Source organism: Burkholderia pyrrocinia (genome assembly GCF_001028665.1).
GTDB lineage: Bacteria > Pseudomonadota > Gammaproteobacteria > Burkholderiales > Burkholderiaceae > Burkholderia > Burkholderia pyrrocinia.
In genome coordinates this window covers 2,378,086-2,432,580 of the sequence record NZ_CP011503.1, presented here as the reverse complement: position 1 = coordinate 2,432,580, position 54,495 = coordinate 2,378,086, and the positions used below count along the sequence as shown (strand labels likewise).

At 67.4% G+C, this 54,495-nt stretch carries 59 protein-coding genes and 2 tRNA genes (2 of these 61 cut by a window edge); 28 read left to right on the top strand and 33 right to left on the bottom strand.

What is annotated here, in order from left to right; translation table 11 throughout:
- The 12 genes from ABD05_RS11245 to ABD05_RS11190 form a co-directional block, all read right to left on the bottom strand.
- Window positions 1–306 carry the 5' end (the start) of a MucB/RseB C-terminal domain-containing protein gene (locus tag ABD05_RS11245; protein ID WP_047900181.1) on the bottom strand. Its footprint begins 747 nt before the window's first position, so only the first 306 of its 1,053 coding nucleotides appear in the window; the start codon lies at window positions 304–306; the stop codon falls past the left edge of the window.
- A gap of 5 nt (window positions 307–311) precedes the next feature.
- Window positions 312–929, bottom strand: a complete 618-nt coding sequence (locus ABD05_RS11240) for a sigma-E factor negative regulatory protein (protein WP_047900180.1) — start codon at window positions 927–929, stop codon at window positions 312–314.
- An 86-nt stretch (window positions 930–1,015) separates the two neighbouring features.
- Window positions 1,016–1,615 carry an RNA polymerase sigma factor RpoE gene (gene rpoE, locus ABD05_RS11235; RefSeq protein WP_034183098.1) on the bottom strand — a complete coding sequence of 200 codons (600 nt, stop codon included), beginning with the start codon at window positions 1,613–1,615 and terminating at the stop codon, window positions 1,016–1,018.
- Between the two features lie 91 nt (window positions 1,616–1,706).
- Window positions 1,707–2,171, bottom strand: coding sequence for a hypothetical protein (locus ABD05_RS11230; protein WP_047900179.1), 465 nt, complete (start codon window positions 2,169–2,171; stop codon window positions 1,707–1,709).
- A gap of 11 nt (window positions 2,172–2,182) precedes the next feature.
- Window positions 2,183–3,415 carry a beta-ketoacyl-ACP synthase II gene (gene fabF / locus ABD05_RS11225; RefSeq protein WP_047900178.1) on the bottom strand — a complete coding sequence of 411 codons (1,233 nt, stop codon included), beginning with the start codon at window positions 3,413–3,415 and terminating at the stop codon, window positions 2,183–2,185.
- Between the two features lie 164 nt (window positions 3,416–3,579).
- Complete coding sequence (gene acpP, locus ABD05_RS11220) at window positions 3,580–3,819, bottom strand: acyl carrier protein (protein ID WP_004197638.1); 240 nt, start codon at window positions 3,817–3,819, stop codon at window positions 3,580–3,582.
- A 144-nt stretch (window positions 3,820–3,963) separates the two neighbouring features.
- On the bottom strand, window positions 3,964–4,713 hold the full coding sequence (gene fabG / locus ABD05_RS11215; protein ID WP_034183095.1) for a 3-oxoacyl-ACP reductase FabG: 750 nt from the start codon (window positions 4,711–4,713) through the stop codon (window positions 3,964–3,966).
- Window positions 4,714–4,749: 36 nt separating this feature from the next.
- Entirely contained in the window at window positions 4,750–5,682 is a 933-nt protein-coding gene (gene fabD, locus ABD05_RS11210) for an ACP S-malonyltransferase (RefSeq protein WP_047900177.1), read from the bottom strand.
- 83 nt (window positions 5,683–5,765) lie between these two features.
- Window positions 5,766–6,755, bottom strand: a complete 990-nt coding sequence (locus ABD05_RS11205; protein ID WP_047900176.1) for a beta-ketoacyl-ACP synthase III — start codon at window positions 6,753–6,755, stop codon at window positions 5,766–5,768.
- Window positions 6,756–7,862 carry a phosphate acyltransferase PlsX gene (plsX, locus tag ABD05_RS11200; protein ID WP_047900175.1) on the bottom strand — a complete coding sequence of 369 codons (1,107 nt, stop codon included), beginning with the start codon at window positions 7,860–7,862 and terminating at the stop codon, window positions 6,756–6,758. It abuts the gene before it with no gap.
- A gap of 129 nt (window positions 7,863–7,991) precedes the next feature.
- A complete protein-coding gene (gene rpmF, locus ABD05_RS11195) occupies window positions 7,992–8,171 on the bottom strand; it encodes a 50S ribosomal protein L32 (protein ID WP_047900174.1) in 180 nt (59 codons plus the stop codon).
- A 98-nt stretch (window positions 8,172–8,269) separates the two neighbouring features.
- Window positions 8,270–8,905 carry a DUF177 domain-containing protein gene (locus ABD05_RS11190; RefSeq protein WP_047900173.1) on the bottom strand — a complete coding sequence of 212 codons (636 nt, stop codon included), beginning with the start codon at window positions 8,903–8,905 and terminating at the stop codon, window positions 8,270–8,272.
- Window positions 8,906–9,135: 230 nt separating this feature from the next.
- Here ABD05_RS11190 and ABD05_RS11185 point away from each other — a divergent pair, with 230 nt between their 5' ends.
- Window positions 9,136–9,768, top strand: a complete 633-nt coding sequence (locus ABD05_RS11185) for a Maf-like protein (RefSeq protein WP_047900172.1) — start codon at window positions 9,136–9,138, stop codon at window positions 9,766–9,768.
- The gene (locus ABD05_RS11180) at window positions 9,765–10,487 is read left to right on the top strand and encodes an SAM-dependent methyltransferase (RefSeq protein WP_047900171.1); all 723 of its coding nucleotides are present in this window, start codon (window positions 9,765–9,767) and stop codon (window positions 10,485–10,487) included. The genes ABD05_RS11185 and ABD05_RS11180 overlap by 4 nt, the downstream gene beginning before the upstream one ends.
- 51 nt (window positions 10,488–10,538) lie before the next feature.
- Here ABD05_RS11180 and ABD05_RS11175 read toward each other — a convergent pair whose 3' ends face one another.
- Genes ABD05_RS11175 through ABD05_RS11160 form a run of 4 tightly spaced genes read right to left on the bottom strand, consistent with a single transcriptional unit; the run spans window position 10,539 to window position 13,611 of the window.
- Window positions 10,539–11,531 carry a S49 family peptidase gene (locus ABD05_RS11175; protein ID WP_047900170.1) on the bottom strand — a complete coding sequence of 331 codons (993 nt, stop codon included), beginning with the start codon at window positions 11,529–11,531 and terminating at the stop codon, window positions 10,539–10,541.
- Window positions 11,532–11,543: 12 nt separating this feature from the next.
- A complete protein-coding gene (locus tag ABD05_RS11170; RefSeq protein WP_047900169.1) occupies window positions 11,544–11,945 on the bottom strand; it encodes a Rieske (2Fe-2S) protein in 402 nt (133 codons plus the stop codon).
- Complete coding sequence (locus tag ABD05_RS11165) at window positions 11,942–12,601, bottom strand: HAD-IA family hydrolase (RefSeq protein WP_047900168.1); 660 nt, start codon at window positions 12,599–12,601, stop codon at window positions 11,942–11,944. The genes ABD05_RS11170 and ABD05_RS11165 overlap by 4 nt, the downstream gene beginning before the upstream one ends.
- A gap of 5 nt (window positions 12,602–12,606) precedes the next feature.
- Window positions 12,607–13,611, bottom strand: a complete 1,005-nt coding sequence (locus ABD05_RS11160) for an RluA family pseudouridine synthase (RefSeq protein ID WP_047900167.1) — start codon at window positions 13,609–13,611, stop codon at window positions 12,607–12,609.
- 724 nt (window positions 13,612–14,335) lie between these two features.
- Between ABD05_RS11160 and ABD05_RS11155 the strand changes: the two genes are divergently transcribed.
- From ABD05_RS11155 to ABD05_RS11130, 6 genes are all read left to right on the top strand, one after another.
- Window positions 14,336–17,527, top strand: a complete 3,192-nt coding sequence (locus tag ABD05_RS11155) for an Rne/Rng family ribonuclease (RefSeq protein WP_047900166.1) — start codon at window positions 14,336–14,338, stop codon at window positions 17,525–17,527.
- A 134-nt stretch (window positions 17,528–17,661) separates the two neighbouring features.
- Entirely contained in the window at window positions 17,662–18,774 is a 1,113-nt protein-coding gene (gene moaA, locus ABD05_RS11150) for a GTP 3',8-cyclase MoaA (RefSeq protein WP_047900165.1), read from the top strand.
- A 28-nt stretch (window positions 18,775–18,802) separates the two neighbouring features.
- Window positions 18,803–19,420: a molybdenum cofactor guanylyltransferase MobA gene (mobA, locus tag ABD05_RS11145; RefSeq protein ID WP_047900164.1), complete on the top strand. Its 618-nt coding sequence runs from the start codon at window positions 18,803–18,805 to the stop codon at window positions 19,418–19,420.
- Window positions 19,421–19,532: 112 nt separating this feature from the next.
- Window positions 19,533–20,831 carry a molybdopterin molybdotransferase MoeA gene (gene moeA, locus ABD05_RS11140; protein WP_047900163.1) on the top strand — a complete coding sequence of 433 codons (1,299 nt, stop codon included), beginning with the start codon at window positions 19,533–19,535 and terminating at the stop codon, window positions 20,829–20,831.
- A 39-nt stretch (window positions 20,832–20,870) separates the two neighbouring features.
- Entirely contained in the window at window positions 20,871–21,146 is a 276-nt protein-coding gene (locus tag ABD05_RS11135) for a hypothetical protein (RefSeq protein WP_006476519.1), read from the top strand.
- Window positions 21,143–21,628, top strand: a complete 486-nt coding sequence (locus ABD05_RS11130; protein ID WP_047900162.1) for a GNAT family N-acetyltransferase — start codon at window positions 21,143–21,145, stop codon at window positions 21,626–21,628. Before ABD05_RS11135 ends, ABD05_RS11130 begins: the two co-directional genes overlap by 4 nt.
- A 78-nt stretch (window positions 21,629–21,706) precedes the next feature.
- Here the strand turns inward: ABD05_RS11130 and ABD05_RS11125 are convergent, their stop codons facing one another.
- From ABD05_RS11125 to pncB, 5 genes are all read right to left on the bottom strand, one after another.
- Window positions 21,707–23,185, bottom strand: coding sequence for a DNA recombination protein RmuC (locus tag ABD05_RS11125; protein WP_047900161.1), 1,479 nt, complete (start codon window positions 23,183–23,185; stop codon window positions 21,707–21,709).
- Entirely contained in the window at window positions 23,182–24,171 is a 990-nt protein-coding gene (locus tag ABD05_RS11120; protein ID WP_047901163.1) for a 2-hydroxyacid dehydrogenase, read from the bottom strand. Before ABD05_RS11120 ends, ABD05_RS11125 begins: the two co-directional genes overlap by 4 nt.
- A gap of 81 nt (window positions 24,172–24,252) precedes the next feature.
- The gene (locus ABD05_RS11115) at window positions 24,253–25,683 is read right to left on the bottom strand and encodes a sodium:proton antiporter (protein ID WP_047900160.1); all 1,431 of its coding nucleotides are present in this window, start codon (window positions 25,681–25,683) and stop codon (window positions 24,253–24,255) included.
- A 43-nt stretch (window positions 25,684–25,726) separates the two neighbouring features.
- Window positions 25,727–26,389: a LutC/YkgG family protein gene (locus ABD05_RS11110; protein ID WP_047900159.1), complete on the bottom strand. Its 663-nt coding sequence runs from the start codon at window positions 26,387–26,389 to the stop codon at window positions 25,727–25,729.
- 88 nt (window positions 26,390–26,477) lie between these two features.
- The gene (gene pncB / locus ABD05_RS11105; RefSeq protein ID WP_047900158.1) at window positions 26,478–27,677 is read right to left on the bottom strand and encodes a nicotinate phosphoribosyltransferase; all 1,200 of its coding nucleotides are present in this window, start codon (window positions 27,675–27,677) and stop codon (window positions 26,478–26,480) included.
- A 313-nt stretch (window positions 27,678–27,990) separates the two neighbouring features.
- Between pncB and fdxA the strand changes: the two genes are divergently transcribed.
- The 8 genes from fdxA (at window position 27,991) to ABD05_RS11065 (ending at window position 32,375) form a co-directional block, all read left to right on the top strand.
- Entirely contained in the window at window positions 27,991–28,314 is a 324-nt protein-coding gene (gene fdxA, locus ABD05_RS11100; RefSeq protein WP_034183076.1) for a ferredoxin FdxA, read from the top strand.
- A gap of 97 nt (window positions 28,315–28,411) precedes the next feature.
- A tRNA-Asn gene (locus ABD05_RS11095) sits at window positions 28,412–28,487 on the top strand.
- Between the two features lie 71 nt (window positions 28,488–28,558).
- Window positions 28,559–28,634 (top strand) — tRNA-Asn (locus tag ABD05_RS11090).
- Window positions 28,635–28,754: 120 nt separating this feature from the next.
- Window positions 28,755–29,240: a CreA family protein gene (locus tag ABD05_RS11085; RefSeq protein WP_047900157.1), complete on the top strand. Its 486-nt coding sequence runs from the start codon at window positions 28,755–28,757 to the stop codon at window positions 29,238–29,240.
- 62 nt (window positions 29,241–29,302) lie between these two features.
- The gene (locus ABD05_RS11080; RefSeq protein ID WP_047900156.1) at window positions 29,303–30,202 is read left to right on the top strand and encodes an AraC family transcriptional regulator; all 900 of its coding nucleotides are present in this window, start codon (window positions 29,303–29,305) and stop codon (window positions 30,200–30,202) included.
- 132 nt (window positions 30,203–30,334) lie between these two features.
- Window positions 30,335–31,102, top strand: a complete 768-nt coding sequence (locus ABD05_RS11075) for an AzlC family ABC transporter permease (protein ID WP_047900155.1) — start codon at window positions 30,335–30,337, stop codon at window positions 31,100–31,102.
- Window positions 31,099–31,437, top strand: coding sequence for an AzlD domain-containing protein (locus tag ABD05_RS11070; protein ID WP_034183072.1), 339 nt, complete (start codon window positions 31,099–31,101; stop codon window positions 31,435–31,437). Before ABD05_RS11075 ends, ABD05_RS11070 begins: the two co-directional genes overlap by 4 nt.
- Window positions 31,438–31,598: 161 nt before the next feature.
- Window positions 31,599–32,375 (top strand): DUF4088 family protein, encoded by a 777-nt coding sequence (locus ABD05_RS11065; protein WP_047900154.1) that lies wholly within the window; start codon window positions 31,599–31,601, stop codon window positions 32,373–32,375.
- Window positions 32,376–32,509: 134 nt separating this feature from the next.
- On the opposite strand, the gene ABD05_RS11060 is transcribed toward ABD05_RS11065, so the two are convergent.
- Complete coding sequence (locus tag ABD05_RS11060) at window positions 32,510–32,911, bottom strand: hypothetical protein (protein WP_047900153.1); 402 nt, start codon at window positions 32,909–32,911, stop codon at window positions 32,510–32,512.
- Between the two features lie 270 nt (window positions 32,912–33,181).
- Between ABD05_RS11060 and ABD05_RS11055 the strand changes: the two genes are divergently transcribed.
- The 3 genes from ABD05_RS11055 to fumC all read left to right on the top strand — a co-directional run bounded on the left by ABD05_RS11055 (window position 33,182) and on the right by fumC (window position 36,462).
- Window positions 33,182–33,400 (top strand): RNA-binding S4 domain-containing protein, encoded by a 219-nt coding sequence (locus ABD05_RS11055; RefSeq protein ID WP_006486208.1) that lies wholly within the window; start codon window positions 33,182–33,184, stop codon window positions 33,398–33,400.
- Window positions 33,401–33,528: 128 nt separating this feature from the next.
- On the top strand, window positions 33,529–34,917 hold the full coding sequence (norM, locus tag ABD05_RS11050; RefSeq protein WP_047900152.1) for a multidrug efflux MATE transporter NorM: 1,389 nt from the start codon (window positions 33,529–33,531) through the stop codon (window positions 34,915–34,917).
- A 150-nt stretch (window positions 34,918–35,067) separates the two neighbouring features.
- Window positions 35,068–36,462, top strand: a complete 1,395-nt coding sequence (gene fumC / locus ABD05_RS11045; protein ID WP_047900151.1) for a class II fumarate hydratase — start codon at window positions 35,068–35,070, stop codon at window positions 36,460–36,462.
- Between the two features lie 54 nt (window positions 36,463–36,516).
- On the opposite strand, the gene ABD05_RS11040 is transcribed toward fumC, so the two are convergent.
- Together ABD05_RS11040 and ABD05_RS38290 are read right to left on the bottom strand one after the other, a co-directional pair.
- Complete coding sequence (locus tag ABD05_RS11040; RefSeq protein WP_012328135.1) at window positions 36,517–37,029, bottom strand: acyl-CoA thioesterase; 513 nt, start codon at window positions 37,027–37,029, stop codon at window positions 36,517–36,519.
- Window positions 37,030–37,159: 130 nt separating this feature from the next.
- Window positions 37,160–37,303 carry a hypothetical protein gene (locus tag ABD05_RS38290; protein ID WP_158361578.1) on the bottom strand — a complete coding sequence of 48 codons (144 nt, stop codon included), beginning with the start codon at window positions 37,301–37,303 and terminating at the stop codon, window positions 37,160–37,162.
- Window positions 37,304–37,501: 198 nt separating this feature from the next.
- Here ABD05_RS38290 and ABD05_RS11035 point away from each other — a divergent pair, with 198 nt between their 5' ends.
- The gene (locus ABD05_RS11035) at window positions 37,502–38,209 is read left to right on the top strand and encodes an ArsR/SmtB family transcription factor (protein WP_047900150.1); all 708 of its coding nucleotides are present in this window, start codon (window positions 37,502–37,504) and stop codon (window positions 38,207–38,209) included.
- 162 nt (window positions 38,210–38,371) lie between these two features.
- Window positions 38,372–40,948 (top strand): DUF6600 domain-containing protein, encoded by a 2,577-nt coding sequence (locus ABD05_RS11030; protein WP_047901162.1) that lies wholly within the window; start codon window positions 38,372–38,374, stop codon window positions 40,946–40,948.
- Between the two features lie 104 nt (window positions 40,949–41,052).
- On the opposite strand, the gene ABD05_RS11025 is transcribed toward ABD05_RS11030, so the two are convergent.
- A complete protein-coding gene (locus ABD05_RS11025) occupies window positions 41,053–42,024 on the bottom strand; it encodes a thymidylate synthase (protein ID WP_047901161.1) in 972 nt (323 codons plus the stop codon).
- Between the two features lie 41 nt (window positions 42,025–42,065).
- Window positions 42,066–43,463 (bottom strand): sigma-54 dependent transcriptional regulator, encoded by a 1,398-nt coding sequence (locus ABD05_RS11020; protein ID WP_047900149.1) that lies wholly within the window; start codon window positions 43,461–43,463, stop codon window positions 42,066–42,068.
- A gap of 501 nt (window positions 43,464–43,964) precedes the next feature.
- Here ABD05_RS11020 and ABD05_RS11015 point away from each other — a divergent pair.
- On the top strand, window positions 43,965–44,300 hold the full coding sequence (locus ABD05_RS11015; protein WP_047900148.1) for a hypothetical protein: 336 nt from the start codon (window positions 43,965–43,967) through the stop codon (window positions 44,298–44,300).
- A gap of 249 nt (window positions 44,301–44,549) precedes the next feature.
- Window positions 44,550–45,050 carry a dihydrofolate reductase gene (locus ABD05_RS11010; protein ID WP_047900147.1) on the top strand — a complete coding sequence of 167 codons (501 nt, stop codon included), beginning with the start codon at window positions 44,550–44,552 and terminating at the stop codon, window positions 45,048–45,050.
- Window positions 45,051–45,133: 83 nt separating this feature from the next.
- Here ABD05_RS11010 and pmbA read toward each other — a convergent pair whose 3' ends face one another.
- Window positions 45,134–46,504 carry a metalloprotease PmbA gene (gene pmbA / locus ABD05_RS11005; protein WP_047900146.1) on the bottom strand — a complete coding sequence of 457 codons (1,371 nt, stop codon included), beginning with the start codon at window positions 46,502–46,504 and terminating at the stop codon, window positions 45,134–45,136.
- Between the two features lie 127 nt (window positions 46,505–46,631).
- Here pmbA and yjgA point away from each other — a divergent pair, with 127 nt between their 5' ends.
- Together yjgA and mog are read left to right on the top strand one after the other, a co-directional pair.
- Entirely contained in the window at window positions 46,632–47,237 is a 606-nt protein-coding gene (yjgA, locus tag ABD05_RS11000) for a ribosome biogenesis factor YjgA (RefSeq protein ID WP_274521908.1), read from the top strand.
- On the top strand, window positions 47,218–47,838 hold the full coding sequence (mog, locus tag ABD05_RS10995) for a molybdopterin adenylyltransferase (protein WP_047901160.1): 621 nt from the start codon (window positions 47,218–47,220) through the stop codon (window positions 47,836–47,838). Before yjgA ends, mog begins: the two co-directional genes overlap by 20 nt.
- 16 nt (window positions 47,839–47,854) lie before the next feature.
- On the opposite strand, the gene orn is transcribed toward mog, so the two are convergent.
- Window positions 47,855–48,481, bottom strand: a complete 627-nt coding sequence (orn, locus tag ABD05_RS10990) for an oligoribonuclease (protein WP_047900144.1) — start codon at window positions 48,479–48,481, stop codon at window positions 47,855–47,857.
- Window positions 48,482–48,598: 117 nt separating this feature from the next.
- Between orn and ABD05_RS10985 the strand changes: the two genes are divergently transcribed.
- From ABD05_RS10985 to ABD05_RS10975, 3 genes are all read left to right on the top strand, one after another.
- On the top strand, window positions 48,599–49,858 hold the full coding sequence (locus tag ABD05_RS10985; RefSeq protein ID WP_047900143.1) for a M48 family metallopeptidase: 1,260 nt from the start codon (window positions 48,599–48,601) through the stop codon (window positions 49,856–49,858).
- A complete protein-coding gene (gene rsgA, locus ABD05_RS10980; protein ID WP_047900142.1) occupies window positions 49,855–50,796 on the top strand; it encodes a ribosome small subunit-dependent GTPase A in 942 nt (313 codons plus the stop codon). The genes ABD05_RS10985 and rsgA overlap by 4 nt, the downstream gene beginning before the upstream one ends.
- 62 nt (window positions 50,797–50,858) lie before the next feature.
- Complete coding sequence (locus ABD05_RS10975; protein WP_047900141.1) at window positions 50,859–51,176, top strand: putative signal transducing protein; 318 nt, start codon at window positions 50,859–50,861, stop codon at window positions 51,174–51,176.
- Window positions 51,177–51,239: 63 nt separating this feature from the next.
- Here ABD05_RS10975 and ABD05_RS10970 read toward each other — a convergent pair whose 3' ends face one another.
- The 5 genes from ABD05_RS10970 to rimM all read right to left on the bottom strand — a co-directional run.
- Window positions 51,240–52,178, bottom strand: coding sequence for a CobD/CbiB family protein (locus tag ABD05_RS10970; RefSeq protein WP_047900140.1), 939 nt, complete (start codon window positions 52,176–52,178; stop codon window positions 51,240–51,242).
- Window positions 52,179–52,298: 120 nt separating this feature from the next.
- Window positions 52,299–52,985, bottom strand: a complete 687-nt coding sequence (locus ABD05_RS10965; protein ID WP_047900139.1) for a CoA pyrophosphatase — start codon at window positions 52,983–52,985, stop codon at window positions 52,299–52,301.
- Between the two features lie 87 nt (window positions 52,986–53,072).
- A complete protein-coding gene (gene rplS, locus ABD05_RS10960) occupies window positions 53,073–53,465 on the bottom strand; it encodes a 50S ribosomal protein L19 (RefSeq protein WP_011883860.1) in 393 nt (130 codons plus the stop codon).
- A gap of 132 nt (window positions 53,466–53,597) precedes the next feature.
- A complete protein-coding gene (trmD, locus tag ABD05_RS10955; RefSeq protein ID WP_047900138.1) occupies window positions 53,598–54,392 on the bottom strand; it encodes a tRNA (guanosine(37)-N1)-methyltransferase TrmD in 795 nt (264 codons plus the stop codon).
- 1 nt (window position 54,393) lies between these two features.
- A protein-coding gene (gene rimM, locus ABD05_RS10950; protein ID WP_047900137.1) for a ribosome maturation factor RimM crosses the window boundary here: on the bottom strand, window positions 54,394–54,495 show its final stretch. Its footprint extends 576 nt past the window's final position; 102 of the gene's 678 nt are visible here — the last part of the coding sequence; the start codon falls outside the window, past its right edge; the stop codon is at window positions 54,394–54,396.

Below are 54,495 nucleotides of genomic sequence, written 5' to 3'. Positions count from 1 at the left end.
CGGCTTGCCGTCGAGTGTCTCGATCCGCTCGAACTCGCCGTCGCGGGACGCGACGTGCGCGATGCGCGACGACTGGACATACCCGCCGCGCTGGTAGACGAACGTGCCCTCGTAGCTCTGCTGCTGGGCCGCCTGCTGGACGCGGTCGAGCCAGTCCGCGGCGCCCTTGCGGGTCGCGACGGGATCGTCCGGTTGCTGGGCGCTGGCAGGAAGGGATTGAACGGACAACAGGGCGGCTGCGCAAAGCAGGAGGGCCGGCAGCCGCTTCCATCCGGAGATGGCGTGATTCAACTGCAATGTCCGCATCGGGTTTATTGGCCTGGCGTGGTGGTCACGGCAGCGCGGATCAGCGGCATCGAACCCGTGACGACGGGCTGCTGCGCGAATTGCTGGTGCGCTTCGAGGTATTGGTCGAGGCTGGCGTCGCGAATGATGTTGACGTCCTGCAGCCCCGGCTGGGCCGACGCCTGCGCGACCGTCACGCGCTGCAGGTTGCCGCCTTGCGGCGCACCGACCGACGCGACCTGGACGGCGCCCGGCGTGCCGGCCGTCTGCAGTTGCGGAACGACGATCCACGTCAGCGTGGCCGCCGCGGCCGCCACCGCGAACGCGGGCACGACGCGCCGGCGCAGCGACAGCAGCCTGCGCGCGACCGGCGCGGCCGCCGGCGCGAGCAGGTGCGGCTCGCTTTCGAGCGCGGCCGACATGCGCGCGGTGAACGCGACGCTCAGCGCAGGCGACAACGCGAGCTCGTCCGAGCGCAGCGCATCGCCGATCAGGTGGTAATGGGCCCACGCAGCGCAATCCGCGCGGTTGAGCTCAGCCAGAAACTGCCCGTGATCCGGGCCATCGAACATTTCGCCGTCGACCAGCGCGGAAAGGCGCTCGCCGCGCGAGCACGCCTGCGACTGCGTATTGACCGACCCCATGATGCTCCCCATCTTGCACACCCCGTCGTGACTTCACGACTCTATCCGTAACTAGACCCCGACCCGCGTCGTTCCGCCTGTCGCGCTTACCAGCGCTTGCCTTCGGGCGTATCGAGCAGCGGACGCAATTTGGCAGCGATTGCCTCGCGAGCGCGGAAGATCCGCGACCGGACCGTCCCGATCGGACAGCCCATCATTTCCGCGATCTCTTCGTAGCTCAGGCCCTCGATCTCGCGCAGCGTAATCGCCTGGCGCAGTTCTTCGGGCAAGGCGGCCATTGCAGCGTTGACCGTCTCGGCAATCTGCTTGCTCATCAACATCGACTCAGGCGTGTTGATATCCCTTAGTTGGTCTGCGTCGGAGAAAGTTTCAGCTTCCTCGGCATCGGCCTCGGTCGAGGTCGGTGCGCGGCGACCCTGCGTCGCAAGGTAGTTCTTCGCCGTATTGACGGCAATCCGGTACAACCACGTGTAGAACGCAGACTCGCCGCGAAATTGCGGCAGCGCACGATACGCCTTGATGAACGCGTCCTGGGCCACATCCTCGACCTCGGCGGGATCCCGCACGAGGCGCGAGATCAGCCGAATGATCTTGCGGTGGTATTTGGAGACCAGGAGTTCGAACGCTGCCTTGTCGCCCTTCTGTACGCGCTCGACCAGAACCTGATCAATTTCTTTTTCACTCACCTGACGAATCCATTAACTAGGGATGCAACGCGGAGCGCTATTGTAGCGTTCCCGCGTCGGCCGCTGGTTACGGTCGGTAACCGCGCCGCCGTCATGCCCGCCCCGCCGCGCCCGCGGTTCTCGCGAGCACGGACAACGCGCTGAACGACGCGGCGTCGAGCGCATCGGCCGGAATCAGCAGCGGCCGGGCCCGCCGGGCGCCCTGCCCGACCGACAGCACGAGCAGCAGGCTGCTCCAGTGCGCATGGCCGGTCACGCGGCCGCGTGCCAGCAGCCGCCCGGTGCGACCAAATGCCGCAACCTCCCCGAATGCGTCGATCTGCAACTCGGCCGGCAGCCGGCGGGCGCAGGCCCGCGCGGCGCACACGGCCAGCAGCGCGGCCGTCGCGGCCGACACGCATGCGCCGGCGGCAGCGCCCGCGCGCGGCGCCCAGAACAGGAACGCCGACGCGGCAGCCGACGCGACGAACGCGGCCAGCACGACATACGACACGGCCGAGGCCCGCAACGCAAAGCGCTGCGGACGCCCGGCCGGAGCATCGAATGGACTCGTCAAGCGATTCGGCGTCAGACGCGCTTGAACACCAGCGTGCCGTTGGTACCGCCGAAGCCGAAGTTGTTCTTCACGGCCACGTCGATCTTCATGTCACGTGCGGTGTTCGCGCAGTAATCGAGATCGCACTCGGGGTCCTGGTTGAAGATGTTGATGGTCGGCGGCGACACGTTGTTGTGCAGCGCCAGCACCGTGAACACCGACTCGAGGCCGCCCGCGCCGCCCAGCAGGTGGCCCGTCATCGACTTCGTCGAGTTCACGACGAGCTTGTACGCGTGCTCGCCGAAGGCCGCCTTCACCGCGTCGGACTCGTTCTTGTCGCCCAGCGGCGTCGACGTGCCGTGCGCGTTCAGGTACTGGACCTCGTCCGCGTTCACGCCGGCGTCGCGCAGTGCCGCAACCATGCAGCGGCGAGGGCCGTCCATGTTCGGCGCGGTCATGTGGTACGCGTCGCCGGTCATGCCGAAGCCCGAGACTTCCGCGTAGATCTTCGCACCGCGTGCCTTCGCCGCCTCGTACTCCTCGAGCACCATCACGCCGGCACCTTCGCCCAGCACGAAGCCGTCGCGGTCCTTGTCCCACGGACGGGACGCAGTTGCCGGATCGTCGTTGCGGGTCGACAGCGCGCGCGCTGCCGCGAAACCGCCGATACCGAGCGGCGACACCGTCGATTCGGCGCCGCCCGCGACCATCACGTCCGCGTCGCCCGCCTGGATCAGGCGCGCCGCGAGGCCGATGCTGTGCAGGCCGGTCGTGCAGGCCGTCACGGCCGCGAGGTTCGGGCCCTTCAGGCCGAACATGATGCTCAGGTGACCCGAGATCATGTTGATGATCGAACCCGGCACGAAGAACGGCGAAATCCGGCGCGCACCGCGATCGACGTAGGTCTGGTGCGTATCTTCGATCATCGGCAGGCCGCCGATGCCGGAACCGACCAGCACGCCGATGCGTTCCGCATTGGCTTCGTTCACCTCCAGCCCGCTGTCCTTAAAGGCCTGGACGCCGGCGGCGATGCCGTAATGGATGAACGTATCCATGCTGCGGGCTTCCTTCGCCGGGATGTACTCCTCGGCGCTGAAACCCTTCACCTCGCCCGCGAAATGCACGGCGAGATTCGACGGATCGAACTTCGTGACGGTGGCGATACCGGACTTGCCGGCGACGAGATTGGCCCAGCCGTCGGCAACATTATTGCCAACAGGCGAAATAAGCCCCAGGCCTGTAACGACAACACGACGGCGGCTCACGGTAACCTCTTTTCCATTATTGGATGACAAAAACAAAAGCCACAGTGGCCACAGGAACCAGCCCTGCGAGCCCTGTGGCTGTTAGTCCGTCCGGCGCGAAGCCGGCTGGATGGCGCGTCAATCGCGAAGATCGCGGCGACGTGGCGGACAAGCGCGAAAGGCGCTTACGCCTTGACGTTTGCGCGAGCGTAGTCGATCGCTTGCTGAACGGTCGTGATCTTCTCTGCTTCTTCGTCCGGGATTTCCATGCCGAACTCGTCTTCCAGAGCCATCACCAGTTCGACCGTGTCGAGCGAGTCGGCGCCCAGGTCGTTCACGAACGAAGCTTCGTTCTTGATCTCGGCTTCCGCAACGCCCAGTTGTTCAGCGACGATCTTCTTGACACGTTGTTCGATGTTGTCCATTACCCCTCCGAGGGAAAGTTCAGATTTACAAGTGCGCGCATTTTATCAGGTTTGCTGACGCCAAAACGCGCGTTGGCTTGATGGTCGATCAAGCACCGATCCGCCTGAAAAACGGGATACGGCGCGGATGGTAAACGAAAATCGTTACGACATGTACATGCCGCCGTTCACGTGCAGCGTCGTGCCGGTAATGTAACCGGCCTGCGGCGAAGCGAGGAACGCGACGGCATGGGCGATGTCTTCCGGGCTGCCGAGGCGGCCGAGCGGAATCTGGGTCTTGAGCGCGGCCTGCTGTTCTTCCGGCAGCGTCTTCGTCATGTCGGTGTCGATGAAGCCCGGCGCGACGCAGTTCACGGTGATGCCGCGGCTGCCGATCTCGCGCGCGAGCGCACGCGTCATGCCCGCAACGCCGGCCTTCGCGGCCGCGTAGTTGACCTGCCCCGGGTTGCCGGCCGAACCGACCACCGACGTGATGTTGATGATACGGCCGCCGCGCGCCTTCATCATCGGGCGCAGCACCGCGCGCGACAGGCGGAACACCGACTTCAGGTTGGTGTCGATCACCGCGTCCCAGTCCTCGTCCTTCATCCGCATCGCGAGCTGGTCCTGCGTGATGCCCGCGTTGTTGACGAGTACGTTCAGCGCGCCGAATTCCTTCACGGTCGCGTCGATCAGCGCCTCTGCGGCCGCCGCGTCGTTGACGTTCAGCACCGCGCCGCGGCCCGTGACGCCCGCTTCCGCGAACGCCGCGGTGATCGCGGCAGCGCCCGATTCGCTCGTCGCGGTGCCGATCACCGTCGCGCCCAGGCGCGCGAGTTCGAGCGCGATCGACCGGCCGATGCCGCGCGACGCGCCGGTCACGATCGCAACCTGTTTATCGAGAGTCTTTTCCATGAATCGAGTATCCGTCTCTTGAGAAAAGGCGCCGCGTCAGGCGGTCGCCAGCTTGAGCGCTTCGTCGAGCGACGCCGGATCGAACACCGACGCACCCGTCAGGTTGCCGTCGATGCGCTTCGTCAGGCCGGCGAGCACCTTGCCCGGACCGCATTCGATCACGTGCGTGACGCCCGCGCCGGCGATGTGCTGCACGCACTCGACCCAGCGCACCGGGCCTGCGGCCTGGCGCACCAGCGCATCCTTGATCGCGGCCGGATCGCTGACCACGGCGACGTCGATGTTGTTGACGACCGGAATCTGCGGCGCCTGCACGTCGACGTTCGCGAGAAAGTCGCGCAACTGGTCCGATGCCGGCTTGAGCAGCGACGAATGGAACGGTGCCGACACGGGCAGCGGCAGCGCGCGCTTCGCGCCCTTCGCCTTCGCGATCTCGCACGCCTTTTCGACGGCGGCCTTGTTACCTGCGATCACGACCTGCGCAGGCGCATTGAAGTTCACCGCTTCGACGACGCCCGCTTCCGCGGCTTCGGCGCACACCGCGCGCACCGTGTCGTCGTCGAGGCCCAGGATCGCGGCCATGCCGCCCTGGCCGACCGGCACGGCCGTTTGCATCGCCTGCGCGCGGAAGCGCACGAGCGGCACCGCGTCCTTGAACGCGAGCGCGCCCGCCGCGACGAGCGCCGTGTATTCACCGAGACTGTGGCCGGCGACGATCGACGGCGCCGGGCCGCCTGCCTGCTGCCACGCGCGGTAGCACGCGTACGCGGCCGTCAGCATCACGGGCTGCGTGTTGGTGGTCAGATTCAGCTCTTCGGCCGGGCCTTCGGCGATCAGCTTGCCGAGGTCCTGATTGAGTGCATCGGACGCTTCCTGGAGCGTCTCGCGCACGACGGCCAGATCGGCGAATGCGTTGAGCATGCCGACTGCCTGCGAGCCCTGCCCCGGAAAAACGAATGCAAATTTCATATCGTCCCCAATTGAATCGATTCGGACGGCGCGCACGAACGGCGCGCCGATTGGATCCGCGCGCAGCAGTCGCGCGCCGCGGATCAGAAGCGGAAGACCGACGCGCCCCAGGTGAAGCCGCCGCCGACACCCTCGATCAGCACGTGCTGGCCACGCTGGATGCGACCGTCGCGCACCGCGGTGTCGAACGCCAGCGGGATCGACGCGGCCGACGTGTTGCCGTGCTGGTCGACCGTCACGACCATGCGTTCCTGCGGCAGGCCGAGCTTGCGGCAGGTGCTGGTCATGATGCGGATGTTGGCCTGGTGCGGAATCAGCCAGTCGATTTGCTCGGGCGCGAGATTCGCCTTGGCGAGCGCCTCGATCGCAACCTTTTCGAGCACGTTGACCGCGAGCTTGAACACAGCCTGACCGTCCATGTACAGGAACGCACTGCCTTCGATCACGCCGCGGTTGACGTTGCCCGGCGTGCAGAGAATATGTGAATAGCTGCCGTCCGCGTGCAGCGCGCTGCCGAGCACGCCCGGCTCTTCCGACGCGGACAGGATCACCGCGCCCGCGCCGTCGCCGAACAGCACGCAGGTGGTACGGTCCTTGAAGTCGAGGATGCGCGAGAACGTCTCCGCGCCGACCACGAGTGCCGTGCGGTGCTGGCCGCTGCGGATGAAGCTGTCGGCCGTCGCCATCGCGTACGCGAAGCCCGAGCACACGGCCTGCACGTCGAATGCGGCGCCGCCGTTCTTGATCCCGAGCTTGTTCTGCAGCAGGCATGCGGTGCTCGGGAACACGAAATCGGGGGTCGAAGTCGCGACGATGATCAGGTCGATCGACTGCGGATCGATACCGGCCATTTCGATCGCACGACGCGACGCCTCGAGCGCGAGGTCGCTCGTCGTGACGTCCGGTGCGGCGAAATGGCGCGCATGGATGCCCGTGCGCGCAACGATCCATTCGTCGCTCGTCTCGATGCCTTCCTTCGCAAGACGATCGGTCAGCTGCTGGTTCGTGACGCGGTCGGGCGGCAGATAGCTGCCCGTGCCGAGCACGCGGGAATAGAGAGTCGATTGGGCCATTTATGCTTTAGAGGATTGCGCAGCGGAAGGTTCGGCGTGCGGGCCTGCGGCCGGGCTTGCATGGCCCGCGCCGCCCGCGTCGTGTCCGCCGTCGCCGAGCGACACCGAATTGTCCGCCATCGCGCGCGCGAGGCGCTCCAGCACGCCGTTTTTGACCGCATCATACCCGCGTTTGATCGCCCACTCAAACGCGTAGGCGTCGGCCGAACCGTGGCTCTTGATCACGAGGCTCTTGAGCCCCAGCAGCGCCGCGCCGTTGTACTGGCGGTGGTCGACGCGCTTCTTGAAACGCATCAGGACAGGCAGCGCGAGCAGCGCCATCAGCTTCGACATCAGCGAACGGCCGAACTCCTCGCGGATGATGTCGGACAGCATCTGCGCAAGCCCCTCGGACGTCTTCAGCGCGACGTTGCCGACGAAGCCGTCGCACACGATCACGTCGACGGTGCCCTTGTAGATGTCGTTGCCTTCCACGTTGCCGCGGAAATTCAACGTGCTGGCGCGCAGCAGCTCGCCCGCACGCTTGATCGTCTCGTTGCCCTTGATGACCTCTTCGCCGATGTTCAGCAGGCCGATCGTCGGCCGCTCCTTGCCTTCGAGCGCGGCCACGAGCGCATGCCCCATTTCCGCGAACTGCAGCAGGTGCTGCGGCTCGCAGTCGACGTTCGCGCCGAGGTCCAGCATCATCGTGTAGCCGGTCGGGTTCGGCAGCGCGAACGCGATCGCGGGCCGCTCGATGCCGGGCAGCGTCTTGAGTACGTAACGGGAAACGGCCATCAGCGCGCCGGTATTGCCGGCGGAGATACAGGCCTGCGCCGCGCCTTCCTTGACGTGGTTGAGCGCGACGCGCATCGAAGAATCCTTCTTCTTGCGCAGCGCCACTTCGACAGGGTCGTCCATCGCCACGACTTCGGTGGCGGGCACGATGGTCAGCGCGGGATCGTCGAGGGCTTTCAGCTTCTTGAGCTGAGCGCGGATCGCGCTTTCGATGCCGACGAGCATCAGGTGCGCATCGGGATGCGCGCGAACGAACTTGACTGCCGCGGGAACGGTCACGGACGGGCCGTGGTCGCCTCCCATGCAATCGATTGTGAGCTTTACGGTCATGGAATGCGACGAATTTCAGGCACAAAAAAGCGGCAGTTGAATGCCGCCTTTTTGTTGCGCCAGGAAAGTGTCAAGCGAACCAGTTGTCACGCGAACGGCGAACGTAGCGCGCAACGCGTGACTTGACGCTTAGTCGTTCTTCGTCTTGACGACTTTCTTGCCGCGATAGTAGCCGTTCGGGCTGACGTGGTGACGCAGATGCACTTCACCCGTGCTCGGCTCGACTGCCAGCGGCGACGCCGTCAGGAAATCGTGCGAACGATGCATGCCGCGCTTCGACGGCGACTTCTTGTTTTGCTGGACTGCCATGACTAACTCCTAAATAATTTTCCGGATTCTAACACAGCCCGATCCGGCGCTTAACTACCCTGGCCCAAAGCCCTTACGCCTTCCCGCGCCACAACTGCTTAGTGTTTCTTGGTGCCGTCACCGTCCTTCTTCAGCGCTTGCAGCGCTGCGAACGGATTCGGCCGTTTGCCTTCGTCCCCGGCTTCGCCGGACTCTTCGCCCGCCTCTTCCTCAGGACCGCTCGCACCCGACACGAGGCTTTCGTGAACTGCCGGGCAAACCTCGTGCTTGGGCACGAGCGGCAACGAAAGCAGCAATTCCTCTTCGATCAAGTCGACGAGATCGAACTGGCGTGAGCCCACGATCACATCGGCTTCATCGTCGTCGAGCGGAAACTCTTCAGCTTCTTCTTCAGTCGCGACGACGCGGTACGTCATGTCGACGTCGAACGTCTGGTCGTACGGGGTCACGCAGCGCTGGCACGTGAGCCATGCATGGCCATGCACCGCGAGGCGCAGATACGGCTGCTGCCCATCGGCGCCGTCGTCCTGCAATTCCTTCTGCGTGAACCCTTCCGCCTGCCACGTGAAGACCGTGTCGCGATCTGGCGCGTCCGCCGGCACTTCGTTTAACATGCGCGGCAGTTGCGAGAGGCGCACCGCCCCTGCTGCCTGTCGCCCGCTGCGGGCAAACTCGAACAGATCGACTGCGTGCGGATCAAGCGGTGCCGCAGGTTTGCCAGAAGAAGTGTTCATGTGCGCTCCTGCCTACAGGCTGACTTGCGGATCCGGCTTGGCGCCGCTCACGTACGGCTCATCTGCGGATGACGTACTTTACTTCCGAAGATCCGGCAGGCGCCACCACTACAGAAGCCTGCCGACGAAAAGCGGGAAAGCATACCTGTTTTACCTTTTGCGGTCAATCACTTAAGCTTGCGTCCGCGCAACGCCGCGCAACACCCGACGACTCACCGACCCAACCGACCATGCCGGATACCGTTTGCCGCCCGCCGCGGCTGATTCTTGCCTCCAGTTCCCGCTACCGCCGCACGCTCCTCGAGCGCCTCGGCGTGCCGTTCGACGTCGTGTCGCCCGACCTCGACGAAACCCCGCTCGACGGCGAAACCCCGGCCGCGACCGCCCTGCGCCTCGCCGGCGCGAAAGCACGCGCCGGCGCCGCGACGATCGACGCGCCGGACGGCGTGCTCGTGATCGGGTCGGACCAGGTCGCGACCTTCGACGGGCTCCAGATCGGCAAGCCCGGCACGCATGAACGCGCGCTCGCGCAGCTCGTGTCGATGCAGGGCCGCGAAGTCGAATTCCACAGCGCACTCTGCCTGTACGACAGCCGCACGGGCGAAGCGCAGGTCGAGGACATCGTCACGCGCGTGCGCTTCCGCTCGCTGCCCGAGGCCGAACTCGACGCATACCTGCGCGCGGAAACGCCGTACGACGTCGCCGGCAGTGCGAAATCCGAAGGGCTCGGCATCGCGCTGCTCGACGCGATCGACTCGAACGACCCGACCGCGCTCGTCGGCCTGCCGCTGATCGCGCTCACGCGGATGCTGCGCGCCGCCGAATATCCGCTGTTCGCAACCACCCGTGGAGACCGCGCATGACGGCCGGCACGCTTTATCTCGTCCCGAACACGCTCGGCGAAGGCGACGAATCGATGCTCGCCGCCGTGCTGCCCGCGGCCGTGCAGGCACGCGCCGGCACGCTCGGCTATTACATCGGCGAGAACGCGAAAACGACGCGCGTCTTTCTGAAGAAGATCGGCACGACGCGCCCGATCCAGGAAATCGAGATCCGCGAGCTGAACGTCAATACGCCGGCCGGCCAAATCGACCGGCTGCTCGCGCCCGTGCTCGCCGGCGCGGACGCCGGCCTCGTGTCCGAGGCCGGCTGCCCGGCCGTCGCCGATCCCGGCGCGTTGCTGGTACACCGCGCGCACGAGCGTGGCGTGAAGGTCGTGCCGCTCGTCGGACCGAGCTCGATCCTGCTCGCGCTGATGGCGTCGGGCCTGAACGGCCAGAGCTTCGCGTTCAACGGCTACCTGCCGGTCGATGCGGCCGCGCGTGCGAAGCGCCTGCGCGAACTCGAGCAGTTGTCGCGCAAGGCGCGCCAGACGCAGATCTTCATCGAGACGCCGTACCGGAACCACGCGATGCTCGACACGCTCGTCGCGACCTGCGCGCCGTCGACACAGATCTGCGTCGCGGCCGACCTGACCCTCGCGACCGAGACGATCGCGAGCCGCACCGTGGCGGACTGGAAAAAAGCGCCTGCGCCGAATCTGCACAAGCGCCCTGCGATCTTCCTGCTGCTCGCGAACTGAAGCCGCGGCCGGCCAGCGGGCCATCGCGGCCCGCCGGACGCCCGTCGCCGGTCAGCGCAGGCTGAACGACGCGCCGCCGGCCGTCAGCGCCTTCATCGCGGCGCCGCCGACGGCCGCGCCGAACTTGCGCGCGACGCGGTTCGTCAGGCTTTCCTTCACCGTATAGTCGACGAGATCGGGCGCCTTCAGTACGTCGCGCGCAACCGTATCGGTCGTGCCGTAACCGTCGGCGAGGCCGAGCTCGACGCTCTTCGCACCGGTCCAGAACAGGCCGGAGAACATGTCGGGCGTCTCATGCAGCCGCTTGCCGCGGCCGTCCTTCACGGCCTTGATGAACTGCGCGTGCACCTGGTCGAGCAGCGCCTGCGCATGCACGTCCATCTTCGACGTCTCCGGCGAGAACGGATCGTAGAAGCCCTTGTTTTCGCCCGACGTATGGAGGCGCCGCTCGACACCCAGCTTGCCCATCAGCCCGGTGAAGCCGAAACCGTCCATCAGCACGCCGATCGACCCGACGATGCTCGCCTTGTCGACGAAGATCTTGTCGGCCGCGGCCGCGATGTAATAGCCGCCCGATGCGCACATGTCGGTCACGACGACGTACAGCGGCTTGTCCGGGTGCTTCGCCCGCAGCCGCCGGATCTCGTCGTAGACCATGCCGGCCTGCACGGGGCTGCCTCCCGGGCTGTTGATCCGCAGCACGACGCCGACCGTGCCGTCGTCGTCGAATGCGGCGTCGAGCGCGGTGTTGATGTCGTCGGCGTTCGCATTGACGCCTGCCGCGATCTCGCCGTCGATCGTCACGAGCGCCGTATGCCGCCCGCTCGACGAGAATTTCGAATCGCTCGAGAAGTCGATCAGCGCGAACGCGAGCAGCACGAACACGCCCAGGAACGCGAAGCGGAAGAAGATCTTCCAGCGCCGCGCCGCGCGCTGCTCCTTCACGGCCGCGAGCGCGATCCGCTCGAGCGCCGCGCGCTCCCAGTTCGGTTCACGGCTGTCGGGACGGGAGGAAGAATCCGGGGAATTCGGTTGGTCGGCCATGCGGTATTGTCGTCAGTCGGTCGTGGCGGGAGTGGCAGGACGCAGGTCGGCGTCGGGCACCCAGAATACCGCACGCCCGTCGGGCGTGTCGCGTTCGTCGACCTCGACCGGCCGAAGGCGGCCGCCGCGGCACGGGCCGCCGACGCACTTGCCGGTATCCGGTGCGTAGATCGCGCCGTGCGTCGCGCACATCAGGTACAGGCCCGACGACTCGAAGAACTGCCCTTCGGACCAGTCGAGCTCCATCGGCACGTGCGCGCAGCGATTCAGGTAGCCATATGCGCGACCGTCGTAGCGCACGAAGAACACGACGGCCTGCTCGCCGCGCAGCGTCGCGTCGACGCGCACGCCGGCGCCGCCGTCGGCCAGCGCGTCCGATGCGCACACGCGCACCGATTCCGGCGCCGCGCTCATGCGTGCTCCCGCAGCCACGCGGCCAACGCGTCGACGTCCGGTGCGACGAAACGCGGCGCGAGCGCAGCCAGCGCATCGGCCGTGTGCGCGCCGTATGCGACACCGACGCCGGCCGCTCCGGCGCTCGCGGCCATCTGCAGGTCGTGCGTCGTGTCGCCGATCATCACGGTGCGCGCGAGGTCCTGCCCCAACTCCCGGGACAGCTCGTGCAGCATCGCCGGATGCGGCTTCGAGAACGTCTCGTCCGCGCAACGCGTCGCATCGAACAAACTCGTCAGCTTCGACTGGTCAAGCACGCGGTTCAGCCCGACCCGACCCTTGCCGGTCGCGACGGCAAGCAAGTAGCCCGTATCGCGCAACTCGGCAAGCAGCTCGCGCACGCCGGCGAACAGCTCGATGCGCTGGTCGTCGAGCAGATAGTGATAGCGGTAGCGCTCGGCCAGCCGCGGATAGTCGGACGGATCGAGGGTCGGAGCGGTAATCTGCAGCGCGTCGCGCAGGCCGAGGCCGATCACGTAGCGCGACGCCTCGTCGGATGGCGTGGGCAGGCCGAGATCGCGGCATGCGGCCTGGATGCTGTGCGCGATGTGCGCAGTCGAATCCATCAGCGTGCCGTCCCAGTCGAAGACGATCAGGTCAAATTGCTGTCGAGCCATGCGGTTCAGGCGGTATCGCGCAGTGCGCTGAGTTGGTCGAGAAAGCGCTGGCATTCGTCCGGCAGCGGCGCATCGAACTGCAGCGCCTCGCCGGTCAGCGGATGGGCGAGCCGCAGCCGGTACGCATGCAGGAACATCCGTTTCAACGACGGCTGTGCGTTCGCGCGCGCCAGCGCCTTGTTCAGTGCGAAATCGCCATACTTGGCGTCGCCGGCGATCGGCAGGCCGAGATGCGCGAGGTGCACGCGGATCTGATGGGTCCGACCCGTCTTGAGTTCCGCTTCGACGAGCGCGTACTCGGGCCAGCGGTCGACGAGGTTGAACACCGTATGCGACGGCAGCCCGTCGTCCTGCACGCGCACGCGGCGCTCCCCTTCCGGGGTCGAATACTTGAACAGCGGCGCCTTCACCGCGCGGCGGCGCCCCCAGTCGGGCTGCCATTCGCCGTGGGCGCACGCGAAGTAGCGCTTGTCCATCCGGTTCTCGCGGATCTGCTCGTGCAGGCCCACGAGCGCCGTGCGCTTCTTCGCGAGCATCAGGATCCCGGAGGTCTCGCGGTCTAGCCGGTGCACGAGTTCAAGGAATTTCGCGCGCGGGCGCGTCTGGCGCATCTGCTCGATCACGCCGAACGCGACGCCGCTGCCGCCGTGCACGGCGACCCCGGCCGGCTTGTCGATGACGAGCATCGCATCGTCCTCGTACAGCACGTCGAAATTCGCTGGCGGCACGATGGGCGTGTCGGCGCGCGCGAGGTCCGCCGCCGCCACGCGCACGGGCGGCACGCGGACGATGTCGCCAAGGGCGAGGCGGTACTGCGCGTCGATCCGGCCCTTGTTCACGCGCACTTCGCCGCTGCGGAGGATCCGGTAAATATGGCTTTTCGGCACGCCTTTACAGACGCGCAACAGGAAGTTGTCGATCCGCTGACCGACCGAGTTTTCGTCGATCTCGATCATCGATACCTGGCCGCTTGCGACCGAATTCTGGGATATTTTGCCTAACTCATTCATACTGAATATAATTTTGCCCAGCCTGACGTTGAGGGTGGCCTGACCGGCCGGCCCCGACCGAGTCGGGCAAGGCGCAAGCGGAAACCGTTATTTTACTTGCGCCGGGGGTCCGCTGCTCGCCCCTAATCAAAGAGATGCAGCAAGTTGCACGCACGGCGCCGCCCGTCGGCAAGGATCGCGCCCACAGGCGGATTCGGTCGGCAAGGCGCCGCGGTAACGGAAAGTTGGTTGAAAAGAATTTGATCGGCAGCCCGACGGCGCGAAGTGCGTCCGCAGGCTGCCGGTTGCGAAAATTACGGCGTTGCGCCCGATTTGGCCCCGCGAAGCGTGCGGGGCTTGGCGACGTCAAACCAGGGAAGTACACCCCAAGCGGGAAAGTCGGGCTGGATTCGATACTCCCCGCTGCGGCCCAAGCCGCAGCATCTGCCGCCCGTCGGCGCGCGCGACGCATTGCGCGCGCCCGTGGCAATGCCCGGACTCAGGCTTAGCGCGCTTTTTTGCAGCGTGCGGTGTGTGAACGCCGTGCTTTGAAGCCGTATTCGCAGGTGCCCTACGGCCGCCGGCCCCGTCTTTCGGGCCCAAGCGCCTCTTCAGGCAATTCTCCCCGCCATCGTTCCCGCTCCAGCGTGCTCGTGACAACACAACAAGGTGCGGCCTGCCGTCGTTCCCGCCTTCGCGGCTGACAACCGCGAGGCGCCGGCTGCGGAGCTGCCTGGAGTCGTTCATGAAACGCATGCTGTTCAATGCGACGCAGCAGGAGGAGCTGCGCGTCGCCATCGTCGATGGGCAAAAGCTCATCGACATCGACATCGAGACAGCCGGGCGCGAACAGCGCAAAGGCAATATCTACAAAGGTGTCATCACCCGCATCGAGCCGTCGCTCGAAGCGTGCTTCGTCAACTACGGCGAAGATCGCCACGGTTTCCTGCCGTTCAAGGAAGTTGCCCGCCAGTACTTCAAGGAAGGCATCGACATGCGCTCCGCGCGCATCCAGGATGCCCTGCGCGAAGGCCAGGAACTGATCGTCCAGGTCGAGAAGGAAGAACGTGGCAACAAGGGCGCCGCCCTCACGACCTTCATCTCGCTCGCAGGCCGCTACCTGGTGCTGATGCCGAACAATCCGCGCGGCGGCGGTGTGTCGCGCCGGATCGAGGGCGACGAGCGCCAGGAACTGCGCGAGACGATGTCGCAACTGCAGATTCCGGACGGGATGAGCATGATCGCCCGTACTGCGGGCATCGGCCGCAGCGCCGAGGAACTGCAGTGGGACCTGAACTACCTGCTGCAACTGTGGCGCGCGATCGAAGCGGCGTCGCAAAGCGGCAATTCCGGCCAGCCGATGCTGATCTACCTGGAATCGAGCCTCGTGATCCGCGCGATCCGGGACTATTTCCAGCCCGATATCGGCGAAATCCTGATCGACACGACCGAGATCCACGATCAGGCCCGTGCGTTCATGGATATCGTGATGCCGGACAATGTGTCGAAGGTGAAGCGCTACCACGACGACGTGCCGCTGTTCTCCCGCTTCCAGATCGAGCACCAGATCGAAACGGCCTATTCGCGCACGGTGCCGCTGCCGTCCGGCGGCGCGATCGTGATCGACCACACCGAAGCGCTCGTCGCGATCGACGTGAACTCGGCGCGTGCGACCAAGGGCGCGGACATCGAGGAAACCGCAACCCGCACGAACCTCGAAGCGGCCGACGAAGTCGCCCGCCAGCTCCGCCTGCGCGACCTCGGCGGCCTGATCGTGATCGATTTCATCGACATGGAATCGGCGAAGAGCCAGCGCGAAGTCGAGCAGCGCCTGAAAGACGCGCTCAAGCATGACCGTGCGCGCGTGCAGATGGGCAAGATCTCCCGCTTCGGCCTGATGGAGCTGTCGCGCCAGCGCCTGCGCCCGGCCCTGTCGGAAGGCAGCCACGTGACCTGCCCGCGCTGTAACGGCACCGGTCACATCCGCGACACCGAATCGTCCGCGCTGCAGGTCCTGCGGATCATTCAGGAAGAAGCGATGAAGGAAAACACCGCGGCGATCCACTGCCAGGTGCCGGTCGAGGTGACCGCCTTCCTGCTCAACGAAAAGCGTCAGGAAATCAACAAGATCGAGTCGCGCTTCAAGGTCGGCATCGTGCTGATCCCGAACAAGCACCTCGATACGCCGCACTACAAGCTCGAGCGCCTGCGTCACGACGACGCGCGCCTCGACGATCCGCGCGCGTCCTGGAAGATGGCCGAGGAAGCGGCTCGCGAACTCGAGTCGGAAACCGGCTACAGCAAGCGCACCGCAGAAGTGAAGCCGAAGCAGGAAGCGGCGGTCAAGGGCATCACGCCCGAGCGTCCGGCCCCGAGCCCGGCGCCACAGCGCCCGGTCGAGCCCGTTCCGGCCCCCGCACCGGTCGCCGCGACAAGCGGCGGCTTCATCGGCTGGCTGAAGGGTCTGTTCGGCGTGTCGCCGGCTGCGGCGCCCGCGCCGGTTGCTCCGGCACCGGCGAAGGAACAAGCGGCCCGCCCGGCTCGCGAGCGTACCGAGAAGACCGAGCAGCGCGGCGGCGATCGCAACCGCAACCGTCGTGGCGGCGCGCAGCAGGTGCAAGGCGGCCGTGACCAGGCAGCAGCAGGTCGTGGCCAGCCGCAGCGCCAGGAACGCGAAGGCAAGGAAGCGCGCGAACCGCGTGAAGGCCGTGAGCTGCGCGAGGGTCGCGAACCGCGTGAAGGTCGCGAAAACCGTGAAGGTCGTGAGGGCCGCGAAGGTCGCGAGGGCCGTGGCCAGCGCGAAGGTCGCGAACCGCGCGAGCCGCGTGAAAGCCGTGAGCCGCGTGAACCGCGCGAGAACCGCGAGCCGCGCGAGCGCGCCGAGCAGCCGGAAGGCGTCGACGCGGCCGGCCGTGGCGAGCGCCAGGAGCGCGGTGAGCGTCGCGAGCGCGGCGAACGCCGCAAGCCGACCCAGCATGCGGCTACGCTCGAGACCGTCAACCGTGGTGAAAACCATCCGGAACCGGAAGCCGACAAGGTCGTCGCAGAAGCGCTGCCCGGCGCCGAGCTGGCAGCCGATGCGGAAGCCGTCGCGCGTGACGGCGAGGAACGCCGTCGTCGCCGTCGCGGCCGCCGCGGCGGTCGTCGCGAACGTGACGAAGACGGCGCAATCGTCGACCAGGCCGAACAAGGCCAGGATGGCGAAGCCGCCGTGCAAACCGTGACGCCGGAAGCATCGGCAGCTGCCGAACCGGCCCACACGGCCGCACCGGCAGTCGTCGCGGCCGTGGCTGCGGCTGGCGCCGTCGTCGTCGAGGCAACCGTCGAGCAGCCTGCCGCACCGGCCGCTGTCGAAGCGCAACCGGCACCGGTCGAAGCGGCTCCGGCCGCTCCGGTCGAGCCCGCCGTCGCGGTGCAGGCAGCAGAACCGGCACCGGTCGCACCGGCCGTCGATACGGAAGCCGGTCCGGCTCCGGTCGCGGTTTCGCCGACCGATGCGTTCGAAGTGCCTGCAGCACCGGCAGCAGTGCCGGCCGCTGTCGAGGCGCCGCAGTCCGCGCCCGTCGAGCAGGTCGCACCGGCCGTGACGACCGAAGCCGCTCCGGTGGCTGTCGAACCGGTGGCTGTCGAACCGGTGGCTGTCGAACCGGTGGTTGTCGCACCGATGCATGTCGAACCGGCACCGGTCGAGGCCGTTGCAGCACCGGCACCGGCTCCTGCCCCTGTCCAACCGGTAGCCGCGCCCGCTTCGGCGAGCCTGGATGTCGTGCTGGAGCAGGCCGGTCTCGTCTGGGTGAACACGGACGCCGACAAGTTCGCCGCTGCGCAGGAAGTCGCGTCGCGCCTCCCGCGTCCGGCCCGCGTGCCGCGCGAACGCAAGGCGCTGCCGCCGGCCGATACGGCCCCGATGCAGCAGGTCGAAACAACGCACCACTGAACGGCGCATCGCCCGACCAGGAAAAGCCCGCCTCCGGCGGGCTTTTTTTTCATGTCCGCGCTGCGGGTTTCCGCCCACCGGCCCGGGCGGTCGCTTGCGGCTAAAATAGAGGTCTGGCTCGCACTTCTTTCAACATGTCCCGACGCATCATTCCTCTCGCCGACGTCAGCGGGATGCCGGACGTCTCCGGCGTCGCGCATACCCCCGACGGCACGCTGGCCGACACGTTCGCCAGGCCGCTGCGCGACCTGCGCATCTCGGTGACGGATCGCTGCAACTTCCGCTGCGTGTACTGCATGCCGCGCGCGGTGTTCGACAAGGACTACGCGTTCCTGCCGCACAGCGCGCTGCTCACCCACGAGGAAATCGAACGCGTGGCGCGACTCTTTGTCGCACACGGCGTCGAGAAGATCCGCATCACGGGCGGCGAACCGCTGCTGCGCAAGAACCTCGAATTCCTGATCGAGCGCCTCGCACGCCTGACGACGCACGACGGGCGCCCGCTCGACCTGACGCTGACGACCAACGGCTCGCTGCTCGCACGCAAGGCGCGCGCGCTGAAGGACGCCGGGCTCACGCGCGTGACGGTCAGCCTCGACGCGCTCGACGATACGCTGTTCAAGCGCATGAACGACGCCGAGTTCGCGAGCGCCGACGTGCTCGACGGCATCTTCGCGGCCCAGGCCGTGGGCCTCACGCCCGTCAAGGTCAACATGGTCGTGAAGCGCGGCACCAACGACGGCGAGATCCTGCCGATGGCCGAGCGTTTCCGCGGCACCGGCGTGATCTTGCGCTTCATCGAATACATGGACGTCGGCACGTCGAACGGCTGGAACATGACCGAGGTGCTGCCGTCGGCCGACGTCATTGCGCGGATCGCCGAACAATTCCCGCTCGTACCGCTCGACGCGCACACGGCGGCCGAAACCGCGCAGCGCTGGGGCTACGCGGACGGCCAAGGCGAGATCGGCGTGATCTCGAGCGTCACGCAGGCCTTCTGCGGCGACTGCACGCGCGCGCGGCTGTCGACCGAAGGCAAGCTGTACCTGTGCCTGTTCGCGTCGACGGGCCACGACCTGCGCGCACTCGTGCGCGGCGGCGCGAGCGACGCCGAGATCGCGACCGCGATCGCCCGCATCTGGCAGGCGCGCACCGACCGCTATTCGCAACTGCGCGGCAGCGTGTCGGCCGAAACCGTGCCCGACGGCGCCGGCAAGCGCGTCGAAATGTCGTATATCGGCGGCTGACGCACGCCGCCCTTTCCGCCTGCGCACGATGCCCGTTTCCGCCTCTCCTTCGATCGCCGGCCTGCTGCTCGCGGGCGGGCGCGCCACGCGCATGGACGGCGTCGACAAGGGCCTGCAACTGCTCGACGGTACGCCGCTCGCGCTGCACGTGCTGCGCCGGCTCTCGCCGCAGGTCGACGAGACGCTGATCAGCGCGAATCGCCACGCCGATCTCTACGCGGAGCTCGGTGCGCCGTTCGACGCGCGCATCGTCGCGGACGAAACACCCGATTTCCCCGGCCCGCTCGCGGGCCTGCTCGCCGGCATGCGGGCCGCGCGCGCGCCGCTCGTCGCGTGCTCGCCATGCGATACGCCATTTCTGCCCGCCGACCTCGTCGCGCGGCTGCTTGCGGCGCTCGACGCACAGCAGGCCGACATCGCGATGGCGGTGACCGTCGATGCGCAGCAGGCGCGCTCGCCACAGCCGACGTTCGCGCTGCTGCGCACGGCGCTGGCCGACGATCTCGCCGCGCGGCTCGCGGCCGGCGATCGCAAGGTGCGTGCGTGGTACGCACGCCACAAGACGGTTGAAGTCGAGTTTCGCGACGAGCGTGCGTTTTACAATGCCAACTCCTGGCAGGAACTCGCCGCGCTGGCCCGTCGCTGACGGCGCCCGCACCGTTCCCGCCCGGCACCCACCGCACGCGAAACCCGCACTCAGGCACCCTCCTCGCGCCACCGGCCACGAACCCGATACGCCTCGCCGCGCAGTCCGACTGATGATCACGCAATCCTCGCCCGCCTCCCGAACCGCACCCGATTCCGACGCCCCGCTGTCGCTCGCCGACGCGCAGGCGCTCGCGTGCCGCTTCGCGGTGCCTGTGGATGCGTGCGACACGGTGACGCTGCGCGATGCGCTCGACCGCGTGCTTGCGGCCGACGTGAACGCGCCCTTCGACATTCCCGCGTACGACAACTCGGCGATGGACGGCTATGCATTCGACGGCGGTGCCTGCGCGCCCGCGTCGCCGCAGGGGGACGTCGCGCTGACGGTCGCCGGCACCGCGTTCGCGGGCCATCCGTTCGACGGTGCCGTGGCCGCCGGCTCATGCGTGCGCATCATGACGGGTGCGCCGATGCCGGACGGATGCGACACCGTGATTCCGCAGGAACGCGTGCGCGTCGACGGCGACACGATCGGCTTCGCCGCGCACGACGTCGCGCGCGGCGCGAACTGCCGCAAGGCCGGCGAGGATCTCGCGAGCGGCGCCTGTGTACTCGCCGCGGGCCGCATCCTGCGGCCGTCCGATCTCGGCCTGCTCGCGTCGTTCGGCTTCACCGACGTCACGGTGCGCCGGCGCGTGCGCGTTGCCGTGTTCTCGACCGGCGACGAACTGCGCGAGCCCGGCGAGCCGCTCGGCCGCGGCACGCTGTACGACAGCAATCGCGGGATGCTGATCGCGATGCTCGAAAGGCTGCACGTCGACGCGATCGATCTCGGGATCGTCCGAGACGACCCGGCCGCGCTCGAAGCCGCGCTGCGCGACGCCGTCGCCGCGCAGGCCGACGCGGTAATCACGTCCGGCGGCGTATCGGTCGGCGAGGCCGACTTCACGCGCGACGTGATGGCGCGGCTCGGCGACGTCACGTTCGCGAGCCTCGCGCTGCGGCCCGGCCGGCCGCTCGCGTGCGGTACGCTTGCGCGCTCGACCGGCGGCGCCGGTCACGCGCTGTTCTTCGGGCTGCCCGGCAATCCGGTCGCGTCCGCCGTCACGTTCTACGCGATCGTGCGCCCCGCGCTGCTGACGCTGGCCGGTGCGCAGACGCCACCGCCGGCGACGTACACGGCGCTCAGCACGCATGCGCTGAAAACGCGTCCCGGCCGCACCGAGTACCTGCGCGGCATCGCGACGCGTGCCGCCGACGGTCGCTGGCACGTCGCGCCGGCCGGTTCGCAGAGTTCCGCGTCGCTGAGCGGACTCGCCGCCGCCAATTGTTTCATCGTTCTGGGCCACGATACCGCGGCAGTCGACGCGGGCAGCCCGGTCGACATCCTGCCGCTCGACGGCCTGATCTGAATTCCACTATCGGTATATCTCTACGGGGGCAATCCGCACATGAAGAAACAAATTTCGTCGATCGCCGCGGGACAGACCGCAAAGGCGCTGATCCTCGTCTACCTGACGTTCAGCGTGCCGATCGTGCTGCTCGGCATTCTCGTTGCGTACATCCGCTACGGGATGGTCGAACTGAGCACGATCCTGAGCGCGCTGCTGCTGAACGCCATCCTCGGCTTCGTGCTGCTGTGGATCGCATGCCACGCATACAACTGGGTCGCGTCGCGCTTCGGCGGCATCGAGATCGTGTTGTCCGATCCGCCGGAGGAAGCGTGAGCGACGCGCCGCTGATCCGCGCGGCCGAAACGCGCGACGTCGGCGCGATCCTCGCGCTGATGCGCGAGCTGGCCGAGTTCGAGAAGCTCACGCACCTGTTCGTCGCGACCGAAGCGGATCTCGCCGACGCACTGTTCGGCGAGCGGCCTGCAGCCGAGGCGCTCGTCGCCGAGCGCAACGGCGCGATCGTCGCGTATGCACTGTTCTTCCACAACTATTCGACGTTCCTCGGCCGTCGCGGCCTTTATCTCGAGGATCTGTACGTGCAGCCGTCGCAGCGCGGCACCGGCCTCGGCACCGCGATGCTGCGTCACCTCGCGGCGCTGGCCGTCGAGCGTCGTTGCGGGCGTTTCGAATGGTCGGTCCTCGACTGGAACCAGCCCGCGATCGATTTCTACGAAAAGATGGGCGCAACCGTGCTGCCCGAATGGCGCATCGTCCGCGTGACGGGCGACGCGCTGGACACGCTGGCCGGACAGTAAGCACGAGCCGGCGATCGCTTCATAAAAAACGGGCGCCGCGGCGCCCGTTTTCGTTCCGGCCGGAATCGGCAACGCGCGTCACGCGTCGTCTGTGTCTGCGCCGTCGGCCCCGTCCGCACCGAGCAGCCCGGCCGCCGTGTCGCCCGGCAGCGCCTCGACCTGCTTCAGCTTGCGGCTCATCACGCGCGTACGCTGCTCGGCGGACTCGATCGAGCGCGTGACCGTTTCGAGCTGCGCCTTCGTGCGCGCGAGCACGTCGCCGAACTTGCCGAACTCCGTCTTCACTGCGCCGAGCACCTGCCACACCTCGCTCGACCGCTGCTCGATCGCAAGCGTGCGGAACCCCATCTGCAGACTGTTCAGCAATGCGGTGAGCGTCGTCGGCCCCGCAACCGTCACGCGATAGTCGCGCTGCAGCAGGTCGGTCAGCCCCGGGCGGCGCAGGATCTCCGCATAAAGCCCCTCGGTCGGCAGGAACAGCAGCGCGAAATCGGTCGTGTGCGGCGGTGCGACGTACTTCTCGGCAATCGTGCGCGCCTCCAGCCGCACGCGCGCTTCGAGCGCGCGGGCCGCTTCCTCGACCGCCGCCGCATCGGCGCGCTCCTGCGCATCGATCAGCCGCTCGTAGTCTTCGCGCGGGAATTTCGCGTCGATCGGCAACCACACCGGCGGTGCATCGCGCGTGCCCGCATCGCGGCCCGGCAGCCGAATCGCAAATTCGACGCGCTCGGTGCTCTTCGGCACCGTCGCGACGTTCTTCGCGTATTGGTCGGGCGTCAGCATCTGTTCGAGCAGCGCCTCGAGCTGCACTTCGCCCCAGGTGCCGCGCGTCTTCACATTGGTCAGGACCTTTTTCAGATCGCCGACGCCCGCCGCGAGCGTCTGCATCTCGCCGAGCCCGCGATGGACCTGTTCGAGCCGGTCCGACACGAGCTTGAACGATTCGCCGAGCCGCTGCTCGAGCGTTGCATGCAGTTTCTCGTCGACGGTGCGGCGCATCTCCTCGAGCTTCGCCGCATTGTTGGTCTCGATTTCCTTCAGCCGCTGTTCGAGCGTCGCGCGCACCTCGCCGATCCGGCGATCGTTCGCCTCGGTCAGTTGCGTGAGCTGCCGATTCAACGTGTCGCCGAACATCCTGAGCGCGGCCGTCTGCTCCTCGCGCGCCTGCTGCGCCTGGCGCTGCACGCTCTCGCGCATCGCGTCGAACTGCTGCGCATTGGCGGCGACGAGCTTGCCGAGCTGTTGCGCGAAACCCTCGATCTGGTTGTTCTGCACGGTCGCCACGCTCGTCAGTTGCGCGGCGAGCGTCTGCTGAAGCTGCGAGAAGCTGCCGGCCAGTTCGGTGCGCGACCCGCGCGCGTTCTCGACGATCTCGCCGCGCAATTCGCGCTCGAGCCGCTCGACCGCGCGCGCCTGCGCATGCGCGGCATCCTCGATCTGGTCGCCGAGCACCGCCGCATCGTCGTGACGGCCGCCGCCGCGCACGATCGCGACGATCGCCACCGCGAGCGCAACGGCCAGCACGACGACCGCCGCAAGCAACAACGTCGTCGTCATGCGCGCGGCTTCCCGATCACGTCAGGGTTGATCGGATTCGGCGGCTGCCCGGCGCGCGGGCCCTCGCCGAGCGCGGCGATGAGGTTGTCGGCGGCGAGGTTCGCCATCGCGCGGCGCGTCTTTTCGGTCGCGCTTGCGATATGCGGCGTCAGCACGACGTTAGGCACCTCGAGCAGCGCCGGATGCACGGTCGGCTCGCCTTCGTACACGTCGAGGCCGGCCGCGGCGATCGCTCCGTCGCGCAGCGCGACGGCCAGCGCCGCGTCGTCGACGATCCCGCCGCGCGCGATGTTGGTCAGCGTCGCGGTGGGTTTCATCTTCGCGAGTTCGGCCGCGCCGATCGTGTGATGGTTCTCCTTCGTGTACGGCAGCACGAGCACGACGTGATCGGCACGCGCGAGCAGCGCATCCTTCGACACGTATTCGGCGTTCAGCTCGGCCTCGATCTCGGGCGCGACCCGCGACCGGTTGTGATAGATCACCTGCATCCCGAAGCCGCGCGCGCGGCGCGCGAGCGCCTGGCCGATGCGGCCCATCCCGATGATGCCGAGCGTCGAACCGTAAATATCGGTGCCGAGGAAACCGTCGTATGCCCACTTCTGCCAGTGGCCGGCGCGCAGCCAGTGCTCCGATTCGGCGATCCGGCGCGCGGCGGCCATCATCAGCGCCCAGCCGAAATCGGCGGTCGACTCGTTCAGCACGTCGGGCGTGTTGGTGCCGAGCACGTTCGCCGCGTTGAACGCGGCCATGTCGAAGTTGTTGTAGCCGACCGCCATGTTCGACACGACGCGCAGGCGCGGCGCCGCCGCGAGCGCCGCCGCACCGACCGGGTCGCCGGCCGTCAGCGCGCCGTCCTTGTCGGCCAGTCGCGCGGCGAGCGCATCGGGAGCAAGCGCGTCGCCGTTGTTCCAGTCGACTTCGAAATACTGCTTGAGCCGTTCGATCACGTCCGGAAAGATCGGACGCGCGACCAGGATCTTCTGCATCGCCATCTCCGTATGCCGCAGGCCGATCGCGGTGCGCATCGCGCCGCCGGGATCGCCCGCGCTTGGTTGAAAGTTGTCAGGTTACGCCGGGAAGAAGATCAGCGACGTCAGCAGGAACACCGGCACCAGGATGACGAGCGCCCAGCCGAGGTACGCGAAGAAGCTCGGCATCTTCACGCCGCGCGACTCCGCGATCGCCTTCACCATGAAGTTCGGCGCGTTGCCGATATAGCTGTTCGCGCCCATGAACACCGCGCCCGCGGAAATCGCGGCGAGCGTCGACGCGCCCGTCGTCATCAGCGTCTGCGCATCGCCGCCCGCGAGGTTGAAGAACACCAGATAGGTCGGCGCATTGTCGAGGAACGACGACAGCAGGCCCGTCGCCCAGAAGTACATCGCGTCGATCGGCGTGCCGTCCGGCCCCGTGACGAGATGGACGATCTGCGCGAACGCGCCGTCCGCGCCTGCACGCAGGATCACGATCACCGGCGCGATCGTCACGAAGATCCCCGCGAACAGCTTCGCGACCTCCTCGATCGGCGCCCAGTTGAACGCGTTGCCTTCGCGCGCCGAACGCGGCGTCAGCGCGAGCGACGCGAGCGTCACGACCACGAGCGCGACGTCGCGCGCGAGGTTCTGCAGCGCGACGTGCGTGCCCCACACGTCGAACGTGATGCCCGGCTTCCAGATGCCGCTCATCAGCACGAGCGCGACCACGGCCGCGAGCAGCACGAAGTTGATCTTGCCGTCGATCGACAGCGCCGCGCCGTCGGGCGTCGGATCGAGCGCGGCCGGCCGCTCCTCGCCGCCCTTCCGGTAGAAATACGTGTCGAGCACGAAGAACAGCGCCAGCAGCACGACGCAGATGAACAGCATCGGCAGCGCGAGATGGGTCGTCGTCCAGAAGAAGCTCACGCCGTTCAGGAACCCGAGGAACAGCGGCGGATCGCCGAGCGGCGACAGCGAGCCGCCCGCGTTCGCGACGAGGAAGATGAAGAAAATCACGACGTGCACGACATGCTTGCGGTTGTCGTTCGCGCGCAGCAGCGGCCGGATCAGCAGCATCGCGGCGCCCGTCGTGCCCATCACGCTCGCGAGCAGCGTGCCGAGCGCGAGGATCGCGGTATTCAGCTTCGGCGATCCGTGCAGGTTGCCGTTCACGCAGATGCCGCCTGCCACCGTATAGAGCGCGGTGAGCAGCACGATGAACGGAATGTATTCCTCGAGCAGCGCATGCACGAGCGTGCCGAACGCGGTGCCCGCGCCGAATGCGAACGCGAACGGGATCAGGAACACGACTGCCCACCCGGCTGCAATCTTGCCGAAGTGGTGATGCCAGAACACGGGGGCGACGAGCGGAAACAGTGCGATGGACAGCAGGATCCCGGCAAACGGGATGCCCCAGAGGGCAGACAGCGTGGCACCGTCGAGCGTTGCGGCCGATGCAAGCGCGGGAACGGCGCCAAGCGCGACTCCCGACGCCATGCCCGCCCAGGCGGCATGTCGTTTCATGCAGAACTTCCTTGTTCGAGTGATAGTGGATGCGGCGGGCGCGTCATGCGCCCCGTACGACGATCGCGTGCACGCGGTACGGGCCGTGCGCGCCCAGTACGATGGTCTGCTCGATGTCGCCCGTGCGCGACGGGCCCGACACGAAATTGACCGCGCGCGGCAATTCGCCGCGCTCCGCACGGATCAGCGCGAACGCGTCTTCATGACCGGCGACGATCCGCGACGCGGGCACGATCGCGATGTGCGTCTCCGGCAGCAGGCCGGCCGACGCGTAGGTATCGGGACCGGACAGCAGCACCAGCGAACCCGTTTCGGCGGTCGCGCAAAAGCAGCCCGTGAGGCCGACGAGATCGCCGTCGCGCGGCTTGCGGCACTCGACCGACAGGCCGGCGCCGGCCCAGTCGAGATCGGCCAGCGTGCGCCATGCGACGGCCTGCGTCGGCAGGCCGTGGGCGGAAAGATAGCGGGCAGCGGCGGCCGGTGCGTCGGCGAGCGTCGCGACTTCGTCGACCGTCGTCGACAGGCGTGCCGCCTCGTCGACGAATGCGGCGACGAGATCGGCCGGCGCCGGCGGGCGCGGGCCCTGCGGACGACGGGCGAGATAATCGGTGACGCCGTCGCGCTCCGCTGCATCGGGCTCGGCCGCGCGCCCTTGCGCTGCGCGAATGCGCGCGAGGATCTGGCGACGGGCAGCAGAAGTGTCCATGAACGGTCCTCGTGACGTTGGCGTGCAATACCGTCGGATTATACCGGCCGCCCCTGCTGCCACGCACCTTCGACCGAACGGCCGACGCTCACTTCGACGCGTCTTCCTCGACCGGCTGCGCGATGCCGAACACCTGGCGCAGGTACGCGAGATACGCCTTGTCGTCGCACATGCTCTTGCCCGGCGAATCCGACAGCTTCGCGACCGGCTGGCCGTTGCAGCGCACCATCTTGATCACGATCTGCAGCGGCACGTAGCCGAGGTCGTTGGTGAGATTCGTGCCGACGCCGAACGCGAGCTTGCAGCGGCCGCGGAACCGTTCGTACAACTGCATGACCTTCGGGATGTCGAGCGCGTCCGAGAACACGAGCACCTTCGTGCGCGGATCGCACCGGTTCGCCTCGTAGTGGCGCAGCATCCGCTCGCCCCAGTCGAACGGATCGCCCGAATCGTGGCGCGCGCCGTCGAACAGCTTGCAGAAGTACATGTCGAAGTCGTTCAGGAACGCATCCATCCCGTAGACGTCCGACAGCGCGATCCCGAGGTCGCCGCGGTATTCCTTCGCCCACATCTCGAAGCCGTAGATCTGCGAGTCGCGCAACCTCGGGCCGAGCGCCTGGCACGCCTGCAGGTACTCGTGAGCCATCGTGCCGAGCGGCGTGATGTCGTGCTTCATCGCGTACAGCACGTTGCTCGTGCCCGCGAACTGCGGGCCGAGGCCGTCGCGCAGCGTGAGCGCGACTTCCTCGTGCCAGACCTTCGAGAAGCGCCGGCGCGTGCCGTAGTCGGCGATCTTGCAGTCGGCGAACTCGGGCTTCGCGCCGAGCAGCTTGATCTTGTCGCGCAGCCGCTCGCGGCCTTCGCGATAGTCGGGCTCGCGCTGCGTGTTGCGGAAATAGACCTCGTTGACGATCGCGAGCACCGGGATCTCGAACAGGATCGTATGCAGCCACGGCCCCGCGATCTCGATGTCGATCTCGCCGTTGCCCTTCGGCGAAGGCGTGATCGAGATGTACTTCTCGTTCAGGTGGAACAACGCGAGGAAGTCGACGAAATCGCTCTTGATGAAGCGCATCCGCCGCAGGTAGTCGAGTTCGACGTCGGAAAAACGCAGCGAGCACAGGCCGCGCACCTCGTCGCGGATCTCGTCGATGTACGGCACGAGATCGACGCCCTGTGTGCGACACTTGAAACGGTATTCGACGTTTGCGGCCGGGAAGTGATGCAGGACGACCTGCATCATCGTGAACTTGTAGAGATCCGTGTCGAGCAGCGAAGTGATGATCATGATTGCGGCACCGCCAATATCGTGACAGGGCCCCGGCGCACAGCGCGCCGCCCGGTCTGTCGGCCATGTTACCCGAATGCGGGCCCGACCATCGTGAAACCGCCTGCCGCCCTGCCCCGTCACGCCGGCGCCCCGTATACGTGTGCCCCTTTGCGTGCCCCTCGGCGGGCCTCCCGGGCAGGTGCCCATAAACTAATCACGAAACGATATAAGCCGGAAAGCCGACCACGCCATACGGGTTTTGCGCTTCAGTTACAATGCCGCTTTTGGCGCAAACGCCACCCCATATATACCGCCAAGCAGGAGCGTTTTAATGACTCACGTTGTGACCGAAGGCTGCATCAAGTGCAAATACACGGACTGCGTGGATGTGTGCCCGGTGGATTGCTTCCGTGAAGGTCCCAACTTTCTCGCCATCGATCCGGACGAGTGCATCGACTGCGCCGTGTGCGTCGCCGAGTGCCCGACCAATGCGATCTATGCCGAAGAAGACGTTCCGGGCGACCAGCAGCAGTTCACCGAGCTGAATGCCGAGCTGGCAAAGGGCTGGCCGTCGATCACGAAGACCAAGCCGGCACCGGCCGACGCGGACGAGTGGAAGGACGTGCAGGACAAGCTGCACCTGCTCGAGCGCTGATCGCGCGGCGGCCGCAGAAATTTTTTGTGCGGCGCGCCCCAAAGGGGGTTGACGGGTTAGCCGACACTCCATATAATCTCGTTTCTCTGCTGTTTGTTCCCCGATAGCTCAGTCGGTAGAGCGCCGGACTGTTAATCCGTAGGTCCCTGGTTCGAGCCCAGGTCGGGGAGCCAAAAACGCAAAGGCCCGTTGAAAGTGGACGGGCTTTTTGCTGGTAACCAAACACGCAGATGTACCGATTTATTCCCCGATAGCTCAGTCGGTAGAGCGCCGGACTGTTAATCCGTAGGTCCCTGGTTCGAGCCCAGGTCGGGGAGCCAGACAGCGAAAGGCCCGTCATTCGACGGGCCTTTTGTTTTTCCGGCCGCCCTGTCGCGTTTTCGCGGCCCGGCCCCGCGCATGCTAGAGTCTCTGTCCCGCATTCGCATCCGGTTCCGTCGATGAAGCACCGCCTCCTCCGCGCCACACCCGTCGCCCTCCTGCTCTCCGTTTTCGCCACCGCGCCGCTCGCGCACGCGGAGGAAGTCGGCAGCGTCAACACCCATTTCCGCGTAACGGGCTCCGACCGCGTCGTCGTCGAGGCGTACGACGATCCGGTCGTGAACGGCGTGACCTGCTACGTGTCCCGCGCACGCACGGGCGGCATCAAGGGCACGCTCGGCGTCGCCGAGGATCCGAGCGAAGCGTCGATCGCATGCCGGCAGGTCGGCACGATCAGTTTCAAGGAACCGCTCAAGCAGCAGACCGACGTGTTCAGCGAGCGCATGTCGTTCATCTTCAAGACGCTGCACGTCGTGCGCGTAGTCGACAAGAAGCGCAATACGCTGGTCTACCTGACCTACAGCGACCGCATCGTCAGCGGCAGCCCGAAGAACGCCGTCACCGCGGTGCCGATGCCGGCCGGCACGACGATTCCGGTCAAGTAAAGCCCGCACCCGCCGGGCGCGCGAGCGATACACTGTCGGTTCGACCGATCCCGCGCCCGATCATGTCCGCCACCCGTCTCCCAGACTCCGCACGCTACTGGCGCACGCCGCTGCTGCCGGATGCGGATCTCGTCACGGCTACCTATCGCGACCACACGTTCGCGCCCCACTGGCACGACGCGTACACGATTCCCGTGATTCTCGAAGGCGCGGAACGCTTCACCTATCGCGGCAGCGGCTACGTCGCCGAAACCGGCACCGTGCCCGTGATCAATCCCGGCGAAGTGCATACGGGCTCGCGCGCGGCCGACGAAGGCTGGTGCTATCGCGTCAGCTACCTGCCGGTCGAATTCATCCGCGAACTCGCCAGTGCGATCGCCGGCCGCCCGCAGGACGCACCGTGGTTTGCCCCCGACGTGATTCGCGACGCCGACCTCGCGGCCCGGCTCGCGCTGGCGCACCGGATGATGGAAGCCGGCAGCGAGCGTGCACTGTCCTCGCATGCGCACGGGCAGCCGGCCGGCGATCCGGCGGCCGGCGCACCGCGCATCTACGATCCGCTCGCCGCCGAAACGGCGATGCTCGACGCGCTGTCGACGCTGATCGTGCGTCATGCCGACGCGCTGCCGCGACCGGCGCCGCTCGCGGCGGACGAACCGCGCGTCGAAGCAATGCGCGAGCGGCTCGCCGCCGATCTCACCAGCGCGGTGACGCTCGACGAAGTGGCGCAAGCAGCCGGCCTGTCGCCGTTCCACGCGGCGCGCCTGTTCACCCGTACGACCGGCATGCCGCCGCATGCATGGCGCAACCAGTTGCGCTTGCAGCGCGCGCTGGCGCCGCTGCGCGCGGGCGTGCCCGTCGCCGACGTCGCCGCGGCCAGCGGCTTCGTGGACCAGAGCCACTTCACGCGGCATTTCAAACGGATGTTCGGCGTGCCGCCAGGGCGCTGGCAGGCGAGCTGACACGCGGTTTCCCGTTTACGGTTCCCGACCATCGCTTGCCGCCCTGCGGGCAAGCGCCCATGCATCCGCCCCGCCCCGGCGACCGCAAGAACATACAAGCCCGCCAACCACCGGCCCGCTATCCTCCAGATCATGGAGGAGCACGCTTTGAACCCGACACCCGCATCGCCCCCTCGCCGCCCGCTCAACGAATGGCTCGACGGCGCGCGCGACACGATCCCGATGATGATCGGCGCGGCGCCGTTCGGCGTGATTTTCGGCACGCTCGTCGGCGGCGGCCCGCTCGCTGCGTGGCACGGCGGGCTGATGTCGCTCGCCGTGTTCGCGGGCTCCGCACAGTTCATCGCGCTCGGCCTGATCGCGGGCAGCGCGAGCTTTGTCGTCGTACTCGCGACGACGCTGATCGTGAACCTGCGCCACCTGCTGTACAGCGCGACGCTCGCGCCCTATGTCGCGCACCTGCCGCTGCGCTGGCGCGCCACGCTCGGCGCGCTGATGACCGACGAGGTGTTCGCGGTCGCCTATGCGCACTACCGGCACTTCCCGCCCGGCACGATCGGCCCCCACTACTTCTTCGGCTCCGGGCTCGCGATGTACCTGAACTGGCAGGTCTGGACGCTCGCGGGCATCGGCTTCGGCGCGGCGTTCCCGGGCCTGCAGTCGCTCGGCCTCGATTTCGCGATGGCGGCGACCTTCATCGCGATCGTCGTCCCGCAACTCGGCACGCTGCGCTATTTCGCGGCGGCCGCGACGGCCGGCACGCTCGCGTACTTCTGGCAGGGCTGGCCGTACAAGCTCGGGCTGCTCGGCGCGGTCGCCGCCGGCGTCGCGATCGGCGTCGCACTCACGTTGCTGCACGAACGCGCGCGCGCCGGCTCGCGTACGGAGACCGCATCGTGAGCTACGCACTGCTGATCCTCGGGATGGCCGTCATCACGTACGCGATCCGCACGACGCTGTTCCTGTTCGGCGAACGGCTGACCTTCCCTCCCCTGGTGCGAACCGCGCTCGGCTTCGTGCCCGTCACCGTGCTGACCGCGATCATCGTGCCGATGACCGTGTCGCCGCATGGCGGCACGGCCGAGCTGACCTGGCGCAATCCGCAGCTCGTCGGCGCGCTCGCCGCCGTGCTCGTGTCGGCGGCGACCCGCCGCCCGCTCGTGACGATCGCGGCCGGGCTCGCGGTGTTCTTTTTCTGGCAAGGGATCGTGCTGCCGCACTGGCTGCCCGCCTGAGCGAACGCTCCGCCACGCGCGCTCAAGTTTCCGCGCGCCGCGCCGATATAGGGGATGAAGACCCGCAACCGGCCTCGGCGCGCACCGGTCAGTCGACACTGCGCCCGCACCGGTGCGCCGTGCCGGCCGCCGGCTTGCGCGGGCCGCCATCGAGACGATTCATGGGCCAGATCACCCTTTCCCTCAAAGACGACACGCTCGAGTCCCTGCGCAAGGACTACGACGCGTTCGTCCGCGTGTCGCTGAAACTCGACCCGCAGTTCGCGACGCCGTCGTTCGAGGATTTCCTGCGCGCGAAGCTGCTCGACAACATGGTGCCGCTGACCGAGCACGCGGTGCAGCGAATGCTGCAGGGCGGCCAGTACGCGTGGGCAAAGCGCACGCTCGACAAGGAAGTTCCGGACGTCGTCGCGATCCTGATGCGGCAGGCCGGCGAATTCGGCTTCGGCTTCGCGTCGCGCTCCGAATGGACGCCCGACGAACTCGCAAAGGCGTGCCGCGACTGGGCGAAGGCGATCGTCGCCGAAGCGCAGGGCGACCCGTCGCTGATCGACCCGCTCGCGTCGCAGATCAAGGGGGCGGCCCAGGACATCCAGGCGCTCGAGGAACTGATGCAGACGCCCGCGTGGCGGCTCGCGGAATCGCTGCGGCAACGGATCTACGAGGCCAAGCTCGCATGCGAGATGAGCGTCGGCAGCACCGCGCGCGACAAGCTCGGCGAACTGCGCGGGCTGCTGCGGCTCGGGCTCGCACACGGCTCGTTCCAGAAACAGGAAGCGCAGCAGATCATGGAATACCTGCGGCTGCTGAAACCGGAGATCTTCGTCGAAGAGCCGTACGACGTCTTCGCGCGGCTCGCCGTGTGGCTGCGCGGCGTGTTCACGCCGGCCGCCGCGCGCCCCGCGCAGGGCCAGGGACAAGGACAGCGCCGGCCGTGACCGCGCGCCTGACCTGCTGAAAGCACGAACCCATGAAAACGGCCCGGTTCGCACGAAGCGAACCGGGCCGCCGGACGGCCACCGTCACGGCACGCCGTCCGGGACGCGTATCGTGCGGGGGCGCCGGGCACCGCTTACTGCGTGGCGCCCTGGGCCGATGCACCGCCCTCCGCGCCGACCGATGCGTCGCCTTCGGTCGCTGCGCCGGCCTTCGCCTTGGCCGAGCCGACATGGCTCTTGGCCGACTTCGCGGCATGCTTCGTGTGCTTCTTGGCCGAGTGGACGGCCGACGCCGCCGTATCCTTCGCGCCGTCGGCTGCCGCGCCGACCGCATCGGTTGCGCCGCCGACCGCATTGCCCGACGCGTTCGCGCCGGCGCTGCCCTGCACGCCCGCGCCGACACCCGCCGCCGGGGTCTGCGCCTGCACGCCGGCACCTGCCGCGCCCTGCACCGCCGTGCCCGTCTGGGCAAACGCGGCCGAAGTGGCGAACGCCGTCAACGCGGCACCGATCAGCATCGTACGAATCTTGGACATGACAATCCTCCTCAAGAAGTTGTGGGCGCGGACCGCAGCGATGCGGTCCGTCGCGTCCCCCGCCGCAACACGCAGCAGGTACGACAAAAGACCCGCGGCCCGCACGGCCAGTTCTCGAATCTCTCAGACTGTTACCCACCGTTTCATTTGCTGACGAATCGCTCACAGTCCTTAACAACTGCGGGCCGCGACCGCCCGCGCTCGCGCGCCGGCCCGCGGTGCCGTATGATGCGGGGCGATTCCTCCCGCGCATTGCGCGCCTTCTTCGTCATGCCCAATCTGGATTTCACGCTGACCGGCGAATACGTCGAGCTGCACAACCTTCTCAAGATCACCGGCCTCGCGGACAGCGGCGGCACCGCGAAGCTGATCGTCGCGTCCGGCGCGGTGAAAGTCGACGGCGCGGTCGAGCTTCGCAAGACCTGCAAGATCCGCGCGGGCCAGGTCGTGCTGCTCGGCGACACGCGCATCGCGGTGCGCGAGGCTTAGGCGTTCCCCTGTCCGCGACATGGCCATCGGCGCGCGCGTTCGACACCGTACGAATAAAGCCGTAAGCTAGCCGTCTCTCAAAATAAATACAGACAGCGCGGGCCTGCACCCGCGCGAGCGCCCATTCCATGTCGCATTCCGGTCTCACGCGGACGGCCGCCGCGCCGCCGTCCCTGTCCAGTCACGCCGCCGATACCGCGCGCCTCGCCGCACCGCTCGCGATCGCGCAACTTTCACAGATGGCGATGAGCGTCACCGACACGGTGCTGCTCGGCTCGCTCGGCCCCGATTCGCTCGCGGCCGGCGGTCTCGGCGCGAACTTCTTCTTCGTCATCGTCACCATTCTGCAAGGCGTGCTGTCGTCGGTCAGCGTGAGCGTCGCGCATGCGCGCGGCGCCCAGGCGGAGGACCGCGTGCCGCACATCTACTGGACGGGCTTCGCGCTGTCCGTGCTGCTCGCGATTCCGGCGATCGTCGCGCTGTCGCTGGCCGAACCGATCCTGCTGATGTTCCACGAGCCGCCGCTGCTCGCGCATCACGTCGGCGAATACACGGGCATCCTGCGCTTCGCGGCGCTCGGCAGCCTGATCGGCGTCGGGCTGATGCGCGCGTTCCTGCCGGCGATCGGCGCCGCACGGCGGCTGCTGTGGGTGTCGATCGGCGGTGTCGGCGTCAACGGCGTGCTGAACTACGGGCTGATCCACGGCGCATTCGGGCTGCCACGCCTCGGCTTTCTCGGTTCGGCGGTCGCGACGACGATCACGATCTGGCTCACCGCGCTCGCGCTGATCTGGCTGCTGCACGGCCGGCAGCGCTTCCGCCATTTCGTGACCGCGGCGCGCCCGAAGCTGCCCGTGATGGGCGAGCTGATCGGCATCGGCTGGCCGGTCGCGATCACGTACGGGGTCGAATCGACGCTGTTCCTCGGCACCGGCCTCACGGTCGGCGTGCTCGGCGCGACGTCGCTCGCCGCACACCAGATCGCGCTGAATGTCGCGTCGGTATCGTTCATGGTGCCGCTCGCGATCGGCCAGGCCGCCAACGTCCGCGTCGGCTACTGGGTCGGCGCGGGCTCGCCCGTCGCCGCGCGGCATGCGGGCTTCGTCGCGCTCGCGCTCGGCGTCGCGTTCATGTCGCTGTCGGGCGTCGTGATGATCGTCGCACCGCACACGATCGTCGGCCTGTACCTTCACCTCGACGACCCGACCAACGCGGCCACGGTGTCGCTCGCCGCGTCGCTGCTCGGCATCGCCGCAGTATTCCAGATCGTCGACGGGATGCAGACCGTCGCGTCGGGCGCGCTGCGCGGCCTGAAGGACACGCGCATCCCGATGCTCGCCGCGACCTTCGGTTACTGGGGCATCGGCTTCCCGACCGGCTACTGGTTCGCGTTCCATGCGGGCCTCGGCGCGCGCGGCCTGTGGTGGGGGCTCGCGGCCGGCCTCGCGAGCGTCGCCGCGCTGATGGCGTGGCGCTTTCATCTGAAGACCGCGTCGCTCATCGCGGCGCGGCACTGAGCGCGACACGACACGAAATCGCGGCCGGCGCTATGCTTGTCGGTTGAAGACCCGAAGTCCCGAAGACGCCGCGCGAGCGGCGCGACTGCCTCACGATACGCCCGACGCCGCGCCTTGCGCGGCCTTCCCCCTTTCCAAGAGGAGTGCATCATGAACGAAGCAGTTCGGATGGAACGCGACACGTTCGGCGAGATCGCCGTGCCGGCCGACCGGCTCTGGGGCGCGCAGACCGAGCGCTCGCTGCAGAATTTCCGGATCTCGACGGAGAAGCAGTCGCCCGAGCTGATCCACGCGCTGGCGATCGTCAAGCGCGCCGCGGCAGCCGTGAACCAGTCGCTCGGCGTGCTGGCCGACGACAAGGCGCGCGCGATCATCGACGCGGCCGACGAGATCATCGCCGGCAAGCATCCGCGCGAATTCCCGCTCGCCGTCTGGCAGACGGGCTCCGGCACGCAGACCAACATGAACCTCAACGAGGTGATCGCGAACCGCGCGAGCGAGTTGATGGGCGGCGAACGCGGCGAAGCGCGCAAGGTTCATCCGAACGACGACGTGAACCGCGGCCAGTCGTCGAACGACGTGTTCCCGACCGCGATGCACGTCGCGGCCGCATACGCGATCGTCAACCACCTGCTGCCGGCGCTGCGCACGCTGCGCACGACGCTCGACGCGAAATCGAAGGCGTTCGCCGACATCGTGAAGATCGGCCGCACGCACCTGCAGGACGCGACACCGCTCACGCTCGGCCAGGAGTTTTCCGGCTACGTCGCGCAACTCGACCAGAGTGTCCGTCACGTCGAATCGGCACTGCCGCACCTGTACGAACTCGCGCTCGGCGGCACTGCGGTCGGCACGGGGCTGAATGCGCATCCGGAGTTCGCGGTGCGCGTCGCCGACGAAATCGGCCGGCTGGCGAAGCTGCCGTTCGTGACGGCGCCGAGCAAGTTCGAGGTGATGGCGGCGGCCGACGCGCTGGTGTTCGCGCACGGCGCGCTGAAGACCGTCGCGGCCGGCCTGATGAAGATCGCGAACGATGTCCGCTGGCTCGCGAGCGGGCCGCGCTGCGGGCTCGGCGAGCTGTCGATTCCGGAGAACGAGCCGGGCAGCTCGATCATGCCGGGCAAGGTGAACCCGACGCAGTCGGAGGCCGTGACGATGCTGTGCTGCCAGGTGTTCGGCAACGACGTCGCGGTCAACGTCGGCGGCGCGAGCGGCAATTTCGAGCTGAACGTGTTCCGGCCGATGATCGCGCACAACGTGCTGCAATCGGTGCGGCTGCTCGCCGACGGCGCGCAGAGCTTCAACGACCACTGCGCGGTGGGCATCGAGCCGAACCGCGCGCGCATCGACCTGCTGCTGAACGAATCGCTGATGCTCGTGACGGCGCTCAATCCGCATATCGGCTACGACAAGTCCGCGCAGATCGCGAAAAAGGCGCACAAGGAAGGCACGACGCTGAAGGCCGCCGCGCTCGCACTCGGCTACCTGACCGACGCGGAATTCGATGCGTGGGTGCGTCCCGAGCAGATGATCGGGACGCGGTAACGACAGTACCGACAGGACGACGGGCACGGCGCGAAAGGCGCGGCGCCCGCGCGGTCAGACCGCGCCCTTCGCGACCTCTTCCGGCTTCATCTCGACGATCTTGTCGAGCGCGGCCCGCACGTCGGCCGCATATTTCGCGAGCACCTTCTGCTCGTCGGTCTCGGGCACGAACGGCGGCACCGGCACCGGGTTGCCGTTCTCGTCGACCGCGACGAACACGACGAGGCAGTCGGTCGTCTGGCGCAGCACGCCGCCCTTCGGATCGCCGGCGTGCACGGACACATGGATGTGCATGCTGGTGCGCCCCGTCGCGACGACGCGCGCCTTCAACTCGACGAGATTGCCGACCAGGATCGGACGCTGGAAACGGATGTTGCCGACGCTGACCGTCACGCAATAGCGGCTCGACCAGACGGCCGCGCACGCATACGCGACTTCGTCGATCCACTTCATCAGCGCGCCGCCATGCACCTTGCCGCCGAAGTTCACGGACGACGGCTCGGCGAGGAAGCGGAAGACGGTTTCGGTGCGGTCGAGGGCGGCCGGTACGGGGGACGGTTGGGACATCTTGTTGGCTCCAGGCGGCAGGGGCGCTGTAATCGGGCCATTATACGTTGCACTGCGGCAACGCGTCGCGGCGCGCCCCGTGTGGCGCGGCAGTGCTGGCGCCCCTGAAACGCACACGGATCGGTGCCCGTCAGCGGCGTATCGTGATGCCCTGGTCGATCGTCCCGTACATCTCGAGGCTGCCGCCCCGCTCGCCGGCGGCGCCCGCGCCGCCCTGCGCACAGGCCACGCAGACGAGCGCGGCCGCCAACAGGCAGAAAATCGTCTTCATCATTGCTTCGTGTCACGTGCGGCGGCCCGCTGCCGCCGCGTCCGGCCATTCTACGCGCGCCCCGCGCGGGGCCGCAGTCCGGTCCGCCGCATCGCCGGTGCCCGTGCCGGCACCGCTGCATCCGACATTTCAGCCGGATCGGAAACATCGAATGCCCGCACCCACTACACTGCAGATCATCCCGCCAGACGAGACACGACGATGACCGATCAAGACGACCACCACTTTCCGGGCCTGAGCCGCATCGGCGCACTGATCGCCGACCCGGGGCGCGCCGCGATGCTGTGGGTGCTGATGGACGGCAGCGCACGACCGGCCGGCGAACTGACGATGATCGCGGGGCTGTCGCCGTCCGCGGCGAGCGCACACCTTGCGCGGCTGACCGATGGCGGCCTGCTCGCGCTCGACGTGCGCGGCCGGCACCGCTATTACCGGATCGCATCGTCCGACATCGCGGCATCGCTCGAAGCGCTCGCGAACGTCGCCCGCGCGGCCGCGCCGCACCGCCCGGTTCCGCCGCCGTCGCGCACGGTGCCGGCCGAACTGCGCTACGCGCGCACCTGCTACGACCACATGGCCGGCGAACTCGCGGTGCGCATCTTCGACGGGCTCACCTCGCGCGGCTGGCTGCTCGCCAACGGCGATGCGATCGAGACCACCGAACTCGGCACCCGGGCGCTCGCGCAATGGGGCATCGACGTCGCCCAGCAGCGCGCGCGCCGGCGCCGCTTTGCGTGCGGCTGTCTCGACTGGAGCGAGCGGCGCTCGCATCTCGGCGGCGCGCTCGGCGCCGCGCTGCTCGACAGCTTCTGTACCCACGGCTGGATCGAGCGTTCCGCACGGCCGCGCGTGCTGCGCGTCACCGTGCCCGGACAGCAGGTTTTCGACGGGTGGTTTACGTCCGCTTGACGCCAGTATTGCGGCTGCACGACAACGGCGCGCGATGGACAGGTTTTGTTACATCGCGTGCCATCCGGCTTACAAAACACCGAGCATTGAAACAGGCCGAGCGGATATTGTGAACTCAACGGCACGAATCGACGCGCCGCGACAATGACGAAGACGCTCACCATGGCCACCCTGTTCACGCTCAAGCGAACCGCCCGCTGCACGCTGCTCGCGTTCGCCGCGCTTGCGGCACTGCCCGCCGCATTCGCGCAATCGGCCGATGCCCCGCCGTATGCGGCCGCGGCACGGCAACCGGGCGGCGATCCGCCGGGCCGCGTTGCACGACTCAATTACCTGTCGGGCGCCGTGACGACCGAACCGGCCGGCACCGATACATGGTCGTATGCCGCCGTGAACCGGCCGCTGACGACCGGCGACCAGCTCTGGAACGACGCCGGCGCGCGCTCGGAACTGCACATCGGCTCGACCGCGGTGCGGCTCGGCAATTCGACGAGCCTGTCGGTGCTGAACCTCGACGACTCGACGACACAACTGAAGGTCGGCCTCGGCACCGTATCGACGCACGTGCGCGCGCTGCCGGCCGGCAGGTCATACGAAATCGATACGCCGAACCTCGCGCTCGGCATCACCAGCCCCGGCGACTATCGCGTCGATGTCGCACCGGACGGCGCAAGCACGACGGTTACGGTGCGCAGCGGCAGCGCGACCGTCTACGGCAGCAACGGGCAGTACCCGCTATCGCCCGGACAGCAGGTCGTATTCACCGGCACCGACCTGCAGGTTGCGCAGCAATCGCCAGCGCCGGGCCCCGACTCGCTCGACCGGTGGGCCGCCAGCCGCGATGCGGCCGAGGAGCGCTCGGTATCGGCCCGCTACGTGTCTCGCGACGTTCCCGGCTACCAGGATCTCGACGCGAACGGCACGTGGCGCGAAACCCCGAATTACGGCTCGGTATGGGTGCCGAACGACACGCCGGCCGACTGGGCGCCGTATCACGACGGCCACTGGATCTGGCAGGCGCCGTGGGGCTGGACGTGGGTCGACGATGCACCGTGGGGCTTCGCGCCGTATCACTACGGCCGCTGGGCGTACGTGGACGATAGCTGGGCATGGGTGCCCGGCCCGATGGTCGTCAGCGAGCCGCCCGTCTATGCGCCGGCGCTCGTCGCGTTCGTCGGCGGCGGCGGCGGTCCCGACTGGAGCGTCGCGCTTACCGTCGGCGGCGTCGCCGCGGCCGGCTGCGCATGGTTCGCGCTCGGCCCGGGCGAGCCGTGGCACCCGGGCTGGGGCGGCTGGAGCCCGCACTACTACGACCGCGTGAACCGCAACATCGTGGTGAACAACGTCAACGTGAACGTGAACAAGACCGTGAACGTGACGAACATCACCAATATCACCAATATCACCAACATCAACAAGACGTACGTGAACTTCAACGCGCCGCACGCGATCACGGCCGTGCCGGCCTCCGCGTTCGTGCACGGTCAGCCTGTTGCGCACTTCTCGCAGCACGTCGATCCGCAGCAATGGCGCAACGCGCACGTGACGCCGGGTACGCCCGGCATTGCGCCGGTGCGCCAGAGCTTTACCGGCGGGCTGCGCAATGCCGCCTACCGTCCGCCGGAGGCGATCGCGCAGCACCCGTACGTCGCGACGCGCAATCCCGCGGTGCCGGCCGCGTATCGCGACCAGGCCGCCGCCCACCTCGCGCAACAAGGCGGGCGCGTACCGGGCGCCGGCGCCCCCGTCGTGAAGACGAACGTGCCGGCCGACTACACGGCTCGCCCGGTTCGTGTTCCGGGCAACCCGAACGGCGGCGCATGGGCCATGCACAACGTGCAACTCGTGAATCCGCACGGCCCCGTCGTGCAGCCGTCACGCGCGCCGCGCGAAAGCCAGCCGCCCGCCGTGCAGGCCGGACGGCCGGGCGCACCGGTGCCGGTGCCTGGCGCGCCGACAATTGCACGGCCTGCGAACGGCGAGAACCCCAATGCGCCACGCTTCGTCAACGGCGGCATGCCGCAGGCACCGGGCAACCCGGCGCCGCATCAGGCATTCGGGCCCGGAAACGGCGTCCCGCATCCGCCGATGGCCGGCAATTTCCCGTCGGGCATCGGCAACGCACACGCAGCCGACACGCCGTCGCCCGCGTGGATGCAGCCGCATGCGCCGATGGAGCGCCAGCGCCCCACGCCGCCGACCGCGCTTCACGCGGCAGGACAAAATGCGCTGCCGCCCGTGCGCAGCGCGGTGCCAGTACCGGTACCGCATCCTGACGGCGCGCCGGCACCGCAGGGCGCGCAGCCCGGCGGCCGGAACGAAGCGCCGCGCGCACTGCCGCAACCGCGGTTCGACAATACGGCGCAGGTCCCGCAGCCGCGCCCGCGCCCCGATTTCCCGACGCCGGCCCAGCATGCGCAGCCGCAACCGGAACGGGCCGCCCCCGCGCCGCAACCGCGCCCCGAATTCGCGCAACCGGCACCGCACCGCGAAGTCGCGCCGCCGCGCGTGAACGAGTACCGCCCGCCTGCTCCCGCCGTGCATGAAATGCCGCACCCGCAGCCGCAGGCGCCGCGTGTGGAGCCCCGGCCGTCGATGCCCGCGCCGCACATGGAACCGCGACCGTCGATGCCCGCGCCCCGGATGGAGCCGCGGCCGCAACCGGCGCCGCACGTCGAGGCGCCGCGCCCGAGCAACCCGCCGCCGCAAGGCGGACACGATGAGCGGCACCGCCAGTAAGTGCCGCAAACGTGAAACAAAAAAGCCCGACCGGCATCAGCCGGTCGGGACTTCTTTCCGTGGGACCCGCGGGTCGGTAAACCCGCGCGGCCCGCTCCGCGCGATCAGACCGCCATCGGCGCGGTCAGCGGCTCGTGGTGGCGGTAGCCGACGAGCGAGAAATCGGACGGCTCGATCTGCTCCAGCCACTCGGGCGCATAGACGCCCGTCTTCGCGTAGTCGGGCACGCGCTCGGCGATCTCGAGCCGCGGGCTTTCGTACGGCTCGCGCGTGAGCTGCTGCTGCAGCATGTCGAGCTGGTTCTCGTAGATGTGCGCATCGCCGATGAAATACGTGAACCAGCGCGGTGTGTAGCCCGTCAGCCGGCCGACGAGCGACAGCAGCGCGGCCCCTTCCGTCAGGTTGAACGGCGTGCCGAGCCCGACGTCGTTGCTGCGGATGTACAGGCACAGCGAAATCTCGCGCTTCGTCGCATTCGGCAGGAACTGGTACAGCAGATGGCACGCGGGCAGCGCGATCTGGTCGAGCACGGCGGGATTCCATGCGTGAAACAGGATGCGACGGTCGGCCGGATTCTCCATGATCGTGTCCAGGCACTGACGCAGCTGGTCGATCGCCTTGTACAGCAGCACCTTAGGCGCGCCGTCTTCGTCGAAACGCGTGACGATCCGGAAACCGCGGCGCGTCGCGTCGGCGATCTGCGCGTCGGCGCCCGCGTCGAGCACCTTGTAGCCCGGCCACTGGCGCCATTGCACGCCGTACACGTCGCCGAGATCGTCGACGCCCTGGCGATACGGGTTCGCGAGCCACTGCGCGTTCTCGTTCGCGTTCGCATCCCACACCTTGCAGCCAAGCGCGCGGAAATCGGCCGCGCTGCGCGACGCGCGCAGGAAGCCGACCAGTTCACCGATCGCGGACTTGAACGCGAGCTTCTTGGTCGTGACGGCCGGGAAGCCTTGCTGCAGGTCGAAGCGCAGCATCGCGCCCGGCATGCTGATGGTGCGGATCCCCGTGCGGTTCTCCTGCCAGGTGCCGGTATCGAGAATGGTACGAACGAGGTCGAGATACTGTTTCATGCGGGTTCCTTCGGCCGCGAGGGCGGCCGTACCCGCCAATTTTAGCAAGCGTGATGCGGAAGCTCCGGCAACGGCGCCGAAAACCCTGCCAGCGTGTCGCCGCGATCGCGCATTCCGTGCGCGCACATCAGCCGGTAGAGCGTGACACGCGACACGCCGAGTTCGCGCGCGGCATCCGCGAAACGGCCGCGATGGCGCAGCAGCGCCTGCTCGATCGCCTGTCGTTCGGCCGCCTCGCGCGCCTCCAGCAGCGACACGGGCGCGAGCGTCGCGTAGTCGTTCAGCTCGAGATCGGCCGCTGTGATCATCCGGCCTTCCGACATCACGATCGCGCGGCGCACGCGATTGATCAGCTCACGCACGTTACCCGGCCACGAATAGCCGTACAGCGAGGCCACCGCATCAGGGGAAAAGCCGCGCAGACGGCGATGCGCATCGCCCTTGAAACGCTCGAGCATGTGGCGCGCGAGCACCTCGATGTCCTTGCCGCGCGCGCGCAGCGGCGGCTCCTCGATCTTCAGCACGCACAGGCGATGGAACAGGTCTTCGCGGAACCGCCCTTCGCGCAACGCCGTTTCCATGTCCACGTGCGTCGCGCAGATCACGCGCACATCGACCGGTACCGACACGTGCGCACCGAGCCGCTCGATCTTGCCTTCCTGCAGGAAGCGCAACAGGCTCGCCTGGCTTTCGAGCGGCAGGTCGCCGATCTCGTCGAGAAACAGCGTGCCGCTGTTGGCCGCCTCGACGCGGCCGATCTTGCGCTGGTTCGCGCCGGTGAATGCACCGCGCTCATAGCCGAACAGCTCGGCCTGCAGCAGCGTCGACGGGATCGCTCCGCAATTGATCGCGATGAACGGCGCCTGCGCGCGCGACGAGCGCTCGTGAATCGCGACCGCCGTCAGTTCCTTGCCCGTGCCCGATTCGCCGGAGATGAACACCGGCGCATCGGTCGCCGCGACGCGACGGATTGTTCTGAAGAGTCCGAGCATCGCATCGCAGGTGCCGACCATCTCGCCTTCGCTGCGCCCTGCACCGGCGGGCGGTGCAACGGGCTCGGTCAGCGCGACCATGCCATGCGCATGACCGACGGTCTCGACGATCCGCGACATCTCGTACGGCATCGTCACGTAGTCGAAGCAATAGTCGCGAATGAGATGGCGCAGCGTGGCGTCCTGCAACTGGCCGCGCCGCGTCGCGGCAATCCAGCCGATGTGCTGGATGCTCAGGCAGGATTCGAGTTCGCGCAGGTCAGAGGGCTTGAAGCCCGGCGAGAAATCGAGCAGGCCGGCCGTTGCAACGCCGTGCTGTACGACGCGCCGTACGTCGCGTACGGTCTCCGCAAGATCGACGCGCCAACCGCATTCGTCGAAATGGTCGCGCAACGCGTCGTTCGGTTCGCGCGAATAGTAGATCACGTGCCGCTGATCGGCTCCCATATGCCCACCCCGTTCATCAACCATCTAACGATTGCCGCGCACGTCAAGTCACGTGCGAAAGGATCGAATCGGGTCAGCCAGAGGTGGCTCGATTCGCCATGCCGATGCGCGGCAACGACAATGCCTCGCATGATGGCGCCTGTCTCGCGTCCGTTTTTTTTGTTCAAGACAGCTTAGTTATAGGCACTGAATACGACAAACCGATTTCAGTGCCCCAGGCGATCCGGCCGAATCGCTCAGGAAGTCGACGCATGTCAATCATCTGCACATAGCACTTGCGCAGCGAAGTGTTCTTTCATCGACACACGCGTCGATTTTCATCCTTGAAGCGTATCGATTGAATCCGCAGTATTCCCAAGCCCCCTCGTTTCAGGCCTGAAACATTTTCAGGCGTTTTCCGCCACAATTCTCAACGCTTGCGCACGAATCGCAGTCGCGACAACGGTCCCGGCGCGATGGCATGTATTTCGCTGGATACGGAATACATCGGAGACAGCGACCATGCGACAACACCCTTTGCTTTCTTTCGTGCCGATGGCGATTGCGCTCGCGGCCGCCGGCCCGCCCGTACCGGCGCACGCGGATGAAAACGTGAAGCTGGATCGCGCGATGCTGCTTGCCGAAAACGCGCCAAGCATGCAGCCCGGCAACGGGTTCGGCATCGTGAACGTGTCGGCACCGCAACCGCTGCCGGTCGGCAAGACTTCGGTGACGCTGTGGGACGAGATCCCGCCCCCGCCCCTGTTGCCGACGCCGCTCCCGGCACCGCAGCCAGGCGAGGTGCAGCACGCGATGGAAAGAAACGCGCAAGGCACCACGCGCCAATCCATTCGCTGAGGATTCCGTATTTATTCGCATCAGCCGTACGGCATCGATCGCGACCACCCTCACCGCTCCCGCAACGCGAAATGGTTTTGTGCTCCGTCCCCCGGCGGGCACCCTTTTTATTCAATCCGTCGCCGCGACGCATTGCATCGCGCGTCGCGGCGCGCAGCACCGGAATGCCGACGCACGCGCGCGGAATCCGGCAAGCACCGCCTTCCGGTAGAATCGGCGCCATTCCGGCTTTCCTCTTTCCCGACCTTCATGACGACGTTGACCCTGATCGTCGCGCGTGCCCGCAACGGCATCATCGGCCGCGACAACCAGTTGCCCTGGAAACTTCCCGAGGATCTCGCGTTCTTCAAGCGCACGACGATGGGTGCGCCGATCGTGATGGGCCGCAAGACCCACGAGTCGATCGGCCGGCCGCTGCCGGGCCGCCGCAACATCGTCGTCACGCGCGACGCAGCGCGTCGCTTCGATGGCTGCGACACGGTCACGTCGCTCGCCGACGCGCTGGCGCTCGCCGCGCGCGACGGAGTGCCCGAGGCTTTCCTGATCGGCGGTGCGCAACTCTACGCGGAAGGCCTCGTGCTCGCGGATAAGCTGGTCGTCACCGAGATCGATGCCGACTTCGACGGCGATGCGTCGTTCCCGGCGCCCGACGCCGCGCACTGGCAGGAAGTCTCGCGCGATGCACACCAAGCTGCCGCACCGAATGCATTCGGTTATGCGTTCGTCGTCTACGAGCGCAAGCGCGGCTGACGCGTCATGCACAATGAGAAAAACCCGACCGGCTCGCGCCGGTCGGGTTTTTTCGTTTCGTGGCGGCCTGCGCCGCGCGCGGCTTACTGCCCTGCGATCGTCATCTGCTCGATCAGCACCGAGCCCGTTTCCTTCGTACCGCGCACGATCGAATCCGCGCCGATCGCGACGATATGGCGGAACATCTCCTGCAGCGTGCTCGCGACGGTGATTTCCTCGACTGGATACTGGATCACGCCGTTCTCAACCCAGAAACCCGCCGCACCGCGCGAATAGTCGCCCGTCACATAGTTCACGCCCTGCCCCATCAGCTCGGTCAGCAGCAGGCCCGTACCGAGCTTCTTCAGCATCGCGTCGAAATCGTCGCCCGGCTGCGTGTTCGAGCTGCGCAGCGCGAGGTTGTGCGAGCCGCCCGCGTTGCCGGTGGTCTGCGTGCCGAGCTTGCGTGCCGAATAGGTCGACAGGAAATAGCCTTCGACGACGCCGTCCTTGACGACGCTGCGCGCGCGCGTACGCACGCCTTCCTCGTCGAACGGCGCGCTGCCCATCGCGCGCGGCACATGCGGATCCTCGACGACCTGGATGTGCGGCGCAAACACCGGCTTGCCGAGGCTGTCGACGAGGAACGACGTCTTGCGGTACAGTGCACCGCCGCTCACGGCCTGCACGAATGCGCCGAGCAGTCCGGCCGCGAGCGGCGCCTCGAACAGCACGGGTACCTTGCGGGTGTCGAGACGGCGCGCGCCCATCCGCGCGAGCGCACGCTCGGCCGCGTAACGGCCCACCGCTTCGGGTGCCGCGAGATCGATCGCGCTGCGCTTCGACGAATACCAGTCGTCGCGCTGCATGTGACGGCCGGTGCCCGCGATCGGTGCGCATGCGATGTAGTGGCGCGAGTACGGATAGCCGGACAGAAAGCCGCGCGACGTCGCGAGCACGAATTGCGAATGCTGCGCCGACACGCTCGCGCCTTCCGAATTGCGGATCTGCGGGCTGACCGCGAAGGCGGCATCTTCCGCACGGCGGGCGAGCTCGACAGCCTCGTCGGCCGTCAGCGCCCACGGGTGATAGAGATCGAGGTCGCGCGGGTCGGTTTCGAGCAGCTCGGCCTCGGCGAGACCGGCCGCTTCGTCCTCGGCCGTGAAGCGTGCGATGTTGTACGCAGCGGCGACGGTATCCTTGATCGCGGCCGGCGAAAAGTCCGACGTGCTCGCGTTGCCGCGCTTCTTGCCGATGAACACGGTCACGCCGACCATCTTGTCGCGGTTGTGCTCGATCGTTTCGACTTCGCCGCGGCGCACCGACACCGACAGGCCGTCGCCCTCGGAGATTTCGGTCGCGGCGTCCGTCGCGCCGAGTGCCTTCGCATGGCGAAGGATGTCCGACGCGATTTCTTTGAGCTGGTCCTGCGTGTGCGGGAAATAGCGCGCTTGTACGTCGAGATTGGCTGCCATCGTCTTGGTATCCGGTGGCGGGCGGGCGCCCGCATGTTCAAAATGTTGCGTATCCCGCGATCATAGCAAGGTCCGGGGCCGGGCACAGACAAGCTTGGGGTGTCCGCGCCGCGATACAATGCCGCCCATGACACGCAAAACCCGAATCCAGCCGATCGAGCATGCCGTCGAGGACGACGACAACGGCTACGATCGCCCCAGCAAATCCCAACTCAAGCGCGAGATGCACGAGCTGCAGGTGCTCGGCCAGGCGCTCGTCGATCTGCCGAAGGATGCGCTGAAGCGCATGCCGATGCCTGAAAGTCTGTCGGACGCCGTTCGCGAGGCCCGCCGGATCACCGATCACGAAGGCAAGCGCCGCCAGCTCCAGTACGTCGGCCGCGTGATGCGCTCGCTGACCGACGACGAGACGGCCGCGCTGCGCACCGCGCTCGACGCGCAGCGCGGCGTGAACAAGGCCGCGACGGCCCGCCTGCACTGGATCGAGCGCACGCGCGACCAGTTGCTCGCCAACGACGACGCGCTGACCGAATTCCTGCGCCAGCACCCCGAAGCCGACATCCAGGAAGGCCGCACGCTGATCCGCAACGCGCGCAAGGAAGCGCAGCAAGGCAAGCCGCCGCGCTACTTCCGCGAGCTGTTCCAGTGGATCAAGACCGCGAGCGGCACGCCCGGCGGGGATGACGATGCGGCCGACGACGCCGGAGACGATCATGACGACGACGAAGCCTAACCACCCGGACGAGCTCGTCGTCGGTCTCGTATCGATCAGCGACCGTGCCAGCACGGGTGTCTACGAAGACAAGGGCATTCCGGCGCTACAGGAGTGGCTCGCTGGCGCGCTGGTCTCGCCGTGGCGCGCCGAAACGCGGCTGATCCAGGACGACGCGCCGACGATCTCCGCCACGCTCGCCGAGCTCGTCGACGTCACCGGCTGCGACCTCGTGCTGACGACCGGCGGCACGGGCCCGGCGCGCCGCGACGTGACGCCCGAGGCCACGCTGGCCGTGGCGACGAAGGAAATGCCCGGATTCGGCGAACAGATGCGGCAGATCAGCCTGAATTTCGTGCCGACTGCGATCCTGTCGCGGCAGGTCGCGGTGATCCGCGAGACGGCCGACCATGCGGCGCTGATCATCAACCTGCCTGGCCAGCCGAAGTCGATCCAGGAAACGCTCGAAGGGCTGCGCGATGCCGACGGCAAGTCGACCGTGCCCGGCATCTTCGCCGCGGTGCCCTACTGCATCGACCTGATCGGCGGCCCGTACATCGAGACCGACGCCGCAGTGGTCGCGGCGTTCCGGCCGAAAAGCGCGCAGCGCGCGCCTCGCTGAGCGCGTGCCGGCCCGCTCAGGCGGCCGGCGCGGACTCGCCTGCCGACGCCGACGCCGATGCGGCCGGAATCAGGAAATGCTCGCGGTAGTACTTCAGCTCGTCGATCGACTCGTGGATGTCCGCGAGTGCCGTGTGCATCGCGCGCTTCTGGAAGCCCTTGTAGATCGCGGGCTGCCAGCGGCGGCACAGCTCCTTCAGCGTGCTGACGTCGAGATTGCGGTAGTGGAAGAATTTCTCGAATTCCGGCATCCAGCGCGCCATGAAACGGCGGTCCTGGCAGATCGAGTTGCCGCACATCGGCGACTTGCCGGGCGACACGTACTGCGCGAGGAACGCCTGCAGTTGTGCGGCCGCTTCCGCCTCGGTCACGGTCGACGCGCGCACGCGGTCGATCAGGCCCGAGCGGCCGTGCGTCGACTTGTTCCAGTCGTCCATTTTCGCGAGCGTTTCGTCGCTCTGGTGGATTGCGAACACGGGGCCTTCGACGGCAACGTCGAGCGTGGAATTGGTCACGACGACCGCGATCTCGATGATGCGGTCGTTATCCGGGTCGAGGCCCGTCATCTCCATGTCGAGCCAGACGAGGTTCAACTCGTTGCGCACGAGCGCGGGCTGGCTGGCGGAAGCGGCGGTATCGGTCATGAGTCATCCTGGAAAATGGCGGACGGCGCGCGGCGCCGCCCGGGCGGCCGGCATCGCATCAGCGGGCCCGGTCCGCAAGAACATATAATTCTCGCATAGAACCCTTTGGCGCCTTCGATGTCACCCTTTTCGTTCACCCTGCTGTTCGCGCTCGCCGTGCTCGCGATGGTCGTCACCAAGCTGTGGCTCGCGTCGCGGCAAATCCGCTTCGTCGCCGCGCACCGCAACGGCGTGCCCGCGCAGTTCAGCGCAACCATCCCGCTGACCGCCCACCAGCGCGCGGCCGACTATACGGTCGAGCGTACCCGGCTGACGATGCTCGAGATCGTCGTCAGCGCGGCCGTGCTGGTCGGCCTCACGCTGCTCGGCGGCGTCGGCGCGCTCGACACGCTGCTGACCGGCTGGCTCGGCCGCGGCTACGGGCAGCAGGTCGCGCTCGTCGCCGCGGTGCTCGTGATCACGGGCGTCATCGACGTCCCGTTCGAGTATTACCGCCAGTTCGGGATCGAGCAGCGTTTCGGCTTCAACCGGATGACGAAGCGGCTGTTCTTCACCGACATGCTGAAAAACTCGCTGCTCGGCGCCACGCTCGGCCTGCCGCTGCTGTTCGTCGTGCTGTGGCTGATGAACCAGGCCGGCAGCCTGTGGTGGCTGTGGACCTGGATCGTCTGGGTCGCGTTCCAGATGCTCGTGCTGCTGATCTACCCGACCTTCATCGCACCGCTCTTCAACAAGTTCGAACCGCTGAAGGACGACGCGCTGCGCTCGCGCATCGAGTCGCTGATGAAGCGCTGCGGCTTCGCGGCGAAGGGGCTGTTCGTGATGGACGGCAGCCGCCGCTCCGCGCACGGCAACGCGTACTTCACGGGCTTTGGCGCATCGAAGCGGATCGTGTTCTTCGACACGCTGCTCGCGCGCCTGTCCGGCCAGGAAATCGAAGCCGTGCTCGCGCACGAACTCGGTCATTTCAAGCGCCGCCACGTGATGAAACGGATGCTCGTGTCGTTCGTGCTGAGCCTCGTGCTGCTCGCACTGCTCGGCTGGCTGGCGCAACGCACCTGGTTCTATACGGGGCTCGGCGTCACGCCGTCGCTCGACACGAGCAACGCGGGCGCCGCGCTCGTCCTGTTCTTCCTCGCGATTCCCGTGTTCCTGTTCTTCGCGACGCCGTTCAGCAGCCTCACGTCGCGCAAGCACGAATTCGAGGCCGACGCGTTCGCGGCCAGCCAGACCGACGCGCAGGATCTCGTCAGCGCGCTCGTGAAGCTCTATGAAGACAACGCATCGACGCTGACGCCCGACCCCGTCTACACGGCCTTCTACTACTCGCATCCGCCCGCATCGCAGCGGATCGACCGCCTGATGCAGCACGCATGAGCCGGCCGACCTCCCGCAAGCCGGCCCCGCGCGCGTCGGGCGCGCAACGTGTCGAAGGCCGCGTGATCGCGGCGCACGGCCGCCACTACATCGTCGCGCCCGACGACGGCAGCCCGATGCTGCAATGCTTCCCGCGCGGCAAGAAGAGCGACATCGCGGTCGGCGACCGCGTCGTCTACGAACACGCGTCGGCCGACCAGGGCGTGATCGTCGAGATCGGCGAACGGCGCAACCTGCTGTACCGTTCCGACCAGTTCAAGTCGAAGCTCTTCGCGGCCAACCTCGACCAGTTGCTGATCGTGCTCGCGACCGAGCCCTATTTCAGCGAGGACCTGCTCGGCCGCGCGCTGATCGCCGCCGAGGCGAACGAGCTGAAGCCGCTCGTCGTGCTGAACAAGATCGACGTCGAGGCTGCGCTGCCGGTCGCGCGCGAGCGCCTCGCGCCGTACCGCGCGCTCGGATACGACGTGCTCGAGCTGTCGGTGAAGGGCTCGCCCGACGACGCGCGCGCGCAACTGATGCCGCACCTCGCCGGGCATTCGACGATCCTGCTCGGCCAGTCCGGGATGGGCAAGTCGACGCTCGTGAACCTGCTCGTTCCCGATGCCGAAGCCGCGACGCGCGAGATCTCGGCCGCGCTCAACAGCGGCCGCCACACGACGACGTTCACGCGCCTCTACCCGCTGGAGGGCGGCGGCGCACTGATCGATTCGCCGGGCTTCCAGGAATTCGGCCTCTACCATCTGACGGAAGGCCGTCTCGAACGCGCGTTTCCGGAGTTCCGGCCGCTGCTCCCGGACTGCCGTTTCTATAATTGTCATCATCTGCACGAGCCCGGCTGCGCGATTCTCGAAGCGGTCGACGACGGCCGCATCGCGCCGTCCAGGCATGCGCTGTATGCGCAGCTCGTGCACGAGGCGAGCCAGATCGTCCGCTGATCGCGCGACAGGCGCACGGCGGCCGGCACCGTTCGGGCCGGCCTTCACCGACAGGAGCCGCCATGCGTTTCAAGGCACCCAATCTTGCGACGGCGCAGCATTGGGCCAACGTGCTTCAGGCGGCCGGCATCGGCTGCGAGCTGCATAACTGCTACGCGACCGGCGCGCTCGGCGGCCTGCCCGCCGATGCGTGCACGCCCGAGCTGTGGCTCGACGACGAACGCGACGACGCGCTCGCGCGCCGGCTCCTCGATGCCGCATCGAACGGCCCGTCGGCCGGCGCTGCGCCGTGGCGCTGCCGGCAGTGCGGCGAGGCGCTCGAGGCCCAGTTCACGGCCTGCTGGCAATGCGGCGCCGTGCGCGATCCGCTCGACGACTGACCCACAGCAAAAAGGCCGGCGTCATGCCGGCCTTGGTCTTTCATCGGGTGCTGCGCCGCCCTGTCACGATACCCAGACGGCAAGCGTCAGCATCAGCAGCAGGATCATCCACAGGATCACCGCACGCCAGACGAGGCCAACCGCCGACTGCAGCGTCCGCGGCGTGCAATCGTCACCGACCGTCAGCGGACCGCTGTCGCCGACCGCCAGCGCGTCGAGGCTCGACGGTTCCGCGAGCGGCCCTGCGAGACGTGCGCCGAGGGCTCCACTGCCGGCTGCCAGCAGCACGCCGTCGTTCGGGTCGGGCCACTGACGCGTGTGGTTGCGCCACGCGTAGATCGCATCCTCGAAATTGCCGACGATCGCGAAGCCGAGTGCGGTCAGTCGCGCGGGAATCCAGTCGATCACGAAGAACGCGCGTTGCGCGAATGTCGAAAAGGCGGCCGTGCGGTCGTCGCCCGGCGTCGACCAGCTACGTGCGAGGTATTCGGAAATCCGGTACAGCACGGCACCGGCCGGGCCGATCGGCAGCACATACCAGAAGAACACGCCGAACACGTGGCGATGCGATGCGACAACCGCGTGAATCAGCGTGTGGCGGACGATCTCGCCAACCGGCATGTCGACCGTGTCGATGCCCGTCCACTCGCGCAGGATTTCACGCGCGCGCGGCACGTCGTCGTTGTTGAGCGCGAGGTGGATGTCGGTGAAGTAGTGGCTGAACTGGCGGAAGCCGAGCGTGAAATACACGACGACCACGTTCCACAGGAATGCGAGCACGAAGCTCACCTTGTACAGCAGGAAATAGACCAGCGCGACGATCAGTACCCACGGCAGCACGACCGCGAGCCACGCGAGGATACCGTGCTTCTGCTTGCCGGCGTCGAGACCATGCGCGACGGTTTCCGCATGAAACTGGAACAGCGTGAACACCGGATTGTTCGGCGACAACGCGCGGACCTGTTCGATGATGAGGGCGAGGAGAACCGAAAAGAAAGTCATGCGTGGCGCCGTCTTCGGAGTTATGTCATTTTTTGCATAACGATAGCACAGCGTAAGCCCCGCATGGCTGCCGGCGCGGTCGCCCGGCGGCCGGCCGCGCGCGCCGGCCGGTGTGTGCGCCTATGCGGCGGCCAAGAAGCGGTACAGATTGCGAAACATGCCGGCAGTTGCGCCCCAGATGAAGTAATGCCCGCCTGGTTCGCCGTTCGGATAAGGCATCGCAAAAAAACGACGCTCGCCGCCTTCCCAGCGAAACACGCGGACCTGATGGTTCGCGGGATTCATCAGGAACGCGAGCGGCACCTCGAAGATCTCGGCAACTTCGAACGTGTCGGCCTGCGTCGTGAACGGCGGATGCACGAGGCCGACCACCGGCGCCACGCGGAAGCCGGTGCCGGTCAGGTAGTCGGGCAGCGCGCCGAGGATCTCGACGCGTTCGGCAGCCAGCCCGATCTCTTCCCTCGCCTCGCGCAACGCGGTGGCGGTCGCATCGCGGTCGAACGGTTCGCGACGGCCGCCGGGAAAGCTGATTTGCCCGGCATGGTCGTTCAGGTGATCGGCGCGCTGGGTCAACAGCACGGTGAGGCCCGACTCGCGGGCGACGAGCGGCACGAGGACGGCCGCACTACGCGGATCGACGCCTTCCTGCAGCCTCGCCTCTCCGGGCTCGACGCTCCAGTCGAGCGTGCGCGCGAAACGGTCGCGCAAGCCGGACGGCGTCATCAGGCCGGGATCGATGGCCGGCAGGCCGGCGCCGGTGCCTTCGACCGGCAAGACTTCGGGATCGATGATGGGGCGGCGATTCAATGGGGCTCTCGGGTTCGTGTCGTATCGAGCATATTGTCGCGCCAGAATGAAAAAAGCACCCAGGTGGGTGCTTTTTCCTTACAGCTCTTACTCTTGGGAAGCTGCTGCGGTGCGATCCTTCGACACCAGCTTTTCCTTGATACGAGCCGACTTGCCCGAACGCTCGCGCAGGTAGTACAGCTTCGCGCGACGCACGTCGCCGCGGCGCTTCACGACGATGCTTGCCAGCAGCGGCGAGTACGTCTGGAACGTACGCTCGACGCCTTCGCCCGACGAGATCTTGCGGACGATGAAGTTCGAGTTGAGGCCACGGTTGCGAATCGCGATCACGACGCCTTCGTAAGCCTGAACGCGCTTGCGGTTACCTTCAACCACGTTCACGTTCACGATCACCGTGTCGCCCGGGGCGAATTCGGGGATCGTCTTGCCGGCGAGCGCGCGCTCGATTTCTTCCTGCTCAAGTTTTGCGATGAGGTTCATCACTGACTCCTATTGCCATCGTGTCGGCGTTTGCGCCTGCCTGCTCCCAGGCCGGCCCCGATAGAGGATGGGTTCACATCAGGCGCCGCGCACGCATGCACGGCACCGCCAATTCCCGCCCGCGACGCCGCCTCAGGAGGCGTCCTTCGCTTCGCGTGCGAGGTTCGCGAGCCACGCCTCGTCGGCACGGCTCAACAACTTTTCGCGACGCGCCCGGACGATCAGGTCCGGCCGCTTCCGCAACGTATTCCGCAATGCTTCCTGCCGCCGCCACCGCTCGATCTCGGCATGATGCCCGCCGAGCAGCACGTCCGGCACGCGCACGCCATCGTATTCCTCGGGGCGCGTGTAGTGCGGACAATCGAGCAGGACGTCGACGAAACTGTCCTGCACGGCCGACTGCGAATCGTTCAGCACGCCGGGCAGCAACCGCACGACCGCATCCATCATCGCCATCGCCGGCAGTTCCCCGCCCGACAGCACGAAATCGCCGAGGCTGATTTCCTCGTCGACGCAACGGTCGAGCAGGCGCTGGTCGATCGCTTCGTAGCGGCCACACAGCACGACGACACCCGGCTCCTGCGCCATCCGCACCGCTCGCTCGTGCGTGAGCGGCGCGCCCTGCGGCGACATCATCACGACACGCGTGCTCGCGATGCCCTGCTCCGCCTGCGCTGCCTTCGCAGCGCCGATCGCGGCTTCGAGCGGCCTGGCCAGCATCACCATGCCCGGACCGCCGCCGTACGGACGATCGTCGACCGTGCGGTAGTTGTCCGTCGTGAAATCACGCGGGTTCCAGGTGCGCAGCCCGAAGCGCCCTTGCTTGACGGCCCGGCTGGTGATTCCCCAGTCGGTCAGTGCGCGGAACATCTCGGGAAAGAGCGTGACGACGTCGAACTGCACCGCGCTCTCGGTAACCTGGTTCATTTCAGTAATCGGCTTCCCAGTCGACGACGATGCGACGCGCCGCCTGATCCACCGTTTTGACGTAGACGCCGACAAACGGAATCAACCGTTCGTCGGTAGTCGG

Bases quoted from the DNA above. Each gene is read 5' to 3' on its own strand.
- ABD05_RS11175 (WP_047900170.1), bottom strand. From the start codon at position 11,531: ATGGCCGACCAACCGAATTCCCCGGATTCTTCCTCCCGTCCCGACAGC.
- fabG (WP_034183095.1), bottom strand. From the start codon at position 4,713: ATGGAAAAGACTCTCGATAAACAGGTTGCGATCGTGACCGGCGCGTCG.
- ABD05_RS11205 (WP_047900176.1), bottom strand. From the start codon at position 6,755: ATGGCCCAATCGACTCTCTATTCCCGCGTGCTCGGCACGGGCAGCTAT.
- ABD05_RS38290 (WP_158361578.1), bottom strand. From the start codon at position 37,303: ATGATGAAGACGATTTTCTGCCTGTTGGCGGCCGCGCTCGTCTGCGTG.
- mog (WP_047901160.1), top strand. From the start codon at position 47,218: ATGACGACGACGAAGCCTAACCACCCGGACGAGCTCGTCGTCGGTCTC.
- rsgA (WP_047900142.1), top strand. From the start codon at position 49,855: ATGAGCCGGCCGACCTCCCGCAAGCCGGCCCCGCGCGCGTCGGGCGCG.
- rplS (WP_011883860.1), bottom strand. From the start codon at position 53,465: ATGAACCTCATCGCAAAACTTGAGCAGGAAGAAATCGAGCGCGCGCTC.
- ABD05_RS11080 (WP_047900156.1), top strand. From the start codon at position 29,303: ATGTCCGCCACCCGTCTCCCAGACTCCGCACGCTACTGGCGCACGCCG.
- ABD05_RS10975 (WP_047900141.1), top strand. From the start codon at position 50,859: ATGCGTTTCAAGGCACCCAATCTTGCGACGGCGCAGCATTGGGCCAAC.
- ABD05_RS11110 (WP_047900159.1), bottom strand. From the start codon at position 26,389: ATGGACACTTCTGCTGCCCGTCGCCAGATCCTCGCGCGCATTCGCGCA.
- ABD05_RS10970 (WP_047900140.1), bottom strand. From the start codon at position 52,178: ATGACTTTCTTTTCGGTTCTCCTCGCCCTCATCATCGAACAGGTCCGC.
- rpmF (WP_047900174.1), bottom strand. From the start codon at position 8,171: ATGGCAGTCCAGCAAAACAAGAAGTCGCCGTCGAAGCGCGGCATGCAT.
- ABD05_RS11125 (WP_047900161.1), bottom strand. From the start codon at position 23,185: ATGACGACGACGTTGTTGCTTGCGGCGGTCGTCGTGCTGGCCGTTGCG.
- ABD05_RS11240 (WP_047900180.1), bottom strand. From the start codon at position 929: ATGGGGTCGGTCAATACGCAGTCGCAGGCGTGCTCGCGCGGCGAGCGC.
- mobA (WP_047900164.1), top strand. From the start codon at position 18,803: ATGCCCGTTTCCGCCTCTCCTTCGATCGCCGGCCTGCTGCTCGCGGGC.
- ABD05_RS11040 (WP_012328135.1), bottom strand. From the start codon at position 37,029: ATGTCCCAACCGTCCCCCGTACCGGCCGCCCTCGACCGCACCGAAACC.
- ABD05_RS11075 (WP_047900155.1), top strand. From the start codon at position 30,335: ATGGAGGAGCACGCTTTGAACCCGACACCCGCATCGCCCCCTCGCCGC.
- ABD05_RS11160 (WP_047900167.1), bottom strand. From the start codon at position 13,611: ATGAATGAGTTAGGCAAAATATCCCAGAATTCGGTCGCAAGCGGCCAG.
- ABD05_RS11065 (WP_047900154.1), top strand. From the start codon at position 31,599: ATGGGCCAGATCACCCTTTCCCTCAAAGACGACACGCTCGAGTCCCTG.
- ABD05_RS11115 (WP_047900160.1), bottom strand. From the start codon at position 25,683: ATGAAACGACATGCCGCCTGGGCGGGCATGGCGTCGGGAGTCGCGCTT.
- ABD05_RS11060 (WP_047900153.1), bottom strand. From the start codon at position 32,911: ATGTCCAAGATTCGTACGATGCTGATCGGTGCCGCGTTGACGGCGTTC.
- ABD05_RS11030 (WP_047901162.1), top strand. From the start codon at position 38,372: ATGGCCACCCTGTTCACGCTCAAGCGAACCGCCCGCTGCACGCTGCTC.
- trmD (WP_047900138.1), bottom strand. From the start codon at position 54,392: ATGAACCAGGTTACCGAGAGCGCGGTGCAGTTCGACGTCGTCACGCTC.
- ABD05_RS11170 (WP_047900169.1), bottom strand. From the start codon at position 11,945: ATGAGCGCGGCGCCGGAATCGGTGCGCGTGTGCGCATCGGACGCGCTG.
- yjgA (WP_274521908.1), top strand. From the start codon at position 46,632: ATGACACGCAAAACCCGAATCCAGCCGATCGAGCATGCCGTCGAGGAC.
- plsX (WP_047900175.1), bottom strand. From the start codon at position 7,862: ATGACCGTAAAGCTCACAATCGATTGCATGGGAGGCGACCACGGCCCG.
- pncB (WP_047900158.1), bottom strand. From the start codon at position 27,677: ATGATCATCACTTCGCTGCTCGACACGGATCTCTACAAGTTCACGATG.
- moaA (WP_047900165.1), top strand. From the start codon at position 17,662: ATGTCCCGACGCATCATTCCTCTCGCCGACGTCAGCGGGATGCCGGAC.
- fdxA (WP_034183076.1), top strand. From the start codon at position 27,991: ATGACTCACGTTGTGACCGAAGGCTGCATCAAGTGCAAATACACGGAC.
- orn (WP_047900144.1), bottom strand. From the start codon at position 48,481: ATGACCGATACCGCCGCTTCCGCCAGCCAGCCCGCGCTCGTGCGCAAC.
- ABD05_RS11155 (WP_047900166.1), top strand. From the start codon at position 14,336: ATGAAACGCATGCTGTTCAATGCGACGCAGCAGGAGGAGCTGCGCGTC.
- ABD05_RS11020 (WP_047900149.1), bottom strand. From the start codon at position 43,463: ATGGGAGCCGATCAGCGGCACGTGATCTACTATTCGCGCGAACCGAAC.
- ABD05_RS11190 (WP_047900173.1), bottom strand. From the start codon at position 8,905: ATGAACACTTCTTCTGGCAAACCTGCGGCACCGCTTGATCCGCACGCA.
- ABD05_RS11035 (WP_047900150.1), top strand. From the start codon at position 37,502: ATGACCGATCAAGACGACCACCACTTTCCGGGCCTGAGCCGCATCGGC.
- ABD05_RS10985 (WP_047900143.1), top strand. From the start codon at position 48,599: ATGTCACCCTTTTCGTTCACCCTGCTGTTCGCGCTCGCCGTGCTCGCG.
- pmbA (WP_047900146.1), bottom strand. From the start codon at position 46,504: ATGGCAGCCAATCTCGACGTACAAGCGCGCTATTTCCCGCACACGCAG.
- fabD (WP_047900177.1), bottom strand. From the start codon at position 5,682: ATGAAATTTGCATTCGTTTTTCCGGGGCAGGGCTCGCAGGCAGTCGGC.
- ABD05_RS11010 (WP_047900147.1), top strand. From the start codon at position 44,550: ATGACGACGTTGACCCTGATCGTCGCGCGTGCCCGCAACGGCATCATC.
- norM (WP_047900152.1), top strand. From the start codon at position 33,529: ATGTCGCATTCCGGTCTCACGCGGACGGCCGCCGCGCCGCCGTCCCTG.
- fumC (WP_047900151.1), top strand. From the start codon at position 35,068: ATGAACGAAGCAGTTCGGATGGAACGCGACACGTTCGGCGAGATCGCC.
- ABD05_RS11185 (WP_047900172.1), top strand. From the start codon at position 9,136: ATGCCGGATACCGTTTGCCGCCCGCCGCGGCTGATTCTTGCCTCCAGT.
- acpP (WP_004197638.1), bottom strand. From the start codon at position 3,819: ATGGACAACATCGAACAACGTGTCAAGAAGATCGTCGCTGAACAACTG.
- ABD05_RS11055 (WP_006486208.1), top strand. From the start codon at position 33,182: ATGCCCAATCTGGATTTCACGCTGACCGGCGAATACGTCGAGCTGCAC.
- moeA (WP_047900163.1), top strand. From the start codon at position 19,533: ATGATCACGCAATCCTCGCCCGCCTCCCGAACCGCACCCGATTCCGAC.
- ABD05_RS11165 (WP_047900168.1), bottom strand. From the start codon at position 12,601: ATGGCTCGACAGCAATTTGACCTGATCGTCTTCGACTGGGACGGCACG.
- ABD05_RS11015 (WP_047900148.1), top strand. From the start codon at position 43,965: ATGCGACAACACCCTTTGCTTTCTTTCGTGCCGATGGCGATTGCGCTC.
- ABD05_RS11025 (WP_047901161.1), bottom strand. From the start codon at position 42,024: ATGAAACAGTATCTCGACCTCGTTCGTACCATTCTCGATACCGGCACC.
- ABD05_RS11135 (WP_006476519.1), top strand. From the start codon at position 20,871: ATGAAGAAACAAATTTCGTCGATCGCCGCGGGACAGACCGCAAAGGCG.
- ABD05_RS11120 (WP_047901163.1), bottom strand. From the start codon at position 24,171: ATGCAGAAGATCCTGGTCGCGCGTCCGATCTTTCCGGACGTGATCGAA.
- ABD05_RS11180 (WP_047900171.1), top strand. From the start codon at position 9,765: ATGACGGCCGGCACGCTTTATCTCGTCCCGAACACGCTCGGCGAAGGC.
- ABD05_RS11085 (WP_047900157.1), top strand. From the start codon at position 28,755: ATGAAGCACCGCCTCCTCCGCGCCACACCCGTCGCCCTCCTGCTCTCC.